Origin of the sequence: Salinisphaera sp. G21_0 (genome assembly GCF_017744115.1) — a bacterium.
Classification (GTDB): domain Bacteria; phylum Pseudomonadota; class Gammaproteobacteria; order Pseudomonadales; family Endozoicomonadaceae; genus Endozoicomonas.
This window is the reverse complement of record NZ_JAGHQW010000005.1, coordinates 115343-171592: the sequence shown is the minus strand read 5'-3', so window position 1 is coordinate 171592 and position 56250 is coordinate 115343. Positions and strand designations below refer to the sequence as shown.

Here is a 56250-nt window from a genome sequence, read left to right as displayed (position 1 = left end):
GGAGCGCAGGTAGCGACCAATCAGTTTCAGGAGGCGTTTGTCGCGGATCTTACGGGAGACCCTCGACATCAAAACGTCGTGATTAACCGTATCAAAGAATTTACTCAGATCGACGTCAACGGCGTAATGCAGCCCCCGGTTGATCAACTGCTTAACCTGACGGACTCCGTCGTGTGCTGACCGTCCCGGTCGGTAGCCGAAGCTGTTTGGTGAGAATCCCGGATCAAAGACAGGGGTCAGCACCTGCACAATGGCCTGCTGTATGACTCTGTCCGTCACGGTAGGGATTCCCAGCAAACGCTCACCGCCGTCCGGCTTTTCTATCACATGCCGGCGCACGGGTGACGGCTGGTAGGTTCCGTCCAATAAGGCTTGGCGCACTGAAGGCCAATGCTGTTTGGCAAAGTCTGGATAAGCTTCAATGGTGACTCCATCAATACCCGGAGCACCCTTGTTGCTTTTGACTTGTTTCCATGCACTTGCCAGATTAGCCGGTTCAAGTACGCAATTTAGTAGATCATGGTTCAAAGCTGGTTAAAGATTCTGTCGCCAAGTACGGTGAGTCGCCGGACGGCTGCATCGCCTTGAGGGAATCAGTCTCCTCTTTGTCATCGATGTTCGGCCCTTCGCTAACGACTTCCCATCCGTTAATGGCTTCTGTCGTACAGCTACTATGGCCTCTGCTGACTTCTGTCCAATCACCACGCGGAGTTACCTCTGCTGGCGCTATTGGTTGCCATCGGGTTTGCTCGAACAGGATGATGAGACCTGTTCGCCGAGCCTGTTGTAACCAGTGGCTGAGAACTGGGAATTACCAATCGCATGTTGGACAGATCTCCCCGGATAAGGACATGAACTTTCAGTGCACAACCGCCGCATTTACCGTGTCTCACGAACCTGGGGGCTTCGTAATCTTTGGCTCACTCGCCCAGAGACTCAGCCTTGTATGCGGTTTCTGTACGTCGGCTCGCACCTTTGCACTCAGACTGCCTCCGCACAGCCTCTCGCGAGACTGCACTTGCCTTAAGCTAGTGGTTGTCATCAGCAGGCGTCTTTACCGCCAGTCAAATGTAGGTTCTCCCACAGGGGACTTTCACCCCATCAGTTCATGCCCATGCCGGGCGTACCAAAGTGGCAAGGACGACACTTTTTATGAATAACCATAAAAAAATGCCAAAAAATAAAACAACAAGGGTTGCAGTTTCCCAGCAGTTCCTTCAATGTAATATTTAAGGATTCAAGCTGTATGGAAGCGACCAAGAAGGAAATGGAAGCTATGCTGGTAGGTACAGTCAAGTGGTTTAATAACCCCAAAGGGTATGGATTTATCCAGGCGCAAGAAGCGACAGAGAATCAGGATGTTCTCATTCATTACTCTGTCATTGATATGGACGGCTTTAAAACACTGAAAGCAGGCCAGGTTGTCAGCTTTGAGATTGGCCATGGCCCCAAAGGCCTCATCGCCACGAAAGTCGTACCTGATAACGGCAATGGCACTGAAAGCACTCAGAGTGCTACTCAGGAAGAGTCATTCCCGGTTTAAACAGGCGCTAGCCACCCGAATACTCTTTTGCCAGATAGTCCTGTGTCACTCTCCACAGTGCTACACATTGTGGAGAAACACCTATTATGACAAAAGAATATTTGTTGCTATTATTTCCAGTCACTCTTTTATAAAAAGAATGTCTGGCTGATCAGGACTGCTCTTTTCCGGCTACCCATGCCGGTCAAAATCCACGAGTGCACTTTCTGCATCGCCGATGATTAGTCATACATGTCTTCACGTTCTCCATTACGTTTTCATGGGGAGGCCATTGTTGACGCTTTTGAAAGAGCCACGTTTTTTTCAATCATTGACCCATAAATCCAAGACAAGGTAGTGCAGTGCTGCTGGACAGTTTTCCCCTCGTTGTTTCAGGCTCTCTGATAATTATTGCAGCGATTGCCTGGTTTCTATGGCTGACTTTCAGCCCTTTCAAAGCCAAAACCAACACCCATCTTTTCGACCAGGATAAGCGTGCTTTTTTCGGTCAGCTGGATATTGCCGTTCGCAGTCACTTAATGGTTTTGCCTTCTTTGCCCGTTGGTGACATTCTTGAAGCCGGCAGGTTCAGCCGAACCGCCATGGCACTGAATATCAAAAAAAACCGCCGGTTTGATTTTGTGCTCTATCATCGCAAAAAGATGGAAGTCTGTTGTGTGATCAACCTCATCCCCTACAACACAAAGTCCAACTCAAAAGAATTCAAGCTACTACGCCAGCTCTGTGAAGCGGCAGAACTGCCATTGCTGGAATATGATATGAAGCCCTGGCGGGATGTTACCGAATTGCGACGTACCGTTCTCGCCACCTGCGGATTTACCGAGGAAGGCACTCCTGATTACGAGCTCCCGACCCCAAGAGAAGCTATTGCCGAAGTCGAGACTATCGTTGATCCACAATGCCCCAAATGCCAAAGCCCCATGCGACTGCGAACGCTTAAAAAAGGCCCCCAGGCAGGCCTGGAGTGCTGGGTATGCAGCACCTACCCAAGCTGCAAAGGTGCCAGAATGGTTCACTCGTGATCAACAGAACTGGCTACCAGACGTAGCCAGTTCCCTGAATCCAGATCAGGAGCGCTTCTCAGGTTGGACATTAAGCTTATTATCCCTCCATTTTCATTGGGGTTTCGGATGGAACCACGAAGGACACGAAGAGCACAAAGAAGAGCTATTCTTTTCCTTCGTGCTCTTCGTGTCCTTCGTGGTTCCATCTTTAACTTGCCGAAGAGAGGAATAGTCGCTTAATGTCTACCCTAAGAGGCGCGCTTAAGGATCACGGTAGCCAAAGGCGGCAATGTCAGGGCAAGACTGCAGGGCAAATGATGCATCGGGATTTCCTCAGCTTCAAGCAGCTCACCGGCTGAAACACCACTGCCGCCAAAGCAGGCATTATCGGTGTTCAAAATTTCACAATAGCGACCAGCCTCAGGAACACCCACGCGATAACCGTCACGAACAACCGGCGTCAGGTTACAGATAACCTGTACGGACTTCCCTTCATTATCATAACGACGGAACACCAGCACACTCTGGCTACTGTCATCCCCCGTAGTCCAGGCAAAACCTTCTGCCTTGAGATCCCGCTCAAACATCGCAGGCTCTGAGCCATGCAGCTGGTTAAGGGTTTTAACCAGCTTCTGAACCCCCACACTGAAACCCTCTGGATTGTCCAGCAGGCCCCAGTCCAGCTCAGCATTCTGATTCCACTCGTTATGGGTACCCAACTCAGCGCCCATAAAGAGCAACTTTTTACCGGGGTGCGCATACATAAATGCCAGATAGGCCCGCAGGTTGGCAAAACGCTGCCAATCATCACCGGGCATACGGGTCAGAATAGTGCCCTTACCATGAACGACTTCATCGTGGGACAGGGGCAGAACAAAATTTTCACTCCAGGCATAAACCGTACTGAACGTCATCTGCCCATGATGGTGCTGGCGATAGACAGGATCGAGTTTCATATACTCAAGCGTGTCGTTCATCCATCCCATGTTCCATTTGAAGTCAAACCCAAGCCCACCGTCGGCAACCGCCGTGGACACACCAGGCCAGCTGGTTGATTCCTCCGCAATGGTCATCACATCCGGGAATGCAGCGTGCACCTTCTCATTGAACTTCTTCAGGAAAGCGACGGCTTCAAGATTCTCATTACCACCATGAATATTGGCTTCCCACTCACCATGACCTCGTGAGTAATCCAGGTAGAGCATGGAGGCAACCGCGTCGACACGAAGGCCATCAATATGGAATTCATCCAGCCAGTAAAGGGCATTACTGATCAGAAAGTCCTGAACCCAGGGCTTGCCAAAATCATAAATACAGGTTTGCCAGTCAGGGTGCCAGCCACGGCGAGGATCCGGATGCTCATAAAGTGAAGAGCCATCAAACCTGGCCAGCCCATGCTCATCATTGGGAAAGTGCGCAGGCACCCAATCCAGAATGACGCCAACCCCCTTCTGGTGACACTGATCGACAAAATAGCGGAAATCATCCGGCGAACCATAACGGCTACTGGGCGCATAAAGACCAACCGGCTGATAACCCCAGGAATCAAACAGCGGATGCTCCGACACAGGCAGCAACTCAACATGCGTAAAGCCCATGTCGATAACATAGGGAATCAGCTCATCGGCCAGTTCACGGAAGTTCAGGAAGTCTCCATTCTCTTTTCTTTTCCATGAGCCCGCATGAACCTCGTAGATAGCGAAGGGCTGCTCCTTATCTGCCTTGTCTTTTCTTTTACTCATCCACAGCTGGTCTTGCCAGGCATAGCTGTCGACGCCCTGAACGACAGAAGCCAGTCCGGGCCACTGCTCAATATGGCGCGCGAACGGATCGGTTTTCTGTGGCAGCGAATTGCCGTGGTAATCACGGATAGCGTATTTATACTGGTCGCCAGCCTGAACGCCGGGCACAAACAGCCGCCAGATACCATCATCCGCACTGGCCATTGGATGGAGCCGGTCATCCCAGCCATTAAAGCTTCCCACAATACTCACTGACCGGGCATAAGGCGCGTAAACCTTAAACAACACACCCTGTATATTCAGTTTGCTGTTGATCTTATGAGAGACCACCTGTGCCCCAAGGTGTCGATAAAGGCCTTCCGACTCAATATCTGACTGGGCAAGAATATATTCCCCAAAACAGTACGGGTCATAAACCACAAAGCGGTGACCATTCGCCCAATGGATCGTCAACTGATAAAGAAACGGCTTTTTTCTTCTGGGCAGATGCAGCTCAAAGACACCCGCCTCATTGCGAAGCATTTCGCCAAGCAGCTTGCCGGTGTGGTGGTCAAAAACCTCAACCATGGTTGCATCCGGGCGCCATACACGAATGACCAGACCTTTGCCTTCCGGATGAGGATGCAACCCCAGCTGATCAAAAGGCGTTGCACACTGACTGTTAGCCAGATCCGACACCACAGGCTCTATGGCAGCCTTTGGCATTGATGATGTTTTGGAAGATACAGCGATATTCATAGTGTTGCTTTATTTCAGTGCAAAAATTGCCTGTCGACAAAATCAGATGGACTCCTTTTAATCTGAAAGTGCTCTTTATCCAGGAGCCTGTCGGACTTAAGACTGTCCTACTGTGAATGCTTAAGTCCGACAGGCTCGCAAGAAGACAGGGAAACCTTGTGTCTGGAAGACTGAGCACCTCAGCCTTCCGCTTTTCCTTCAAGATAAGCCACCCCGGGGCTTATCGCTGACCCACTGCAGCTCGATAAACCTCAAGGTAATCCAGGGCTGACTGCTCCCAGGTAAATGACTCATTCATGGCATTAACTACCAAATGAGTCATTAACTGTCCATCCTGATAAACGGCACGGGTCTGATTGAGACAGTGCAACAAAGCATCACTGTCAGCCGAATCAAACATAAACCCGGTTGCGTCCCCGCCAGCTGAATCATAGCCTTTAACGGTGTCCACCAGCCCACCAACCGCCCGAACAATGGGCAGGGTACCGTACTTCATACTGTACATCTGGTTAAGGCCGCAGGGCTCAAACAATGAAGGCATCAGGAAGAAATCGGCACCGGCTTCTATCAGATGCGCCAGACGGTTGTCATAAGCCTCAACAAAGCGACACTTGTCGGGGAAAGCACTGACCAGCCGGCTCAGTTCAGCGGCAATCATCCGGTCACCGGAGCCCTGGAGTACAACCTGAACATCATCCTGCAAAAGCTGCCACAGGGCTGGTATCAGATAAGCAAAACCTTTCTGCCCGGCAAGGCGACTGACCAGCCCGTACAGAGGTTTATCGGCACTCACCGGTAACTGTAGTCGCTCCTGCAAAGCCTGCTTGCACACCGCCTTGCCAGACAGATCATGCAGGGAGTAATTGGCTGGCAGCAAAGCGTCCGTTTCAGGGTTCCACGCCTGATAATCACAGCCATTAAGAATACCGGAGAAATCCTGTTTTCTTCGCCCGATGATATGGGCAAGGCCATGAGACCCAAGATCCGTCTGCAGCTCTTCAGCATATCTTGGACTCACCGTAGTGATTTTATCAGCAAAGGCAATGCCGCCCTTGAGCAGATTAATATGCCCATGGTCTTCAAAGAAATCCGGAGTATACCAGTGCTGATCAATCCCCAACACACCTAATAAGGCACGGTCAGTATGTTGTTGATAGGCACCATTGTGAATGGTCAGGACCGTCCGTGTGTCGGCAAAGAAAGCATTATCAGACTCATGGGCTTTGAGGTAGAAAGGCAGCAGTGCTGACTGCCAGTCATGGCCATGAATAATATCCGGCTTAAAGCTTAACAGCTGACAGGCCTGAAGTGCCGCTTTGCAAAAAAAAGCAAACCGCTCAGTGTTATCGCCAAAACCTTCACCCTCGTGGGTGTAGAGACCACTGCGGTCAAAGTAATGGTTATGCTCTATCAGGTAAACAGGGACACCGTCAAACGTTCCCTGTCTTATGGCAAAACCCATTTTGCCATGGGAGCCGAGACAAATCTCTCCAACTCCGACAACATCCGTTGTCAACGCCTCCAGAGCCTGACGGTAGGCAGGCATAATCACCCGGACATCATTTCCGAGCTTGCGCATCCACGGCCCGAGAGCGCCGGCCACATCGGCCAGCCCTCCGGTTTTGACAATACCTGCCAGCTCTGATACCGCAAAAAGAATGTTTAAATCAGAACCCAACTTTTGCTCCTCTGGGAATAACCACCAGTCCAGAATCAGTGACCTTGAAGCGTTTAAGATCCTCTTCACGATCTACACCAATGCGGGTTCCCGGTGCAATTTCTACCCGCTTATCCACAATAACCCGGTTCAATACGACGTCTTCACCGATGGTGACATTGGGCAGAATAACCGATTCAGTAATTCGGGTACGGTCGCCTATTTTGACGTTGTAACCTACCACACTGCGATGCATATGGATGTCATAGAATACGCAACCCACACCCACCATGGAGTTGTTGATCTGACCTTTACGCTCCTCACGATCAAAAGCGATCAGGGCCGGTGGGTAGGGGGGAATATAGGTACGAATCGGCCAGTCCTGATTATGCAGGTCGATAGGCGGTTCACTGGTCAGCAGATCCATATTCGCTTCCCAGAATGAATCAATGGTACCTACATCGCGCCAGTAGCCGTTGTTTTTACCCCCGGGAACCCTATTTTTGGAAAAGTCATACACCATGACTTTTGCCCGTGGGTAAAGGGATGGAATGATGTTTTTGCCAAAGTCGTGGTCAGACCCTTCATTGGCGTGATCATCCAGCAGCTCTTGCACCAGACACTCTTTAGTGAACACATAATTACCCATTGAAGCCAGCACATAGTCCGGGTTTCCGGGAATGGTCTTGACATTATCCACAGGCTTTTCGGCAAACCCGATCATACGACCATCTTCGTCGACCTCGATAATACCAAAGTGATGGGCCTGATCCACCGGTACGGGAATCGCCGCTACGGTCAAGTCAGCACTGTGCTGCTGGTGATACTGAACCATATCCCGCACATCCATGGTGTAGATATGGTCACCACCAAAAACACACACCAGATCAGGGTTGTGCGACTCGATGTGATTCAGGTTTTGATACACCGCATCCGCTGTGCCCTGATACCAGTCACTGCCGGTATTCATCTGGGCTGGCAGCGTATCAATAAACTTGTCCGCCAGACCGGCAATACGCCAGCAACGTTGCAGGTGTTTGCTCAGCGAGTGCGATTTGAACTGAGTAATCAGATAAATCTTGTGAAGATCAGAATTCACAAAATTACTCAGAACAAAGTCGATGATTCGATACTGTCCGCCAAAAGGAACCGCTGGCTTTGCTCTTACACTCGTGAGTGGAGCAAGCCTCGATCCTACCCCCCCGGCCAGGATCATGGAAAGGACTGACGCCATGGTCGATTTTCCTGTTTTCTGCATTATGATCTGAAAGTAATTAGGTCAATCCCTGACCCATTCCGGCTAATGAATACACCCCGGAAGAATCCCCCACCTGCCTGCAGCCGACACCCCTATTGCCAGCTTCAGGCAAAGTATTCAGGTGTTTTGCTGATTCAGCTGAACACCTGTAGCGAGTACAAAGTCACACGCCATTTGCCTTAAAGACTTCGGCGACTATCTCCTGAGCTTCACTCTGCAGATGGGAAAGGTGCTCTTTCCCTTCAAAGCTCTCAGCATAAATCTTATAAACGGCTTCAGTTCCGGAAGGTCTGGCGGCAAACCAGCCCCGCTCGGTAACAACTTTCAGACCACCAATCGCGGCACCATTGCCCGGCGCGTGGGTTAAACGGGCAATGATGGGATCACCTGCCAGTTTTTCCGCTTTCACCTGCTCCGGACTCAATGCAGCAAGCACTTTCTTCTGGGCATCATTGGCAACAGCATCGAGCCGCTGATAAACCGGAGCACCGTATTTTCGGGTCAGCTCTTCATAGTGCTCTCCCGGGTCACGCCCGGTAACGGCGGTAATTTCTGCCGCCAGCAGTGCCATGGTGAAACCATCCTTATCGGTACACCAGGTATTACCATCCCGGCGCAGGAAGCAGGCTCCGGCACTCTCTTCGCCGCCAAATGCCATAGAGCCTGTGGAGAGACCGTCAACAAACCACTTAAACCCGACCGGAACTTCAGTCACTGTACGACCCAGACCATTGGCGACACGATCAATCATGGCACTGGAAACCAGCGTCTTGCCGATAGTCGCCTCTGGTGACCATTGCGGACGGTGGGTATAAAGATACTGGATGGCAACGGACAAATAGTGGTTTGGATTCAGCAACCCATGACCCCGGGTCACAATACCGTGGCGATCAAAGTCCGGGTCATTCCCGAAAGCAATGGCAAAGTCATCTTTGAGGTTGATCAGTCCGGCCATGGCGGAGGAGGATGAACAATCCATCCGAATCCGGCCATCCTTATCAAGGTGCATAAACGAAAAGGTCGGATCAATTTTTTTACTGACCAGCGTCAGGTCAAGACCATAACGATCCGCGACAGGTGCCCAATAGTGCAAACCGGAACCACCCAGGGGATCAACACCAATGCTCAGTTTAGCGTTGGCAATGGCCTCCATATCCAGCACGTTTTCCAGGTCATTCACATAAGGCGTAACGAAGTCATACTTGTGAACCTTGCCGGATCTGAGCGCCTGTTCAAAAGAGATTCTTTTAACGCCAGACAGGTTTTCAGCGATCAGCTCATTGGCCCGTTTTTCCACCCAGCCGGTAATATCACTACCTGCAGGACCACCATGGGGCGGGTTATATTTAAAACCGCCATCTTCCGGTGGATTGTGGGAAGGGGTGATGACCACCCCGTCAGCCAGCTTGCTGTGATAGCGATTATAGGAAACGATGGCATGGGAAATAACCGGCGTTGGCGTATAGCCACGCTCCTGATCGATCATGACATCCAGGCCATTGGCAACAAACACTTCCACAGCACTGATTAACGCCGGCTCAGACAGCGCATGGGTATCCATGCCAACAAAAACAGGGCCTTCTATCCCCTGCGCACGACGATATTCACAGATTGCCTGACTGATCGCCAGAATATGGTCTTCATTGAACGAACCATTGGCAGACGTGCCACGATGACCCGATGTGCCAAAAGCGACACGCTGACTGCTTTCTGCCTGATCGGGCCGTATCGTGTAATAGTCACTGACCAGCCGGGGAATATTAACCAGAAGATCATCGGTTGCGGGTTGGCCTGCGAGGGGATGCATGGCGGTTCCTCAATAGTAAAAATGGCAGAAAATGCCCTGGCTGGCCGACAGCAAATACAACCAATATTTGCTAACCATGAAAGGCAACTGCCTGATTTGCTTTCAGAAGCTAACAGAGAAAACCGCCCGCCAACACAAAAATAAAGTAGAGCATCAGTCTGTGAGTAAGTGATTATGCTCACGATACCGACTATTTTACAGAGATGCATTGCCGTTAATTACTAACTTACCCCAACCCCATTATTATGAAACAATGAAAAGTTTTCAGACCAATTCTTTCACCACCACAACACTGTGCCCCGGCACCTCGTACCACCCCTGATTAAAAATCACCTCTTCCCGGAAAGCTTCTTCATTACCCAGATCCGTGGATAAAACTCTTTGCCACCGAACGGCATTGCCAGTATCAGGCAAGTTAAAGCGCCGGGTTTCAGCCTCATTATTGATCAATAGCACCAGGCTGGGCTGGCTATCCACAGGGCAGCGATAGCGCATCTCCAATGCACGACCACGCTCATCAGGCAGCATTGCTGCACTCAGAGGTACACCTTCAGTATTAAACCATTCAAGCTCAGCGCTGTGCCACTGCCTGTCATCTGTCTGATAACGAATGCCCAGCAATGGCTCTGACTTGCGTAAATGAATAAGCATTGAGGTGAACTGTTGCAGCTCGGCACCATCAGGATTCTCATCACTATTGCCGTTTCCAGCCAACCACGACCAGTCAACCCAGCCAATGGGATTATCCTGACAGTAAACATTATTATTGCCATGCTGACTGTTACCAAACTCATCACCCGCCATCAGCATGGGGATACTGCGGGAAAACATCAGCGTCGCCAGCAGGTTTTTTCGTACACGCAGCCGCAGCTGTTGAATAGCAGGGTCACTGGACGCCCCTTCAACGCCATAATTCCAGGAGAGATTATGTTGGTCACCGTCCCGGTTACCCTCACCATTAGCGAGGTTGTGCCGGTGCTCAAACGACACCAGGTCGCGCAAGGTAAAACCATCATGGCTGCAGATATAGTTAACACTTCCAGCCGGTCTGCCTGGCCCGAAAATATCTCTGGAGCCGGTCAGACGCCAGGCGATATCCACCACCTGGTCTTTGTCACCACGCCAGAATGATCGTATACCACCGCGATAACGGTCATTCCACTCATGCCAGTCCCTTGGGAAACCTTTCAGGCGATAACCTTCAGGCCCAAGATCCCACGGCTCTGCAATCATCTGCCGGGTCGAAAGAATCGGGTCCTGAAATACGGCCTGAAAGAATGCGCTGTGAGCATCAAACTTCCGATGTCGTCTGGCCATGGTCGGTGCCAGATCAAAACGGAAACCATCGATCTGATAGTGCTCAGCCCAATACCTGAGGCTATCCATCACCAGTTTGATGGTTTGTGGGCTGTCAAAATTCAGCGTATTCCCACAACCACTGTAGTTGGTAGACACCAGGTGACCACCATGGTGATCCAGCAAATAGTAATCTTTCTCAGCCAACCCTCGCAGGCTCAGGCTTGGACCATCCGTTCCCGCTTCACAGGTATGGTTGTACACAACATCCATCACCACCCGGATACCGGCACGATGCAATTCACGAACCATTGTCTTCAGTTCATCCACCGGATCATCCATAGCATAGGATGGCTCAGGTGCCATAAAACAGAGCGGGTTATAGCCCCAATAGTTTTTCAACCCCAGCTTCCGTAATCTTGGCTCACTGAGAAAACTGGTAACCGGCAACAGCTCAACCGTATTGATGCCCAGCCCCTTCAGATAATCAATAACGACAGGATGACACATCCCCAGATAAGTCCCCCGCAGGGCTTCCGGAATATTCGGGCGCTGACGGGTAAAGCCCCTGACATGGCTCTCGTAAATAATACTGTCATCATGAGGGAGTTCAGGTCTGGTAACAGACTGCCAGTCAAACTGATCGGTCCGGACCACCGATTTGGGCAGCAAATGGCCATTGTCCTGATCATTGAACAACCACTGACTTCTTTCCTTTCCGGAGTAATCATAGACAGCAGGCTGCCAGTTAATCACCCCTTTGACCTCACGGGCATAAGGATCCAGCAGCAGTTGATGAATATTGAAGCGCAACCCCTCATCAGGTGCCCAGCGGCCATCGGCCCGATAGCCATAGGCCTGACCTTCCTGCACCCCTTTAACCAATACATGCCAGATGCCCTTTTCAGGGCCATACATGGGCATGCGCTGCTCCACCCCGGTGCTGTCAAACAGACACAGCATCATGGCTGACGCTTCCGGTGCATATACCGCAAAGTTCACCCCCACCGCTGAGTCAGGAAACTCCGGGTGCAGCTGCTGATTCAAAAAATTGGCCCCCAGATGGTGGCAACTTCCCGGGCCAAGTGATTCTAAGGTTATTTGTGGCTGATTCATGTATCCGAGACATCAACATTATTGGAATGGTTTGAATTTTAATTTGATTCACCAGCAATGACTACTGCTGTTGAAAATCCCCCCATTAACCAGGACAGCTGTTAAATAGCTTCCAGCGCTTCCGATAATTTTTTCACGGCAATCACTGTCAAACCGGGAATCGGTTTTCTGGGCTGATTGGCGGCAGGAACAATGGCCCGGCTGAAGCCATGCTTGGCAGCTTCTACCAGACGCTCCTGACCATTGGCCACCGGACGGATTTCCCCGGCCAGACCCACCTCACCAAAGGCCACCAGGTCCTGTGGCAGTGGTGTATCCCGCAGGCTGGAAACCACGGTCAGCAGGCTGGCCAGGTCAGCGCTGGTTTCTGTGATCTTTACGCCACCCACTACGTTAAGAAACACATCCTGATCACTGGTGAAAATGCCACCGTGCCGGGTAAGAATGGCCAGCAGCATGGCCAGACGGTTCTGTTCCACACCGACAGTTACACGACGAGGGTTTCCCAGTTGGGATTCCACCACCAGCCCCTGTATCTCAACCAGCAGAGGCCGGGTACCTTCCCACAATACAGAAATAATGCTGCCCGAAGTTGCCTCCTGGGTTCGGGACAGAAAAATGGCCGATGGGTTTTTCACTTCCTTCATGCCGGTTTCGGTCATGGCAAAAATACCCAGCTCATTCACCTGACCAAACCGGTTTTTGGTGGCCCGCATCATACGGAAACGGGAATCATCGGTATTGCCCAGCATGATCTGGGTATCAATGATATGGGACAGAGTCATGGGCCCGGCCAGAGAGTTGTCTTTGGTGACATGGCCGACAATCAGTAAAACCGTACCACTCTGTTTGGCATAACGGGTCAGGAAAGCGGCAGACTCTTTGACCTGGCCAACACCACCGGGGACGGAGTCCACTCCGTTCATATACATCACCTGAATGGAGTCGATGACGATAATGCCGGGCTTTTCCTGCTCGGCCACCGCGACAATATTTTCTGCGGAGGTTTCCGCCAGCATTTTCAGGTTATTGGTGGGCAGCCCTAATCGCTGGGCCCGGGCGGCAATCTGCTGCATTGACTCTTCGCCAGAGACATAAAGGGCATTCATGGACTGGGCAACGTGACAGAGCACCTGCAGCAGGATGGTACTTTTACCGGCACCCGGGTGACCACCAATCAGTACCGCACTGCCTTTAACAAAACCGCCACCGAGGACCCGGTCAAACTCCGTCATGCCGCTGGAGAAGCGGGGTGCCTCTTCCACATCCACCTCGCTGAGGGTTTTCAGCTCGGAGAGAGCACCGGCAAAACCGGCTTTGTTACTGGCGGCAATGGAGGGAGAGGCCGCCGGTCCGAGGTTGACTTCTTTATAGGTGTTCCAGGCTTTACAGTCCGGACACTGCCCCTGCCATTTGGCGGCTTCGCTGCCACATTCGGTACAGACGTATGCTTTTCGGGATTTTGCTTTTGCCATGAAGAGTCTTTGCGTAAATAGAGTCAGTCTAACTGCTCAGTATGATCCGTAACAAACATTCCGTATAGAACCACAAAGACACGAAGGCACAAAGGAAGCCTTTTTTGTTAGTTACCGCAGCTCAGGCAAGTTCGGATAAACCTTTGTGTCTTTGTGGTTCCCTTCTTTTTTCAGTGACTACCAAAGACAACAAAGTCAGACTAAATTAACGCTGATAGAACTTTGTACTGAAGGTGATTCATACTGCAGAATCATGCAGGGTTTATGATGTATAAGCCACAACCTTCACTCCTCACTTTCTTGAGGTATGCACTTATTTCAGCTTATTGTTGCCAGGGCATACTTCAAAGACACAGGCACTCACCATGAATACGAATAAAATTGGCATTATCGGCACTGGCTTTGTTGGTATGGCGGCCGCCTACTCCCTGTTCCAACAAAAGCTGGCCAATCAAATTGTTCTTGTGGATAAGAATCAGGACAGAGCCCATGGCGAAGCACTGGACCTGATGCATGGCCAGCCACTGGTGGGGCGCTGCGAGGTTACCGCCGGTGACTTTGCCAGCCTGGAGGGGGCTGGCATCATCGTTATCTGCGCCGGTGTCAGTCAATCCAGCCCCGATGAAAGTCGGCTGCATCTGCTGCAGCGGAACATCAAAGTGTTTGAAACCATCGCCAGAGAGCTTGACCAGCATGCACCCCAAGCCATGTTACTGATTGCCAGCAACCCGGTGGATATTCTTACCCATGCCATGCAAAGCCTGAGTCATCGTCCCAATAACCTGGTGATTGGCACCGGAACCCTGCTGGATACCTCCCGCTTTCGAACCCTGCTGGCCAACTACTATGATGTCTCACCCCAGTCCATTCACGCTTATATTCTCGGGGAACATGGTGACTCTGAAGTACCGGTCTGGAGTTCCGCCACCATTGCCGGGCTTGGCATCAAAGGCAATACGATTAATGGTCGTGAATACGATCCCGAAGCCCTGGCAGGTATTGTCACCAGGGTCAGAAAAGCCGCTTACGAGATCATTGCCAACAAAGGCTACACCAACTGGGCGATTGGTCTGGTTATTGCCTTCATCATTCGCATGGTACTCAATAATCAGCGCAGTGTTCTTCCGGTCACGGTCCGGCTGAATGGAGAATACGGCATTAGCGATATCTGCCTGAGCCTGCCAACCGTTATTGGCAGTGACGGCGTGGAGAGCATTATTGCCCCTAAACTGGATGAGGAGGAACTGGCAGGCATTCGACACTCGGCAAACACCCTTAAAGATTCTATGGATCAGCTGGTATAAGACCCTTTTTTACGATCGGTAAAACGCAAAGATCACGCAGGGCACAACAGAAGATTTCCTCTTTGCCCGGCGTGATCCTTGTGATTCCCAAAAGCCCTGTAAAGCGTTTCAGGCTATTCGTTCATATCGAGAACGAAGACCCACAGCCACAAGTCGACTTGGCATTCGGGTTTTTAACCAGAAAGCGAGAGCCTTCCAGCCCCTCTTCATAGTCAATCTCCGCGCCCACCAGGTACTGGTAACTGAGGAAATCAACCACAATGGCCGCGCCATCTCTGGTAATCAGGGTGTCATCATCAGCAAGATTACTGTCAAACGTGAAGCCGTACTGAAAACCGGAACAGCCGCCACCGGTGACATATACCCGGAGCCTTTGATTTTCTTCGGTCTCATCTGCCAGCAATTCACTTACCCTGCGGGCAGCAGCTTCCGTAACACTGATTGGCTCCGGTATCACTGTTTCTACTACGCTCATTGACCCTCCCGTGCCACCGCCCTGGCTCATGGCCATCACTTACTGATAACCCGTTAAGGCAGCGACCCGTCATTTACTCATTAGCGGGCTATTATCGGAGTAACCAACTGTTACAGTCAACTATCCACCGCTTCAATCACTTCCGCTGCGGGCATCTCCTGGTCAGCACGCTCCAGCAGAGGCTGAGGTCCGGCTGGCACACCATTCGCGTGATGCTCAAGACTGCCATTAACCTGAGACCCTTTGGTCATCTCTATCACGTTGTAAAACACATTACCGGTAATCACGGCCCTGGAAGCAAGCTCCAGATGTTCTTCGGCAAAAACATTGCCACGAACATGGCCATCGACCACCACACGCTGGACATGAACATCACCTTCCACACTGCCATTATGGGCAATGGTCAGCATGCCCTGATCTGCTGACACATTACCTTTAACACGCCCTTCGATATGCACGGAACCGGAAAAGTGAATATCGCCGGTAATGATTGTTTCTGACGATATGAGCGTCGTACTGCCATGTTTTGCGACGTTACCCGCTGTTTTGCTCTTGCCGAACATCCGCTAACAGCTCCTTATCCCATTGATAAATTTGTTCAAAACTCTGTTTGATTCCGCTGGTGATCCGTACCATAACCTTGACCTCTGCCGGCTGAAAACCTTCCGGTATAGTGAAGTCAAAGTACTCTCTGTCACTGGGCAGAGCCTGAAAATAGCGAAACCCCAAACCTGTGATAGCCTGATCCGACACGATCAGCTCCTGCAGCGGTATGGTCTGTGCTTTGCCATCTTTCTCGCCAATCAGGGATACCGATAGCGTTCCTTTCAGAAACGGGTTGCTTCTCGCCACCTGGGAGATCACCAGCCGAAGACGGTACTGACCGGATTCATTTCCCCGAAGTAAACTGAAGCCCGCCACCCGCACACCGGTAGACATGTCTTCCGGAGCCAGGATGCTTTTGAAAAAAGTCAGCTCTTTATGCAGCAGCTCTTTCTCTTCCTCAAGCTTCTTTACTAACAGGCGGACATTATTGACCGCTTCACGATCCATTTTGCTGGCACTCTCCAGAATGCCCACTCGCTGCCGGAGCTCTCTGTTCTCTTCCTGCAATACTCTGGCCCTGTTCTCCAGAGTGGTATTCTGTTGCCGAAGCTGGTTCAGATTCTGACCTGCATGGATTCCACCATACCAATAGGCAAAACCGCCCAGCAAAGCAATAAATACCAATAGAAAAATTCGAATTAACTGATCTCGTTTCGGGTCATGGCGTATAACCCTGAGTTTGCTACTGTCGGGATGCAAAGCTATCCACCTTTTCCTGACCATGACTCAGGCCCATCAAGTAGTTAAGAGCCAATGAGCCTGCAACCTTCTTTCAACAGCACCTGATATCAAGCAACTATTAAAAGGATGCGCCTTATTCTGAAGAACTTAACAGCGGGACTATACACAAGCCGAAAACACATAACAAACAAACCGGTAAACTTTCGCCACACCCATAATTCAGTCATGGCCAAACATCTGAAGAAGCGGTTTGGCACAGAAAAAAGCCAGCGGTATGATGCCCTTTTACCGTTCATCAACACTGCCTTCTGATATTACATGATCGATAAATGGACAACCTCACTTATTCAGCCACCGTTGAGATTGGCTGCGGTGCAGTTAAAGCATCGTGGCATCACACCGGACCAGGTCACCGTTGCCGGTTTTCTCATAGGCATGCTGGCAGTCCCATTACTGGCCTTTGAGTTCTACTCACTGGCTTTAGTGATGATTGTGGGTAACCGCATACTGGATGGTCTTGATGGAGCACTGGCCAGGCTGGGCACCCCCTCAGACGCCGGCGGGTTTCTGGATATTACCCTGGATTTTATTTTTTATTCGGCCATTGTCATGGGCTTTGCCCTGGCGTCACCGGCACACAATGCGGTGGCAGCGTGCGTCCTGATTTTCTCCTTTATGGGCACCGGAGCCAGCTTTCTTGCTTATGCCATCATGGCTGAGAAACATCAGCTGTCAGACCCGCGCTTCAAACACAAATCCCTGTATTACCTGGGTGGTCTGGCCGAGGGTACAGAAACCATTGCGCTGTTTGTGCTTTTTTGTCTACTGCCCGGTTACTTTCCACAACTTGCTCTGGGTTTTGCCGCCATATGCATTTTAACTGCGGCTCTCAGGGTCTGGTCTGGTTACCAAAGTATTGAGCAGGCAGAGAAAGAAAAGCACCAAAAGCCAGCCTCCTAGCCCGGATATTTCATAAACTGCCCCGAATCTCGCGCCAGACTTTGTCGCTCTAAGGGATTTTGTGAGGGAGCGCCGTACCGGGGAGTACGGTCGACTGAACAAAACTCCCTTAGTGCGGCAAAGAACAAGCGAGAACGGGAGCATGTTTATGAAATATCCGGGCTAGGGATTGAGCCATTTTTTATAGTGTTTTTAACAAATTCAGGGAACTGCATTTGCAGCAACCCCTGATTTGGCCTTGGATACTCAAGCTAAATTTTCTTCACCAAGCGTTGCTATAAGGTTTCTTACATAATCTTCAGTGAGCTCAGCATAGCAGGTAAGCAACCTTCTTTCTACCGGACGTTTGGTAAGCTCATCTACATCTGATACGTGCATATCTTCAACTTTATGGAGTCCATTAAAGATGATGCTATCGCCAGGTTTTTTGTATTCAAATGTTTTTATGGTTTCTTCTACAGGAACGCACTTAGTATCTGATTCTTCTGCATTACTTAATGCCCCACCAGAAAAACCATTGTTTTGTTGAACATAGGGGGATAAAAGAGTTGTCATGCTTAAAGAAGAGGCATCTTTATGCCAGGGCATATTACATATCTGTTGTTGTGCCGGGGTAAATATATACCTGAGCACTCCACAATGAACCTTCACAGTAAAATTCTTCCAATTGAGTTGGTGCCCCATGGATTGTAAGGCCTCTTTACACATTTCATTTATTGACTCTGTATGTGGCGCAAAATCTTGGTCAAAGCCCTCTGTACCTGAAAGTTTACCATTTTCATCAAATGTTACTGTTGAAAATACACGGTTCACATTTTCAGCTCTAATGTTGACTCGCTGCATTTGATTTCCATTGTTAAGGAACTTCCAGGTAGGCAAACTATCAATTTCCTGATGTGCTTTTTCCATGGCTAATTTTGAAACAGAATTAGGCACTTTAACAATTATTTTTCCAGCATAATTCTTTCTTTCAGATTCTGTTACCTTTTGAGATATTAATATCTCTTCAATATAATCAGCATTAGCTATTTTAGCTGCAATTAAATCTTCTTGAAATGGTCCAGCTGAATACATATAAAAATTCCTTACTGTCTTAAAGTATCATATTTAGATTTTAAGGTAGAATGATCTGACAGTGTGTTTAATAATTTTCACTGCGAGGGGTTAAGATAACTGACACCATTGAACAAAGAAAAATTATCCAAATGGCTGTAATCTTTCAGGTCAGGAGATTAAATAAGCTGGCTAATCGTCCCACTATAAAATCAAGCAATTTTAATATAGTCTAAATTTTAAAAACTCCCAGCACGCCCTAAAAATTAATTTGCAAGCAATTAAGTTTAACTGGTTGGCACCTGACACAACTATGATTCGGACGGTAGCCAGCAGTTTAAATTAAACTGTATTCTCCGCCTGCCCATACCAGCCTTACAAAAATCCAGAAGGCTGAACCTGCAACCCCCCTTGGACTTGGCATTAAACTAAAGCTAAATTTTCTTCACCCAGCGCTACTGAAAGATATCTTACATCATCTTCAGATGGATTAGTAAAGCAAACAAGCAACAATCTTTGCACGGATCTTTCTTTAAGCTTCTTTTCATTCAATACATACATTTTTTCAACTTTATGAAGTGTGTTTATACTATCAAAGATGAAGCCGTCTCCTTGCTCTTTGTATTCAAATGTTTTTATGGTAGATTTTTCAGGAATACCAGAAGAACTTCTAGGAAGAGTACCAGAAACATTTGAATCTTTTGCAAAACTCAATGCTCCACCACAAAAACCATTATCGTTTTGATTATATGGAGATAACAGTGTTGTCATGGATAAAGTACATAGATCTCTATGCCATGGCATATTACATATCAATGCTTGTTCACTGGTGAATGGATACCTGAGCAAAGAGCACCAAGCCTCCACAGTACAATTCCTCCAGTGGAGTTTGCGCCCCATTGTTTGCAAAGCCTCTTTACACATTTTGTTTATTGAATCTGTATTCGGCTTAAAATTTTTATCAAAGGCCTCTGTATCTGAAAGCTTACCAGATGCGTCAAATGTTACTGTTGATGGAAATAGATATTTATTATGTTTTTCTGGATCAATGATTCTGATATCCTGCAATTTATTCCCGTTGTTTTGAAAATCGATTGTAGTCAATCTATCAATTTCCTGAAACGCTTTTACCATGGTTGTTTTTGAAACAGTATTTGTTACCTTAACAATCACTCTTCCAGAATTTTTCCCCGCCTTTATTGATTCCTTCTTACCAGATAAGGATGAACCTTCAAAAGAATCAGTGAAAGCCACTGTAGACTCAGCACTTAATGATGCGGTTGAATACATATTAAAAATGCCTACCTGTTTTATAACTCATATCTGAATTTTGGACTAGGTGCTCAGACTAAATTTTCTTCACCAAGTGCTTCTGAAAGAGTGATTACATCACCTATAGATGGCCAGGCAAAACAAAGAAGCAGCAGTCTTTCTACGATTTCTTCTCCATCCTTAATTTCATGCAATAGATGCATGTTTTCAACTTTATGCAATGATTTCAAACCATCAAAGATGAAGCCATCTCCCGGCTTTTTGTACTCAAGTGTTTTTATGGTACCCGCTACAGGAACTCCTGGAGAAAATAATGAATCTTGTGCAAAACTCAATTCTCCACCAGTAAAACCATTACCGTGTTGATAATATGGAGATAAAAGTGCTGTCATGGATAAATTACATCCATCTTTATGCCATGCCATATTGCATATCTGTGTTTGTTCAGGGGTAAATGGATACCTGAGCACATTACAACGAACCTCAATAGATATATTCTTCCAGTTAAGTTTTTGCCCCATTGTTTGCAAGGCCTCTTTACACATTGCCTTTATTGAGTCTGTATGTGGCGCAAATTTTTTTTCAAACTCTTCTGTATCTGAAAGTTTACCATCCGCATCAAATGTAACTTTTGTTGGACGCTGTGCATCCTTGGAATATTCTGAAGCAACAAGGTCAACCTCTCGTATTCTATTGCCTTTACTTTTAAAATCATAAGCAGGTAATTTATCAATTTCCCGATTAGCTTTTTCCAGGGTTAATTGTGAAATAGCATTTGGTGCTTTAACAATTATTCTTCCAAACTTGCTTACTTTTTCGAACGATACGTTTTCTTCATCAGATAAGGATAGATCTTCGATAGAACCAGATGAAGCCACAGTAGAATGAGTACTTAATGTTGTAGTCGAATACATTTTAAAAATTCCTTACTTTTTTATAAATCATATTTAGAAAACTCATGATAGTCTAAATTTTAAAAAACCCCTTATCACCCTGTAAATAGTCAACCAAATGATCCACTATGAAAGGCAATGAATATGCCCGGAAAAACAAATACTGCGCGATAGCTGCGGAGCTTCAGCATTTTAAGCTTCAGCATTTAAAACCTGCATCTTGAAACTGTCCGATTATATAGCCTAAAGTCATTGCTATTGAATTATAGGGAATAAAACATGGATACCGTTATCCGGCACGCCGAGCCTGCTGACTTATACGCTATTGGTGAGTTTTTTCGCGACCCGGGAGTAACCCGTCAGACCAGCCAGATCCCTTACCGACCCCAGGCGTATTGGCACAATCTGTTCAATATGGACGACAAGAACCATATACAGCTGGTAGCCGAGTCCTCAGGACAAATCCTTGGCCTTCTCGGGCTAAAAATACAGGACAACCCACGGCGCAAACACTGCGCAAGTTTTGCTATTACCGTGCATCCGGATGCCCGGGGACAAGGCATCGGCAAACAGCTCATGTCGGCCATGGTAGAACTCGCCGACAACTGGTTGAACCTGGTGCGGATCGAATTAGACGTTTATACCGACAACTCCCGGGCTATTAGCCTCTACCAGGGTTTTGGTTTTGAGATAGAAGGTGAAAGCAAATATGATGCCTTCCGCGATGGACAGCTGGTCAACAGCTACCGGATGTCCAGAATCCGATTACCCGTAACAACCCCGAAACCAGAGAACGCCCGGCGGCATAAAGCTCAGCCCGGAATGACAGTTCGCGCCTTCAAACCTGAAGATGCAGAAGCTGTTATCAGGCTATGGCAACAATGTGGTCTGACCACTTCACAGAATAATCCACAAAGTGATATCGATAGAAAAGTAGCTATCAATGACGGCCTTTTCCTGGTAGGGCTGATCGAAAATGAAATCGTCGCATCGGTTATGGGGGGTTACGAGGGCCATAGAGGTTGGGTGAACTATCTGGCCGTCGCTCCCCAATGGCAGCAATACGGACTGGGCAGAACCCTGATGGAAAAGTTGGAAACTCGTCTGGCAAAGCTGGGATGCCCAAAGATCAACCTGCAGGTACGCAGCACCAACCAACAGGTTTTGGCCTTCTATCAATCCCTGGGTTACCAGACAGACCAGGTCATCAGCCTGGGAAAACGTCTAATCCAGTGATTGAAAGTCCATCATCCTCAATACGGCCTGCAATGGCAGGCCTGCCATTTACAGGAAGTTATACCAAAAAATCTTTGCAACTCTCAGAGCAGAAAACAGTCTGATGTATGACTCCACATAATTATGAAGTACATCATGACTATTATCAGACGGCTTATCTCAATACTGGTTCTGCTCTCCTTTGCCACGGTGGGCAACACCGCCTCACAACGCCCTGTATCCAACGATTTATCGTCGGCTGCTGCCGGACCCAAGTCGAAAGAAGTGGCATTCTCCCCCCGGAAACTAAGGCTGGTTGACTATAATCCCGTGTCCGGAAACTACCTTTTCCGGGGCAACATGCCCGTTATCAAAGGCCGGTTTGCCTATCAAGCGCTTATTGACACCATGAACCGGAGAAGTATGGAAAAGCTCCAGACCCCCCTTCCCGAAGATATCTATATTTATAATATTTCGTTGATCAGCAAGCTCGGTGAACGTCATTTACTGAAACAAGAACAGATGTTTGCTCAAATCAACCCGGATCTGTTGCAGCTGATCCACCATCCGGTTTATGGTGCCGCTTCCAATCCTGATTATTACCCGAAGTCAGCCCTCCACATCATGCTCAAACTCCCCTTTATTGGTGATGTATACAAACTTGTAGATAAGCTCAGCAAATTACTTAATCAGGAGTACAGCAGGCCTGCCGCCATTTTTGTTCACTGTCAGGCTGGCAGTGACCGGACAGGCATGGTCATTGGCACTTATCAGATGCAGTTTCTGGGCAAAAGCTACCTTGAGGTGATTGAGGAAGCAGAGGAAATTGCAGAAAGACCGCTCAGGTCACTGCAAAAAAGAGCGCTGAAATGGATCGCCTATTATTTGCGGGACAGTAAAGGGATTCAGAGTGTTGGTGCCATTTACTAACTCATAACAGTTACCAGGCTCGGCTGACACAACGTTCTATTTCACGCCCCTTCTGCCCTGCAAGCGCTCTTGCCATCACTTGGCGCATAGCCACCATAACAGGTCAGCCGCTACCATTTAATCTTTTCAAATTGGTGGTTTGTGGCGTACCCGATACATAGTAAAATAATCCGTTTTCATTCAGGCAAGATAGATCCAACAATGGCAATAAACTGGTATCCCGGCCATATGCACAAGGCCAAAAAAGAGATCCGAGAAGTGATACCAAAGATGGATCTTATTATCGAGGTGCTGGACGCGCGGCTTCCCTTCAGCAGCGAGAACCCGATGGTTGCCTCCCTGCGTAAAGACACCCCCTGCATCAAGATTCTCAACAAGAGTGATCTGGCTGATCCGGCGGTCACCCAACAATGGGTAGACCATATCAACCGCACTTCCGGCATGAAGGCCATTGCCGTCAATCTGAAGCAGCCGGACAAAATTCGCAGCATTCTGGCTATGGCACCCGCCATGGTTCCTGAGCGGAATCTGGAGGTCAGCCAGCTGAAGGCCATCATCCTTGGTATCCCCAATGTGGGCAAATCCACCACCATCAATATTCTGGCCAGTCGCACAGTTGCCAAAACCGGCAATGAGCCGGCGGTCACCAGGCAGCAGCAGAGAATCAAACTGCCCAATAATATTGTCTTGCTGGACACCCCCGGCTTCCTCTGGCCCAAGCTTGAGCCGGAGGATTGCGGCTACCGTCTGGCCATCAGCGGTGCCATCAAAAACACGGTTATTGAGTTTGAAGACGTTGCCATGTACCTGGCCGAGTTTATGATGCAGCATTATCCGGACGCGCTCTTGCAGCGTTACCAGCTTAAGGACATCCCGCAAACCGGCATTGAGCTGTTTGACAGGATCGGTCAGCGGCGTGGCTGTATGCGCAGGGGCGGCATTGCCGATACCCATAAGGTTGCCGAAATTCTGATCAATGAGTTTCGGGATGGCCAGCTTGGTCGCATTACCCTGGAAACACCGGAAATGATTACAACCCAGCTGCAGGCCATGGAAGCAGCAAAAGTGGCAAGGGAAGCAGACAAGGCTGAAAAATAACCAGCATATTTATCAGACACTGAGGTTTGGACAATGATAACCTCTCGATATTCACACCATTAAACAGGACTACAGGAAAATAATACCGATGAGAAAGTTGTTATTGGTACTTATGTTTGCATTTCCGATGATGGCTTTTGCCAAAGCGACGGACAGCGCTGAAAATGCCAGCCGGTTTCAGGAAGGGACCCATTATAAAGTTGTTAAAGGGCTTGCCCCTTCTACCAGACCAACCGTGACCGAGCTGTTTTCTATTTACTGCGGAGGCTGCTATCAGTGGGAGAAAGGACCACTGATTACCCTGAAGAGCTGGCTGAGTCAGCAGGGCATTGAGTTCAAACAGGCGCATATGAACTTTATGGGTGCCTATGCCAAACAGGCCACCCTGGCAATAGCCATGACCCAGGGTACACCGCACCATAGCGCCATCAAACAGGCTCTTTTCAGTCGCCTTCATGTAGAGCGCAAGGGCGACTGGCGAAACGATGCGGACTTCTTCCAGACGCTGGAAAAGGCTGGACTGAAACAGTCTGACTTTGAGGCGAACCAGAATAACCTGATGGTGATGAAGACGGTACTGGACTGGAACCAGTATGGCGAACACGTTCATGCCGTTCCCGGCTTTATGGTGAATAACCGTTACCTGATCAATATGGGCAGCCTGAAGTCTCACGACGAGCTGAACGCGCTGATCACCTACCTGACCAAACTTCCAGCGAAAGAGACACAATAACACAGTGCTGATGGCTTTTCGGTGACCCAACCGGAAAGCCAGAAGTAACTTCAAGAGGGATCCAACCATTGGCTGCTGAACAAAACCCCAATAGCCTCTTTCAACGTTTGAAAGACAGCCCACTGCAAACCATCCACGGCTGGCAGAGTTTACGAGTCACCTGGCTTATTATGTTTGCCACCGCGCTCTTTCTGGAACTGTGCGCCCTGGGCTTTCAGTATATTCTGCATATGGATCCCTGTGAGCGCTGCGTCTATCAGCGGCTCGCTGTTCTGGTGTTGATGTTTGCGCCATTGGTTATCATCATTTCACCCTCTCATCTGGTTTTCAGGATCACAGGCTACACTCTCTGGATTGCTGGTGCACTGTATGGGTTGAAAGAAGCCATTGCCCAAATGGCAGACTACGCCGAGTTTAATCCGTTTACTTCCAGCTGCAGCTTCCGCCCGACCTTCCCTTTCGACCTGCCTCTCTATGAATGGTGGCCCGCCATGTTTATGCCCACCGGACTCTGCGGTGCCGATGACTGGACCCTGCTTACCCTGAACATGGCAGAATGGATGGTCGTGATTTTCTCAATTTATCTGCTGGCAGCAGCAACCTGCATTATTAGCTCCCTATACGCTGCGCTCTTCAAAAAGCCGTGAATAACCGCGCATCAATTTCAGAAATCAACGCATTTACACTATGCCAGGTAGAATTCACGATCTTTTACCTGGCTGTAAACTTCTGTGATACATCGCTAGGAGGCTGACCGAGAATAGACTGCCCTACTGCGGTGGCAGAAAATTGGTCTAAAAATCCGCTTTTGTTCGGCAAATAGCCCCGCTATTCACCTCACAAAACCGAATTTTTATCCTCAATTTTCTGCCATCCTCGCTACGGGGTCGCCTAGACGGGCGCTATTCTCGGTCAGCCTCCTAGCCAAAGCAATCACGGCACGTTAACGGAGACCGCCTAACCGGCCGGGGTCTTTTCTCATCGAAAATACCGCGTGCATAAACTGCACACAGTTGGTATGCCCTTCATTGGTTGAAAGACCCAGCGGGCTCAGACCATTTTTCGTCAGGAGCCTGATGTTTGCTCCGCGCTCCAGCAAGTGTTTCAGAATCTCAATATTGCCTTCTGAGGCGGCAACGTGTACTGGTGCCCAACCGTTATGATCGGTGATATTGACACTGGCTCCTTTTTCGCTCAGCAGTTGCACTGCTTCAATGTTGTTATTCCACACAGCCATGTGCAGGGACGTATCACCGTGGTCATTGGCTGCATCAATCTTCGCCCCATGCTTGATAAGGATATGCATGCAGTTGATATGTCCTTCTTCGGTCGCGAGGTGGAGCGGCGTATGACCAAATATCCCGGCTTTGTTGATATCTGCCTTAAAGTGGATCAGTTGTTCCAGAAACTCCGGGTAGCCAGAAAAGGCTGCATTACATGCGGCCGTATAGCTCATGGCGTCGCCGTTATCAACATCGGCTCCACGGGAGAGCAGGTACTGCAGGCACGCCATCTGTTTCATTAACACGGCTTTGTGCAAGGGTGCATAACCGCGATTGTTGACGGCATTGATATTGGCTCCACCAATAATTAATGGCGGCAAAGAATCAATGTGTCCGGCATCGACCGCTTTATGCAGGGGAGTATCGCCGTGTTGGTCAGTTACCATTGGATTTGCCCCTGCTGCCAGCAGAAGATCCATGCACCTGGTGTGGCCACCGTCGGCAGCCAAATGCAGCGGAGTGGCAAATTGATACCCCTCAACTCCATTGATATCGGCCTGGTAACGGATCAGCAGATTCAGTATACGGTCATCACCTTGCTCGGCGGCGATGTGCAAGAGCCCGGTGTTGCAATCAGTACGAGCAGAATAATAGTGTTGCCGGGCCATTTCCGGTTCTTGCTCCACCATGGCCTGTACGGCCTCCCAATCTCCGCTGCAACAGGCGACCAGAGCCGGGGACTCACAATAACGGGTGGTTGGAGCTAACCTTTCCCCGGCCACCTGCACCAGCGGTAGAGCCTCCTCCGGACAGACAGCACAGTTTCGAAATTTAGGAAACACCGCCTGCCCGTCCAGGTGCCGGCGTATACATTCCAGGTGGAAAGTATGGTGGCAAGCTGTTTTGACTATTGAGCGTCCGGCAGATGTTCCAACCACGCCACTACTGCTGGCAGAATCGGTTTGTTTGGCACAGAGTAAACAGGTGGTTTCAGATGTAGCGACACCATTCATCATAGACAACACACTCCTGAGTTATTCAACGGCAAGATTCAATAAACTATGGCAGCTATGAACCGGAGATCGTTTGATCGTTTTTACAGTAGCTATGATCGTTAAAAAACTTAATTCAGAAATAGCTCATCTGACCAGTATCTGCATGCCCTCACCACTTTATTAACCCAATCTAAATCTTTAACGACAAAGGCAAATAGATAAAATATGACAAATTCAAAGCCCCGAATTCATTAGTGTTGGGATAAGCAACATGTTCAAACAAATCAATAACGCAACAGCTCAGCCTGTTGTGTGGTCAACTTACACGGCAGAAGTATTGTGGGCAGATCCCCATATTGCCAGGCAAATGATGGCCTACCATCTAAACCCGGATATCAACGCCGCCTCCAGATCGTTTGATTTTATTGACGAATCGGTCAGCTGGCTTATTTCAAGCTTTGGCCTTAATCAATCTTCAACTGTCATAGACTTTGGCTGTGGCCCGGGGCTGTATACCCAGCGCCTGAAAAAACAGGGAACAGGCACTGTGGTGGGTCTTGATTTCTCTCAAAACTCCCTTGAGTACGCAAGCCAGCAGGCAGAGCGGTCGAACCTGGACATCGAATACCACCTGGGCAATTACCTGGACTACCAAGATTCACGACAGTTTGATTTGATCACATTAGTGATGTGTGACTTCTGCGCCCTGAATCCGTCACAACGTTCCGGGTTGCTGGATAAGTTTAAGTCGATACTTAAGCCGAATGGGGTTATTGCCCTGGATGTCTATACCTCTACACGGTTTGAGAAACAAACCGAGGACGTGGTACTTGCCAAAAACGCCATGAACGGTTTCTGGAGTGCACAGGACTACTGGTGTATCCAGTCTTCCTTCTTGTACAGACCTGAACTGGTCACCCTGGACAAGTATGTTATCTTTGAAGCACAACGGGAGTGGACGGTCTATAACTGGCTACAGCACTTTACCCTTGACATGCTGCGCAGTGAGCTTGAACAACACGGTTTGGAAATTCAGGCCACTTACAGTGATTTATGCGGCAGGCCCTGGATTGATGGTGATGAAATGGCGGTAGTTATCGGTCTTAAATAACCACCGTGTTTATAACAGGGGCGATGACATCGCCTCTGTTAAAAGCTCCATTGATGGATCAATTGCTCAGTTCAGCAATGGTTCTCAAGGTTTCCAATACGCCTCGGGCAGCCTCCCGGGCATGGTCATTCACCGGCTGATACCTGGGCTGATAGAGGCAATTCAATGGCCGGTCATAAACTGGCCTCATCTCATCATGAATAATGTTATGGTCCTGATAGGTCAGATAACGGGTTTCCAAAATGATGCCACTGGCCGGACCACCCAGTTTACACATCGCCCAGCCTGGCTCAAGCTGCTGAATACCCTGGGAAAAGGTATCATAGCTGAATGAACGCCTCAGTTTATTCAATCGCCAGTAAGTCGAGTCATTCACGGCATCTATTTCAACCCCGTCAACCGTCAGCTTGAACTGGCCTTCCTCATTCGACATCACATTGGGATCAATCCCGGTGCCGTAGAAATTAACCTCTTTAACCACCTCATCGTCAAGATAGTACTTCATACTTAACAACAACTTATGGTGATCATCCACGGCATTGGCCAGTGCCGACAGCAAAAGCAGAGATAGACAAATAGTTCTTGAAAACATGCTGGTTACCCCATAGGCAAAATATAACAACTGGCAGATTAGACACCTATAAAGCACTTAAGTTCTGTATTTGGGAAAATGAATATCAGGTGCAACACAAAAATTGCCAGAAAATGATACCGGCTACGATAACACCGGCTGACTGCAACAGAGGCGACCGGGATCAAAGAATCCAAAAAAAAGCCGCGTTCCAACGGAAAGCGGCTCTGGATTACTTATCGGTTCAGTGACTTCATACCCGAACTGTCTCACCCTCCTCTACGGGCTCTGATGCTGTCCCGCCACGGCGGGGAATACGAATATCATCCACCATATCCTGCACCGCTTTGGGTGGTGCTTCCGTAGCATGACAAACCACCAGGGAGACCGCAAAGTTGATCAACATACCCAGGGTACCAATGCCTTCTGGTGACACGCCGAACCACCACTGTTCCGCGGTCCCCCCCAGGAATTTGAAGTAGATAATATAAGAAGCCGTAAACAGCAGGCCTGTCACCATACCGGCAATCGCCCCTTCACGGTTCATCCGCTTGTAGAAAATACCCAGAAGAATCGCGGGGAAGAATGAAGAAGCCGCCAGGCCAAAGGCAAAAGCCACCACCGAGGCCACAAACCCTGGTGGGTAGATGCCTGCCAGACCGGCCACACCAATAGCGGCAGCGGCAGCGATACGGGCAGCCAGCAATTCCTGCTTATCGGTAATGCCCGGCATGAGATTCCGCTTCAGCAGGTCATGGGAAATGGAGGTGGAAATAACCAGCAGCAGGCCAGCTGCGGTAGAAAGAGCCGCCGCCAGACCTCCGGCCGCTACCAGTGCAATGACCCAACCGGGAAGGTTGGCGATTTCAGGGTTGGCCAGCACCATAATGTCACGATCAACATACAGTTCATTGGCGTTGCCAGTCTGGTTATTGCTGACCAGTCGCTCACCACTGTCACCCCGTGCGTCAATAAACGACGGTTTACCTTCAATGGGAGCACCCGGATGATACTGAATTTTACCATCGTCGTTTTTGTCGACCCAGGCCATCAAACCAGAGTTTTCCCAGTTGGCAAACCACTCCGGCAGCTGCTCATATTCAGCTTCAGAAACCGTCTGCAGCAGATTGATACGGGCAAAGCTGGCCACCGCTGGCGCTGTGGTGTAGAGCACAGCAATAAACAACAGCGCATAACCGGCCGATTTACGGGCGTCACGCACCGTTGGAGTGGTGAAGAAACGCACGATAACGTGGGGCAAACCCGCAGTACCGACCATCAGAGCCATGGTAATAAAGAACACGTCAATGGTGGACTTGGATCCATCGGTATACTGGGCAAAGCCTAGCTCCTGAGACAGACCGTTCAGTTTCTCCAGCACCGAGAGCCCAGTGCCTTCAACGTGACTGCCAAAGCCCAACTGGGGAATCGGGTTGCCAGTGATCATCATGGAAATAAAGATCGCGGGTACCAGATAGGCAAAAATCATCACACAGTATTGCGCAACCTGAGTGTAGGTAATGCCTTTCATGCCCCCCAGCACAGCGTAAACAAAGACGATACCCATCCCGATCATGACCCCGATATTGATATCCACCTCCAGGTAACGGGAGAAGACAATACCGACGCCGCGCATCTGTCCGGCAACATAGGTAAAGGAGATAAAGATAACGCATATAACAGCAACCACCCGGGCGGTCTGGCTGTAGTAACGTTCAGCGACAAAGTCCGGCACAGTGAACTGGCCAAATTTGCGCAGATAAGGCGCAAGGCACATGGCCAGCAATACATAACCCCCGGTCCAGCCCATCAGATACATGGCCCCGTCACGCCCCATAAAGGAGATAATACCGGCCATGGAAATAAAGGAGGCCGCTGACATCCAGTCCGCTGCGGTTGCCATACCATTGGCGACGGGATGAACGCCGCCACCGGCCACATAATAGTCTTTGGTTGAGCCAGCCCTGGACCAGATAGCAATACCGATATAGAGCGCAAACGATAACCCGACAAAAAGGAAGATCAGTGTTTGAGTCGCCATCTCACTCTTCCTCCTGAACGTTGTATTTTCGGTCCAGGCGGTTCATCAACCCGATATAGACAAAAATCAGAACCAGAAAGGTATAGATGGAACCCTGCTGGGCAAACCAGAAGCCCAATGGAAAGCCGAAAAAACTGATTTGATCCAGCTGCTCCACAAACAGTATGCCGCAACCAAATGAAACGGCGAACCAGATCACCAGTAAGGAAAGTAGTATGCGTATGTTCTCCCGCCAATAGGCGGCAGCTGCACTTTGATGATTACCACGGGAAGGATCAGCAGACATGAAAAGACGCTCCTGAAAGTATTATTGTTTTTCTTATCTTCAGTCACTGAGGACTGCCTGAGTCTCTGACAGTAACAAATGTGCGGACATGGGCATCTTAGACTTTAGGCTAATACCGGTGTCAGCACTTTGTCTCAACCCCGGCAGGCTTAAAATCTCTTAAATTGAGGCAGGTTATTGAAAGTACTATTTTTAGCCTGCTCCTTAAGATAGCTCTCAGCCTTTAGCAGAACAGAAGTATAGGATTTATCAGGGCTGTGCCCCGGCAATAGAGATGATAAATATTCATGGAGTGCCGCAAGATTAAGCCACTGCCTTTGAGCTGGGCTTATACTTTTCTCTGAACTCAGTGGGCACTGAAAATCATAGCTCCCACCTTCTCTACCCAAAAAAGAGTGGACTTTTTCAATCACCGACTTAAGCAAGTATACTCTCCCATGTGCTTCCCCTTTGAAAAAAACAGTATTTATTCTTGCACTAATCATTAAATATCCAATTGCTTTAATCTCCTTTCTGATTCTAAGCACCTTTTCCATGACACTTTCATTTTCAGAGGGTTCATAAACACTTGCTGTTGCAAACAAGGTAGGAAACTCACCTGCTATTAAATCGTAACTACTTTCTCTCACAACCCCACAACCATTTTTTCCGGTATTCCTTGCAATGAAAAGCCTTGCCCTGGTAACAATAGCCACAGGTTCAACATCAACTTCCTCGCCAGCTGCGGATAATATTTGCAAAAGATAATCAAGCGCAAAAGAAATGATCAGGGCTCTTTTATGTGTATCATGCAAGCTGGGGAGACCAAAAATATTATTGCACTGCAGGTAGCTATCAAGCTCATTTGGATGGTTGGAAATCTCACAGATATTCTCTATGGCTTCTTTGAGAACCTTTAACCTTTTACTGGCTTTCGTTTTGCTTGATACATCCATTGTCCATATACCCTGCAGCACCATGGAAAGCATCTCGATTGCAACCTTGAATTCATCCCTTTCAATTTTATTTCTGATTGAGTTAGCCCGCTCTGCCAAATTCGGTGCAGCAGTATCCAAAACAGGCTTAGAAACAGTCATCAATCGTTGTTTCTTTATGGGAGAGCCAGAAAAGCCCGTTTCCAATGCTGCTTGTTCTCTTTTCAGAAAAGGCAAAGTTTGAACTTCACTACTTTGAGCAGCCGCTTTTGCCACTATTGAAAAATAATTTTGATCGAGTGTTGATGCATAAGATGAGCTATAGTCTTGAGAAAACAGGAGTTCATCAGTGAGTTTTTCATCACATTGTAATTCAAGGTCCATTGATTTGCAGGAATCCGATATAGCCAAAGGTGAATCACAGGATATTTTCTCACCTGAATCCAGCACTGAGACAGCTTTTGTTAAAGCAGCGATAGCAGCAGTGGTTTCTGCACAGGACTCCCCTGAAGCCGATGATAATAATGATTCATCCTTGCGATCCGATGTATTTGAGCCAGCATCATCGCATGCTCTTTCATTGTCAGCAGAAGCCAAAAGTAATGGCTTCGGAAAGGTCATGACAATCCTGTTAAAACGTCCTGGCTCCCTCAAAGACTCCCTGACTTCAGTCTTGACATAGAAACATTGAGCACCTCTATCAATGGGCTCTCCCTCAAACACAGGCTCTGGCAGAGACTCTGGTTCTCTGTAGATCCTCTCACCAAAGTGAAAGGGAAAATCAGATCTCACGGTCTTTTGCAATAATTTCAACCGGGCATCAAGCCGTTCAATAAAATAGCCAACATCCCTGCGAAGCCACAACCTTCCAACATCGGAACTGGAATCAAGATAATTATTTAAAAACTGACACCAGCGCCACAGTAGTTGATTCTTATTCATAGTCGTTGTGTTTGGCCTTATCTCCTTTAGCCAAACTGTCAACTCCCTGCTTTGACTCCTCCACTTTAAAACAGCATCTTCAGGCCATGTATTTAACTCTGCCTCCATGGTGATGAATTTTTTGTATCGCTTTAACATTTTCAAATCATTAGCTTCAATTTCAATATCTGAATACATTGAATTCTTTAACCATCGATTTACCGAATCTTTTCTCAACTGATCAAAGTCAACCTTCAAAATCCTGACAAACAAAGGTGTAAAATTTCTGATCATATCTTTCCATAAGGCAAAAGACTTATTGGTTTTACAAAAGGCGGCCACATTAAAAGCCTTATCAGTTTTCGCATCATGAAATCTGTACCTTAGATAATAGTCTTCCAATGTTAATTTTCTGGCATGACTGACAATGGTTTTTTTTTGCCGATTAGAAAGAAGAGCCTGACTACCCTGATAAAACTTCAGAAGAACTGCGGGTAATAATGTTAACGGCACACTACCCACTTTGATATTTCCCGGAAGCTCCTCTACTTCCCTGCTGAATTCACCTGCACCTTCTTTATTGAATGCCTGATAATCAATCAGAGAAATTCCCGAATCAGAATCTCTCACCAGCTGGATAAAAAACGGGTCAAGCTCATTGCGTTCTTTTTCAAAGGACAGCAACACCTTAAATGCTGTTATTGAGCAGCTGTTATAGTCTTTCTGGAGACATTCAGACGCTGGCGTGGTCAAAAAATACAGGTTATTGTCTCGAATATTTTGTACAGAATCAGATATAGCGGCAATGATAAAATTTCTTATCTCCTTAGCTACATAGCTTTCCGGCTGTATTGTTTCATGCAAATAAACCACAATTTTATTACCTGCCTGGATAAATCTGACGGCAATCATATGTGCAGCAGAATCATTCATAACAAGCATACTGAAAACAGCCTTACCTCTATCATTTGCAAGATTTTCAGAAACGTATTTTTTTAACGAATTTAAAGCGCTTTTATCACTGATACGACCACAATTAAAGACCGCAGGGCAGATTCCATGTTTTCTTTTAAGCACAGAGAGTTCTTCAATCGCTCTGACCGGAAGATGGTATTGTCCATTACTCATCGCTATATCTTTATCTTTAAAGTCAAGTCTCTCCTGAAGCAGAGGGTTCATCTGAACCGTTAGATCTTTATTATGATAGGTAGCCACTATTTCCCAGTATGGTAAACCCGCATCAGAGGATTTATACTCCAATATCACACCTTCACCGGGTGATAATGTGATGAATTGCCCCTCCCTGTAATGAAGATTCGTCTTGTTATGATTTGCTAAACAGGGATGATAAACCCCAAGATAGCTGCCCTTCTTCAGTTTCTGGCTGGTTAAGCATCGTACCTCGTTTACATTGGAATGAGCAGACACTCCATCAAGCACAGTGACAACAGAAGAAGCATCCAGACACTCTGACTCTCCATTAACTTCCGTTGTTGGTAAATCAACATTATCAGCCATCATTGGTTCAAGATAACATTTAAATTCAGCATTATCATTTTGATCCAGAAGCAAGGTCATTACTCGATCAATAGATAACGAATGGTGTTTAGGATTATCGGTATACGTTATTCGCCCTACACTGTGCCGTTGTTCTAACTTTAATAAAGGCAAAGGGGGCAACAGTGGATCCCGAATTCTATTGGGGAGTCGCAAAACAACATGCGACAAACCATCAATCACATAGCGTGATTTGGATCTTTTAATATCACGAATTAATAAGGTGTCATTCGCCAGAACCGACTTTTCCAACACCGTCATTGGCTTAATAGTTGAATCAACAGGCAAAACACTAAGGCTCCTGAAATTTTATCAGTAAGAACATATTTTAGATAAACTATTTTTCTATTAGTTCACTTTGAAATTATTGATACTGCATTCCTGATAGCTATTTTGGACGTTTGATCAAGATAGAATGAGGAGCCATACCATTTGGGAATTAAAAATTTCGCTTGTTATAATAGCAGGACTATTCTGAGTCATCGGGTATTGCGGAGCATTCCAATGAAAATCCTGCTGCTCAAAATGGCTGCGCAGTTTACCTGCAGAAGGTAAAATGTTGATGACTGGCAGCTCCCGCACTGCTGGCTACCAGTGGCGATACCATGGCAACCAGAATCCCTATCAAGAACCATAACCATACTGTCTCAGTATACCTGACTAAGACTTACCGGAAAAAAAGGCCGCCATTACCTGTCGGGCTTCTTCGGACACCATTCGCTCAGCAAAGATGATCGCTTCATCATCAATGCGTTGTTGAACATCGCTGCGACGGTTCCGGGTAATCAGCTGTTTGGTCAGCAACAGTGCTTCACGGGGCTTTGCTGCCAGTTCTTTAGCTTTTGCCAGGGCAAATTCAAAGACTTCTTCATTGGCTATTACCGCATTGGCAATGCCATATTCATGGGCACGCCGGGCATCAAAGAAATCACCCAGCATCAGCAATTCTGAAGCCCGCTGTCGTCCCATAATATCCGGCAACAGCAAACTGGAGGCAGCTTCCGGCACCACAGCGAGATTCACAAAAGGCAAACGCAGCCGGGTGTTTTCCCCCACATAAACCAAATCACAATGGAGCAATAACGTCACGCCGATACCCACCGCAATACCGCTGACTGCTGCCACTATCGGCTTTTTCTGTACCGCGAGCTGGCGCAGCATTTTTATGGCTGCCGGTTGTTCAGAGGTGTCCCGGGTCAGAAAGTCCTTAAGGTCATTGCCAGCAGTAAACATATCAGGCTGGGCAGCAAAGAGAATCACTTTAACACTGTCATCCTGATCAGCACCGATCAGTGCGTCAAGAATGGCTGCGTACATCGCAGAGGTCAGCGCATTCTTTTTCTCAGTGCGGTTGAAGCGTATCGTCAGGATACCCTCCTGCTGTTCGATCAGTATATGTTTCTGCTGATCTGACATGGCTCATACTCCCTAACACTTTATTGTCATTATTCTGTCGTTCATATTCTATTACAGCTGTTTGCCAATTGGCAGTAGAGAAAATAGCCATCTGTTGTGTGGTTAGCGGGGAATGGATTATAAGTGTTTATATAGGCTCCTTGCCTCTGCATCAGGGAGCATTCTGGTAGCGTTCTCTCTTATGCTCCCTTTCGCGCTTTACACAGGCAGGATCCTGATGGAGTATCCTTTTGCGCTCCCTCCGGCGCTCTAAACAATCGGAATCTTTACGAGGCTTCTTTTTTTGTGGAACTTATCGGTATCTGGCCGGTCGTAAATAAGGCATTGCCATGAATGCGAATATACCTACACACCAATTTACACAATAAATTCAAGGAGCACCTGCGATGATTCCACAATCCACCCAAATCCCCGCAAGCCCAATTCCACCCGAGCTCAGCACCGCAAGCGACGTTCAAACTTCACACCCCCCCGTCCCCCCGGAACTAAAACAGCTTCAGGACTCTTTTGCCGATCGGTTAAGCCTGGCAAAAAGTGAGTTATCCAAGAACCCTGAGGCGCAACAGGCACTCACCGAAAGGCTGGTGGACCGTTTTGGCATTTTTCGCGACAGTGAAAGCGACAGGGAGAATAATATGAAAAAATCTGTTTATACCCGGAATCATGAGAGTTAATGGAGAACAACAGACGCCGGGTATGTATTCCCACGGGGACCATGGGAACGAGGTGCCTGTGTATGCATAACAACGCCTGGCTGCACTTTATATAATGGCGATGTAAAAAGCTATGAAAGCCAGCGCCTTAAGGATGAGGAAGATGGTGGTGTCCGTGTTTCCGGCTGCCCCTTGTTTTTCACTCGCTATTTCCAGATGCAACTATGATTTCTGGAATTTTTTGCTAACTTTGTGGTCATAATTTATTTCAATAACCTATTAACAGAAAGCGTATTATTACAGAGTTGTCAGCAAATGAATATTTCAGGGAGCCCATCTCCCACTATTGATCAAAACCCGAAAGAAACTCGGGAACATCAACCCCAGCTGATGGATCGATTCGGGGATTCATCAGGTCAACTCTGGCGCAAACACATTGTTAGAGAGGCTTCAGGGGCTTGTGTACAGAGCGACTTATCCGTCGAAAATACGCCTTATCCTTCTGCCAATACAGCCCCCCCTATGGCATGGTCCCGTGTGCAAGCCTGCCGCGGTGCCACCCATGACCTGCCACAAGGCAATCTTGGTGATGAATTAAAAGCGTTGCTGCAAACAGTCGCCGAATGCACGGACAAACAGCAGCCATTGCCCGTCAGTGACTATAAAACATTTATCAAATACTTCGGGGAGTTACCGCCCGGGGCCAGGCCGGATCAGCTTGATAGTGAAGATTACTTTTTAAAAATCAAAAAGGATCCTGGTTATTTTAGTGAAGTACCCCTGGAAAAGTTAACACCAGAAATGTGTATACAGGCATTTGTAAAAGCGCCTTATTCGAATATACAGCACATACCCGACAGTATGAAAACCAACGAGTTGTGTCGAGCTTTGGTCATTAATGTGTTTGATGCCATTAGTAATGTACCTGGTGAGATAATCAAACAATGGCTGAACGATGGTTTTTTTGACTTCCTCCTTGAAAAATATAAAGGAGCCATTAAATACATTCCCGAAACAGCAAGAACTGATGCACACTTTGAAATTGCCTGCAGAAAATCCCACGTTGCGCTGAATTATTACCCGGAGAACAAGCCCGTTAGTGACCGATTATTAACCATTGCCATCGAACACACCGGGGCCCTGAAATTTTACCCGGACCATAAAAAAACAGCAGAACTTTGTGAGGTAGCCTGTCGACGTAATGGATTAGCATTAGAGTATGTTCCTGAACAACTGAAGACCGCCGAATTATGCCAACTGGCTGTTGATAATAATGCCAGAGCCCTCGAATTCATTCCGGAAGCCGTCAAAACATTCGATATGTATCTGGCAGCTGCTAAAGGTGGAAAATTATCCAAGACGCTTCCCAAATTTCTAACGGAAACACAACGAACGGAAATATACCGTACTGCCTGTACCAGTGGATACTCAGTATTGGATGCTATTCCAGAACAATATATTACTGATCATTTCCTCAAATCAGTCATTACCAGCAAAGAGCACAGGGCCAACCCTCTTAAGTTCGCTGCAGCTGACAATCTTTCAAAGTGGGTAGGTGATGATAAGGCGTCTGAGCTGTATGCCCTGGCCGTTAGCCTGTCTCCCGAAGCGCTGCGATATGTACCCATCGACATTAGAAAGGGAGCAATCCTTGATGCGGCGTTAAAAAATAACCTGTCGGCATTCCAACATGTTTCCCAGGAACACCTGAGTTTCAATGAGCGTTGTCTCATGGCAGCCGTTACCAAAGAGATCGTTAAACAACCTTCATATTCGAAGGAGAAAACCCTGTTATTCAGATTGATCAAGCTTAATAAATTACCCTATGTACCAACGGATGTTCAGTTGCAGTTTTTAACCTGTCCCGAGATTTCACTGGAAGACAAAATAAGCTTCATTGAATCATTAGATGCCCCGACTTATACCTTTCCAGACAGGGTCCTGGCGGCACCACTGATCAGCCAGCAGTCTCCTTTACCGATCTCATGTACCAATCTATTTTTGATACCCCTGATTTCAACCGCTCACCAGGTTACCGGATTTGCGCTGCCCAATGCCGTTGATGGGGAGCACGTCAACCGGTATATCGCCGAAAATATGCCGTCATCGTTCGGGCTGAAGGATGTCCCCGAAGAACTTGGCCAGGCAAACAAATCAGCAATCCGGATGGTCGGTGGGCGGACGATGCAATGTCTGCAAGCCGGTGGCCAGGCCACCTATTTTAAATTCCAGAGAGCCGGGGAACCCCTTGAGACGCTGGCCAGGGAAGGCCTGCTTTATCAAGTCATCGCCAATACTTCCGAGCTGGCAGGTAAATTTAACAGTGTGCTACCAAAATACCGCGACTTTATGCAGCTCCCCCTGGGCAAAGACCTGGAGTACCTGATTAACCAGTTTGATGACCCGGTGGAGATCACCGAAAGCCATGGCCAGCGATACATCAATGTCTTTTGCTACACAGCACCCGTCGCCTATGCCCGGTATGCCCATTCGCCAGACACAGCAGAAGACTGCCCCTGGAAGCGCCCGGAGCAGGGCATCCTCAGGGCCTGTCACGATGCGGGTTACATGACCAGCATGGGATTGGTGCCGACCAGTATGCTGCAGTGCCTGCACAACACTGAGGCCGGCCGTGGCTGGGTCGCCTTGCATTCGGCCATGAATCTGATCACTGACAACGTACACGCTGGCAAATTAACAGCATGGAACACTCAGGCCACCGAAAAGATTGATTTTGGTCACTGTGGCATGCGTGACCTGGGTGATTATGAAACCTTTGGCCATATCCACAGCTGTTTACGACAGAAAGACACGCTTGAAACCTGTTATATGCCCAAGGTCTCACAACGCATTGCCCTGGCCAACAGTATCTGCGAAATCATTGTGTCGGCGGTACTGGTAAGGTCACGCTTACGTCAGGGCTTTGCCGGCTATCACTACAAAAACCCTCAGGCACTTAACGAAACAGCCGCATTTGTTGAATTGGCCTGCAACCAGTTTTTGTTGGGGCTTATGCCCGCAGCAGATACGCCGATCAACCTACGGTTTCTCCTTGGACGGGACGATGACGAGTATCAGGCCTGGCTTGTCCGGGTCGCGCAGGAAATACTCTACTGGACCGCATTGCAGCCGGATGCTCCCGGCTTTGCCCGGCCCCCTCTGGGGGAGTATGACCCGACTGACTGCTATATGAACCACATAAATGATCAGCACCTCAGCGAAGCGCTCTACCCTGATGACGCTTATACCTGCACACTTAACGCGAATTTTTATGATATTTATGGCCGGTTAATCCTTGGAGCCGATTTCTCAACATTTCCACTGATATCGTTAATGAATGGGCTGACCAAAATGTGCACTGATATACTGAAACAGCTGAATCATTCAGGCAGGCGATAAAATGTTAAACATTCATGACTTCCTCACTTTTGCAGGTATTACCACCTGCAGCACTGCATTTTTTGTACGGAAGTTTTTAGAGCGATCATGCTGAATGCCGTTAAGCCACATGACCTCCCCATTAACGATATCTGCCAGGTGAGTGTTCAGGACAATTTTCTCCAGCCCCCTGTAACCGGTGTTGAGTTCCAGAAAATCCTCCTCTGTCGATTCGATCAGGTTGACCAGCTGCCTGAGGTTTCTGACTTTTTCCGAGCCAACACTGTCAACCCTTCTCAGAAAGATATTGTGATAACCCCGGTTGGCCTCATGGGGCAAGACTTTCAGAATGACAACCACTTCATCTTCATTGGCAAACCGGAAATTATTGAGCAATACCGGCGTCAGGCCTGCATAGGAAATCAGGTCATGTCCAGCCCCCATCAGCAGCTCCCGGGTCACTTTGGTAAACACCAGTCCCTGATAGATAAAGTATGAAGGAGCAGACTGACCATCAAAGCCGAGCAACAAATCATTATTGACCGGCTGAGAAAGCGTAACCGTCAGATCCAGCACCTGTTTGTCACGAATAACCCGAACGCCAAGCTCCTCTCCAACCTGCCGTGAGTGCACCACATAATCCATGGAAACCCGCTCACTGCCCCGGAACACAATGGTTTTATCATGGCCAACGGCATACCCGTCCAGCTCCAGGATAACATCATCCGGCTGCAGCACACCGTCAGCCGCAGAACCCGGTATGACATGGCGAACCAGAACGCCGTTGTTTTCTTTTACCCCATAGACTGTTTTAAAAAAGCCATTTTCAAGCTCTTCCGTTTCAATCCCAAGGCTGGGAATCCCACTGTAATGCCCGTCAGCAATGTCCTGTAAAAAGTGTCTTATGATATTTACCGGCACAATATGGGCGATATTACTGGCTTCGAAAGGACTGTACCCCTGCATTAACACTCCAATGATCTCGCCATTAACCACGGCAGGGCCGCCACTGTTGCCCGGGTTACTGGCGGCATCAATTTGCCCGGCCAGAAATGAGAAGCCGGAATTACTGTAAGGTTGATATTCCAGACGGGACAGAACCCCCTTGGTTGCACTGATCGTATCGCCACCAATGGGATAGCCAAGCAGCATCAAATCCGTTTGCAGAGGGGGCAGCTTACCCAGGGGAATAGGGGTGGTACCGCTGAAAAACAGCGCATTCTCATGGTCATGGAAGGGGACCAGCAAGGCCAGGTCCAACTCGTGGGAAACCCACAGGGGCCTGAGTTTATAACGGTCCGTCTGACCATTTTTCCTGCCTTCAATATAGGTATGGGCACTGACTACATGGCTGTTGGTCAGAACAACCCTCTGGTCACTGTCTGGCAGCTGGATAATGGCACCGGAACCATACTTCTGCCTTGGGCCAACGTTGCTCCATGGATTCTGGTGGTCATATTGGTTGAATGAGGTATAGATTTTGATGATCGAATCCCTGACGCCCTGATCTTCTGAATATACCGGCAAAGACTGCGTCATTAGCGGACCGGCCGTATTGCCATATATCGAGACGGCAAGCAACAGAAAACAAAGGGCTTTAACAATGCAATTCAGCCTCACAACCAAACACCTCAAGGGCTAAAGAAAGAACATTTCAAATTAGCACAAAAAAAATATCCTGCTTGTATGGAAGGCTTTATAGATATTTGCCTGTCGGACATCTGATATAATCAGGTGCATTGAATGACGTTCATTTTCAGCATCAGGCAACGCTCTATGATTGTTCTTTCTCCCGACTCTTTGAACGAGATATACGCCCGTCATCCTGACTGGTATCCAGCCATTGCCAACCCGCAGTCTGCCCCGGTGTTTATTGATGGACTGGCAGATATCATGGCGCAATTTGACCTGATCCTGCTGGACTCCTACGGTGTCCTCTGCCGGGGTAGCACGCCCATTGAAGGTGCCGCTGAGGCAATTCAGCAGCTAAGGGCAAACAATATCCCATTCTGCGTTGTTTCCAACGACACCCTGACCAACCGATCCGTTGCCGCAGAAAAGTATCAATCCCGGGGGTTTGATTTCACCGCAGATGAAGTACTGACCAGTCTGGATATCACTGAACAGTACCTGCAAGGGCTCACGAACCGTAACCGTATTGGCGTTATTGCACCATTGGAGCACCCTTCCAACCATCTGCTGGAAGGCATGGTCCGGCTGAATGGCTGTAATGGCGAGATTCCGGAAAATATTGATACCCTGCTGTTTCTGACCGGTGCAGGCTGGACGGCAAAAATGCAGGAAAACATGGTCACTACGGCCAATGGGCGTCAGTTTGAACTGCTGGTCGGCAACCCGGATATCGGCGCACCCCATGGTGACCATGTCACCGCAACACCGGGTTACTTTATCGCTGACCTGGTAGAGCAAACCATTCAAAAGGCAAAACCTGTGCTGTTCGGCAAGCCCGATCCTGTCATTTTTTCAATGGCTATCAAGCAACATCAGATTACCAACCCATCCAGAGTCCTGATGGTCGGGGATACCCTTTATACCGATATTCTGGGAGGCAATGCCATGGGATTCAAAACATTGTTACTGCAGTGCGGGGTTTACCAGAATGAGGATATTATGGAAGTCATTGCCAGCACGGGAATAAGTCCTCACTTTGTAGCGCCGGGCCTGTAACGTACTGAACATCAGGGAATGGTTTGACCAGCGAACCATCCCTGATAACGATCAGCAGACGACACAACATCACGATGATGGCTTCTTTCACCCCATAAGGTAGTGATAAATTATTCATCGCCATCGTTGCCGGATTGTTTTTCATTATTAAAACCCAATTGAATGGTATCCAATCTTTTTAACGCCTGACCAAGTGCAGCATGCTTGCTTTTCAAATCAGCAGACTGGGATTCAAGTTCAGCCGACTGAATTTCAAAATTATCCATTTCATTCTGAATACCCTCCAGATCACCGCCTTTGCTTGTGGCTTTATCAAGCTTTTCCTGACACTTTTTAATGGATTTTTGAACAGAAGCATGCTGCTTATCCATAGCGGTATATTGCACCTTCATGTCGGCACACTGCCTTTTGGGATCTGAATATTGGTTAACCAGCTTAATATCCATATCGAATTGAATTTTATAATACATGTTTAACGCTTTATTAAAATCCATATACTCCTGTTTTAGTGCATCAGATTGCCTGGCAATGTCAGCAGACTCTCTTTTCAGGTCATTCATTTTATTCTGAACATCCTCAAGAGGTTTGCTTTTATTTTTACTTTTGCCTTTATTTTTACTTTCAGCTTTATCAAGCTTTTTCTGACATTCCTGAATCGATTTCTGAACAGAGGCATGTTGCTTATCCAGGTCGTTACACTGCTTCTGCAGATAGGCACATTGCATCTCCGGATCTTCATAACTGGTGACCAGCTTGATCTGATCATGTACCGGCTTCATCGATTCTTTGAGCGCTTCGGCCCTGGCTAACACTTTTCTGTGTTTGAGTATATCAACACCATCGCTACCATTTTCCTCGTAAGCTTCCATCACTTTATTTAAATGTTTTCTGTTATCCCTTAAATCTTTACACTGCTGTTCATAATGCTTTGCCAAATTTTTAAGCTTGTTACCAACATTCTGTTCCCGGGCATTGAGCGTATCCAGCAAGCCCTTCATATTTGTTTTGAAGTTCGGATGCCCTATCGTTGCATTTGAATAACGTCGAAATGTTTGTGAGAGATGTTTTGCCAGCCATTCAAGCCTTAATTCTTTACGGAAACCACGCACAAACTGCGGATCTTTCAGGTATTTCAGCGTTTGCAGATACTCCCTGTCATTGAGATGCTCCATATCATCCAGCTTGTCCAGATATTCTGAAGAATCCCGATCTTCCTGATAACCCACTTTTTCCAGATGTTTTTGCAGTGCCGGGTGTTTTTCCAGGTGTTCCTGTGCTGCAGAAGACCCCATACCTATTGTTTCAACGGCTGCTTCAAGCGCAGAAACATACGCACTGTCGTTAATGTATGGATCAACCATTGGCTCACTGCCGTTATGTCCCAGAATACTCAGTTCCTCAAATAAAGTGGCCTTTAATGTCTGGATCTGCTTCTGTAAAGCATGGGTTTCCTCCATTGCCTCCTTTGCCCACTGGGCCCTTTCCAGTTCTTCCACAAACAATTTTTTTGCGGCAGCATATTGGCTGGCGGTGGATAACGACACTTCAGACTTAAGGCTTTTCACCAGCTCATCAGTACCGTTGAAATCTCCTTCAACCTTTACCATGACAGAATCCATTACAACATCTTTTACAGGTTCCGTTTCCGGTGATTTTTGCTTTCGTCGTACCGGGTGAAGCGGTCTTTTCTGGTGAATAGCCCGGTCTACCATTTCCTGAATAATCTTACCCGCTCCCAGCTTTACCGACTCCACGCCTTCTTTCCAGGGTTTCTCTTTCAGTTCCTGTTGCAGTCTCTTTTTTCCCTTTGAAATCCCCATGGCGGCCTTGCCACTCACCAGATAATGTGCAATTTTACGGTCATCATCATAGTTATTTTCGGCATACACCGCCTCAAGCCTGTCAAGCTCTTCTAAATGCTCACTTTCCCTTCTGCCTTTATCTTCATCCAGTTTTTTTACTGATTTAGCCAGGCGCTGACAGCCAGCAAGCAACTCATCATGATTTGGCAGCCTGGAGGTTTGCACACCAGGGTCAGAGTTCGACCGTTGATTGGCACCGCCTTTATCAATGCCCGTTTTTTGCCTTTGTCGTTTCCTTTTTTTAGATACCTTTTTCAGGGGGCTGGTACTTTCAGGTCGTGCCGGTAGTGGGCGCTCTTGTTGCAGATCTGGAGCATGCGCCCCGGTTTCGGCTTTGGGACCAGGCTCTATCGCTTGAATGGCCCGGCCAGTCAACGAGCTTGCGTCATCCTCAATACCGCTATCGTACTCTCGCTCCCGATTGCTGGCTTTGGGAGAGTGAGGCGGGCTATCAATACTTTCATCCTCACTGATACCCGAATCCTCAGCAACATCGGGGAGTTCTTGGCTTATCTTCCTGTCTTGATGTTTGCTATCCGAAGCAGAGAGAGATTTTTTCATACCCTCTTCTGCCTCACGTTGCTTTGCCCGTCTGCGCATTCTGGCAGAACTATAAGGACCTGACGTGCCAGTGCTGCTATTTTGTTTTTTGATATCTCTATTTTCAATCAGTGTGTCATTTTTTTCACTCAAATCATCTTGAGATACCTGACTCTTTTTAGCGACTTTACTAACCTTGGAAACCCGTGTCCCCCGGTATGTGGCGTTACTGCTTTCTTCCGTTGGCTTTACTGCACCACCTTCACTGCTTGAGGTATTACCCCCAACCGGTCTTTGGCCTTCAATCCCTGGTGGCATGTTTATATCCTGTGATTTTTGATTCCTGTATTTCATCATCGGCTGAAATCAACTGGAGTTCATATCCAGGAGCCTGCCCACATTGGTATGGCACGGTTTTCCCGCCGGTCAAACCAAAGTCTCGTCAATGGCCTCTCTATAGGTTGGGAGCCCCCGGGTTGCCTGCTGGTAGGTAGGTGGCTCAGATGCCTGCTGGAAGGTAGATAACTCAATTGCCTGCTGGTAGGTAGGTAGCTCAGCTGCCTGCATGAAGGCAGATAACTCAGTTGCCTGCTGGTAGGTAGGCAGTTCAGTTGCCTGTTGGTAGGTAGGCAGTTCAGTTGCCTGCTGGTTGAAGGTGGGCAAATGCATTGCCTGCGGGTGGACGGCCCGCTGAGCCTCCGGCCGTTGTTCAGGGCGCTCTGGGGCTGATGGCGTAATATCATCCTGGCGTGTATCAATCGGAACAGGCTGGTGGGGATATCTGAAATAATGCGGCTGTCTTATAGCCATTTGTATAAGCTGACGGGTTGAGGCTTCAGGGTTGGTAGACCGCATAGCCTTAACGCTTCGATAAACGGAAATACAGTAATAAGTAGCTGCGGATGCGCAGCATAAACCAAGCACCACGAATAAGGGAGAAGCGTGCAAGTATCTATCGTACGCTGGTAACGATGTGTCCCCAGTACTGCTTTCAGGTGTCAGCACAGTGGGTGGTGAGGTTTCAGTTGCCTGCGGGGTGTGCTTATCCCCACACCTCCAGTAGTATTCATCCGACCAATCGCCGCAATCGTTAACTGAGTCACACATCTTATTAGAGGGGACACATTTCATACGGCTTGGGCAAAGAAAGTCATCCCTCACTTCACATTGGCTTAACTTGGTACAATCAGCTTCATCATATGAGGGATTACAATCTTCGATGCCGTCACACCTCTTACCACGATGACAAGCCTCAGTAGAAGCGCACCACACTTTTCCATCTTCACATTCCTTCAGAGGATAACCCGAGACCAGCGTCGGCAATGCCAACAGCACCACCAGGCTCTCTTTTAATCCCGGACAGACGAGACCAATCTCCGGTGAATCCATTATTTGCTGAAAGGCAAAACCTGCCAGATTGCGTATCAGGCTATTGCCGAGCTGAATGGCTCCTTGAGTGAACTGGCAGATCCGGTAATCAGACAGGGTGCATCCCCGGGTCTTGTTACCCGGGTATACCACTGGACTGGCCGGTACCGTCGAGACGGTTCTGCCATCAGCGGTTCTGTTCATGTAACTGCCACAACTGCAACAAACAGTATCCCGGGCAACAGTCTGTGGGTTGGTCGGGGATGATGGAAGCTGGGATATCGGCTGCATAAGTGTGAGGACCTGGATAGGGTGGATTTTTGAGTGATCTTTTGACCATCCGATAACAGCCAGGTTCACATGGTTTTTATGGCTCCACGGGCATGGCACAGGCTGTCCGGGTGGCAAGGCACAGCTCCTGTCAGCCGTTCAGACCCACAGCGATTTTTGCCTTTCCAGGGTGGTGGCTGTTGACTCCTGAGGTTGGCCAGCCCGCGGTTCGGTCGACGCTTGCTCCTGAAACTGTCGGGTTCTCTGTACGGTCATAGCTGGCAGTTCAATTTGAGGCACCCTGTGGTCAACGGCCTGCTGGTATTGTCGAAAATACCCTGGCTTTTTCAGTGCCATAGTCAGTAGCTGACAGGTTGTTGCCTCACTGTTGCCATCTCTGAGCGCCTTGAAACTTTTATAGACACAGGTACCGTAAACAACGGTGAACCCAACGGCCACTGTTGCAGTAGTGATTGCTGCAATTATTTCCGGCGACAGACCACAGGCGTCCTCATCGGATTGATCATGGCAGAAGATGGTGCCATCGCATACCCAGTGGGCTGGAATGCATGTACTGTTGTCACAAAGAAAGGGACGCCCTAATTGTTCGCACCTGGTCGTATTGCAGGATTTTTCATCCGTCCCGTCACGGCAAACGCGTTCACCGGTACATTCCATATCTTTAGGAAAACAGGTAGGCAAGGAGGAGTTCAGGTCACAGGGCGAAGAGTCCATTGAGCAATTGAGGTTCCTGGCAGCCATAGTGGGTAACGCTGACAAAAGTACCAGACTCTCTTTTAAGCCAGGCCATAGCCTGACAACGTCGGGGGCACCGAGTATCTGGCGCAAGGCAAAGCCTGCGGCATTACGCATCAGGCCAGCACCGGCCTGCAGCGCTTCCCCGGCTAATGAGCACACCCGGTAGTCAACCAGTGATTTGATCACGGAACGGTGATCCGCACCTATATGCAGGCCAGGCTGTGTCGCGGAAACTTCTCGATCATTAAAGCTTGTTGTGCGGCAACAGTCGGTGCTATTAGCAACGATCTGTGTACAGGATGAAAGTAATGGTGACGCAGAGCCAGAGGTCAGCATAGATAGTAATTTCGGTTGTTCATTACCCACTATCAGACAACCAGTCTGTGGTTAAGTTCCCGGTTTTTACCATCGATATGCCCCGGAGCCTCAAGGTGTTCGATAGAGGCGCTTTAGTGAGAACCAGCCCCGGTTGAGGGAGGCAATATTTTCACTTCCGGGATACAACAGCCTGAACGTGCTGAAAACATGCCCGAGGCTTCTGGCCTGACAGACAATACCGAACAACCATTCAGTGATCTCAATGGGGGACAGGCTCGTGGTGACCTGTTCCGCAATGTTCAATACATCCACCTCAAAGTTTTCCGGATCCGGTAGCTGCTGGTATTGAATACCTGTTTTTCGGATGATGCTCTGCAGCAGCAAATCCCTTGCCTGGTTCAGGTGCGCAGCGCACGTCTTGACCGTACTTTCCTGCCCATGCCCAACATCCTGAAACAGAGGCTGCTCTGCTGCATTAATATGTTCCCATGCCAGGTGTTCCATCAAGACTTCGCTGCCCTGCTTTCTGCGGATTTTGTCCAGCTTTGGGCTGAGCCAGGCGATCTGCTCTTCATGGGTGTGAATCAATTGTTTTTTCCGGTTGAAAAACTGCTGTAACAGGCTGTGTACCGAACGATCCCATTGACTTGTCAGTCGCTTCCTGACAAAACCGGGCAGGTCTGCCCTGCGCTCTTCATTGGCAACAGGGTTAACAGTTTTCCGGAGCGGTTGTTGGATCGTGTCCTGCTGAACCGCCGGTTGTCTCAAGGCACCAGGGCTGCCCGGGGTTTGATTGGCTGCTGGTGCAGCAGTGTTGCTGTCAGCATCGCTGGTATCATTATCCATGCCCTTATCCTGAAACAGCGCACTTCCATCCGGTGGCTGAAGGTGTCCAGGCTGGCACTGCGGTTGACTGCTGACAGGTTCACGGCGCTGGTGGTCGGCCGGGGCATTTGTCCGTTGACGTGTTCCTTGACGGGTATCTTTATCTCCGTTGATGTATTGCTGAATCTCCTCTGGTGTCAGGCGGCGCAGGTAGCGCGTATCTTTTGCCTTGATTCGGACATATTCAATTTTTGACCGCAAATAATCCTGAAATGACGGGCTGAGATAACCGCTGTCCTCTGTTGCCGCATCCTCGTCGGAGGAATCCACCAGCGTTTGCAGTTGCTGATGCATCTGCTCATAACATCGACAGGCATTGCTGTAATCGCCGATTTCTGCAAACAGGTCACCGGCCCGGAGGTTTAATGGAATAAATTTTCCCCGGCTGGCGGCTTGTTCATACAATGCTGCCGCCTTCTCCGGTGATGGATGGTTAATTAATTGCTGCTCATGGAGCCAGCCCATGAGAAAACAGGCGTAACCATGGAGATTATCCGGTAAGGGCGGTTCGCTGCCCACGGCCTGTTTCAGCAATTGAAAAGCCTCCATCATTTTCTCGTGATGCCGGGGCATATTGTAAATGCGGGTTTTGTCATCAGGTTTGGGGTAGGTCATGACGTTGAAAATATAAGCGAATGCCGTCACCAGGTCCTCAGGTTCCGGAAATGGTATCTGGCCCTTCAGCCAGGTAGCAGACGAAGCGGCCTGCCCCGCTTTTTTGGTTCTGACAAATACTGCATGGCTTTGGCTGGTTGACATATTCTCAGCCGCACCCTGATAGCTCCAGACGTCGAGCCTTTGGGTAACAGCCCTGGTTAATTCCCTGGCCGGTATGGAGCTTAGCTGGTTGGTAAATGAGTTCTCTGAATAGCATTCGTTTATTGTTGCCAACTGATGAACTCTGCGAGCCTGGTCAGCAAAAATGGCAATATGTAATGCCCTGTACAGCACTTCGTGTTCATCGTCTGGCTCGGGAAGATAGCAGGGCTTTTCGCGCAGGGTCTTTAGCAGGAGTTCATATCTGGAAAACAGTAAAACCTGGGAATCAAAGGCTGAATATGGATAATAATTATTTACCGTTGTAAATTGACTGGCTATATCGGCCAGCTGTTGCGTTATGGCAATGGGGGACGCCAGAGGTTCGGTGTTGGGATACAGACCACTGTCAATGAGTAGTTTGAACCAATGATCCGACAGCCGTTTCTGCTGGCCAGAGCGAAATTGTTTTATTTTCTCTACATCACTGGCCTGGCTGATTGTACCGTTGTTCAATGCGTACTGAATAAACCAGGATCTTAGCTGGCTCCGGGCTTTCTCAGCATTCAACAGGTTGGCTGCTGCCCACTGCTTATAAGCTTCCTTACGTTTGCTGCTGGCCTTTTCCAGAAATATGGATGATGCCTCAGCAGGTGCCTTTTTCAGTTGCTGCTCGTGCATCTTCAGAAACCTTTCCGACTCAATCAGGTGACATGCACCCAGTGCCATCATTGCGCCGGGATCCAGGCTAACGAACGAATTCGGTGGGCCAACGATTACAACCCTGCGCTCATTTTCAGTCAGGATGCCTCCGACCTTCTGTTTCGGAAATACTTGATGTACTACCTTGCAGGTGCAGCCGTATGGCAGTTTTATATTCTCTGCCGGACATATGTCACCCCAGAACCACCGGTTAAACTTCTTTATGCCGGACTTATCATCAAGCGCTGGCGAGAAGTTGCTGTTAATGGCAACGTCCAACAGTGTTTTGACCTGCTCAGTGAAAGACCACTGTTGGTTTGCTATGCACATTGACCGAACGACATTATGATCAATACTGACTTTCCTGCCCGCAAAAAAATGCTCTTCGGCAATGGCGTTTGCTTTATCGTCGTGGGCACTGAGGACACTGTCCACAAGTTGGTTATAACTCAGTCTCTCCACAATCTGGTTCCGTACGTAACAGCCATGAGCAAATAAAACTGCTCTTCTGAAAATTGAAAAGCTAATTGAACACACTCTTGGACAGGATAAATAACCGATCGTTCTGTGGATGAAGAAAAATTCCCCACAAAGTTTTTACCATTGATATGACGCGGAGCCTCAGGGTGTTCGGTAGAGACGTTTTAATGAGAACCAGCCCCGGTTGAGGGAGGCAATATTTTCACTTCCGGGATACAACAGCCTGAACGTGCTGAAAACATGCCCGAGGCTTCTGGCCTGACAGACAATACCGAACAGCCATTCGGTGATCTCAATGGGGGTCAGGCTCGGGGTGACCCGTTCCGCAATGTTCAATACATCCACCTCAAAGTTTTCCGGATCCGGTAGCTGCTGGTATTGAATACCTGTTTTTCGGATGATGCTCTGCAACAGCAGATCACGAGCCTGGTTCAGATGCGCAGTGCACGAGTTAAAAGCATTTTTTTGCCCATGCCCAACATCCTCAAACAATGGCTGCTCTGCTGCATTAATATGTTCCCATGCCAGGTGTTCCATCAAGACTTCGCTGCCCTGCTTTGTGCGGATTTTATTCAGCTTTGGGCTGAGCCAGGCGATCTGTTCTTCATGGGTGTGAATCAATTGTTTTTTCCGGTTGAAAAACTGCTGTAACAGGCTGTGTACCGAACGATCCCATTGACTTGTCAGTCGCTTCCTGACAAAACCAGGCAGGTCTGCCCTGCGCTCTTTATTGGCAACAGGATCAGCGTCTTTCAGGAGCGGTTGTTGGGTCCAGTCCTGTTGAACCGCTGGTTGCCTCGCTGGGGCACCGGGGCTGTCCGGAGTTTGACCGGCTGCTGGTGCAGCAATGTTGCAGTCGGCATTGCTGGTATCGTTATCCACGCCCTTATCCTGAAACAGCGCACTTTCATTTGGTGGCTGAAGGTGTCCAGGCTGGCTCTGCGGTTGACTGCAGACAGGTTCACGGCGCTGGTGGTCGGCCGGGGCATTTGTCCGTTGACGTGTTCCTTGACGGGTATCTTTATCTCCGTTGATGTATTGCTGAATCTCCTCTGGTGTCAGGCGGCGCAGGTAGCGCGTATCTTTTGCCTTGATTCGGACATATTCAATTTTTGACCGCAAATAATCCTGAAATGACGGGCTGAGATAACCGCTGTCCTCTGTTGCCGCATCCTCGTCGGAGGAATCCACCAGCGTTTGCAGTTGCTGATGCATCTGCTCATAACATCGACAGGCATTGCTGTAATCGCCGATTTCTGCAAACAGGTCACCGGCCCGGAGGTTTAATGGAATAAATTTTCCCCGGCTGGCGGCTTGTTCATACAATGCTGCCGCCTTCTCCGGTGATGGATGGTTAATTAATTGCTGCTCATGGAGCCAGCCCATGAGAAAACAGGCGTAACCATGGAGATTATCCGGTAAGGGCGGTTCGCTGCCCACGGCCTGTTTCAGCAATTGAAAAGCCTCCATCATTTTCTCGCGATGCCGGGGCATATTGTAAATGCGGGTTTTGTCATCAGGTTTGGGGTAGGTCATAACGTTGAAAATATGAGCGAATGCCGTCACCAGGTCCTCAGGTTCCGGAAACGGTTTTGGAAGCGGTGTCTGGCCCTTAACCCAGGTAGCAGACGAAGCAGCCTGGCCCTCTTTTTCGTTTCTGACAAAAACTGCCTGAGTGGTTTGAGTGGTCATTGACACGTCCTTAAACCATGCGACATCCGCTCTCTGGGTAACGATACTGGCTGCTTTACTGGCCGGGGTGGAGGTTGGCTGGTTGGCAAATGAATCGTCTGACGCACCCAGATTTATTGCTGTTAACTGATGAGTCATGCGAGCGTAGTCATAAGAAATAGCAATATGTAATGCCCTGTACAGCACTGCGTGTTCATCGCCTGGTTCAGGAAGATAACCGGGTTTGTCACTTAGGTGCCAAAGCAGAAATTCATATCTGGAAAACAGCAAAACCGGGGAATCACAGGCTGAGTAAGGGTAAAAATTATTGATTATTGTGAATTGTCGGGCTATGTCAGCCAGCCGTTGCGCCATGGCAAAGGGAGATGCCAAAGGTTCAGTGTTGGGATACAGGCCACTGTCGATGAGTAGTTTGAACCATTGATCCGACAGCCGTTCCTGCTGGCCAGAACGAAATTGTTTTATTTTCTCTACATCACTGGCCCGGCTGATTGCGCTGTTGTTTAAAGCGTACTGTATCAACCAGGATCTTAACTGGTTCCGGGTTTGCCCGGCATCCAGTATGCTGGCAGCCAGCCACTGCTCATAAGCCTTCTTGCGTTTGCTGCTGGCCTTTTCCAGCAGTAATAATGAGGTATCAGCCGGTGCCTTTTTCAGGTGCTGCTCATGCATCTTCAGCAACCTTTCCGACTCAATCAGGTGGCATGCGCCCAGTGCCAGCAGTACCCTGGGATTAAGGCTGGCGGGCGCATCCGTCGGACCGGCTTTAACAATCCTGCGCTCGTTTTCAATCAGGGTACCTCCCACCTTTTGCTTCGGATATTGTTGGTGCACTTTCCAGCAGGTACAGGCGTATGGTGGTGTTATATCCTCTATCGGACAGCATTCACCCCAGAACCACCGGTTAAACCTTCTTATTCCGGGTTTATCATCAAGCGCTGGCGAGAAGTTGCTGTTAACAGCAACGTCCAGCAGTGTTTTGGCCTGTTCATTAAACGACCAGTGTTGGTTTGCTATGCACATTGACCGGACGACATCATGATCAACACTGACTTTCCTGCCCGCAAAAAAATGCGCTTCGGCAGCCGCGCTTACCGTATCGCTCCGGGCGATAAGTATCCTGTCCATGAGTTGGTTATAACTCAGTCTCTGCACAGTTCGGTCCCGTACAAAACAGCCTGGAGTATAAAAAGCTGCTCATCTGAAAATAAGAAAGCTATCTGGATTAACAATCATGTAGACAGGATAAAGAAAGGATCGTTCGATGAATAAAGAAAAACGCCTCCGCAAGGGAGGCGTGTTGCTATGTTATGGGGTCATTGGCAAGCTTATGGCAACGGTAGTACTGGAATCCCCTGGATCAATGTATAGACTTCAGCGAACCGGGCTGTATCGGTGATACGCTCAACCTTGAGCTTATAGCCCGGCATGACCAGACCGTCCTCTACAGGTTCGCCGTTGGTACCAATAACCGAGAGTTCAAACCGGCCACTTGGTGTGTCCAATGACTCTTTTAAATCACTAACATCAGTACTAATACTGCGAAGGGTGATTTTTTTCCTGGCATAGTTAATGTCCACCTGATTACTGTTACTGGCAATCATTCCACCATGGACTGTTATTTCGTCGAAAAATGCCAGCTCGACGGTGTGCCCCATACTGGGATGGGTAATCTTCTTACTGGATTCGGAAATAGTAATCCGGACATATTTTGCCTCCACGGGCTTTTTGTCCTTGTGTACCTTGAATGATTGGCTTAGTTTGTTCCAATCCTTTTCCTTTACATGATCTTGATGATCAACGGCCAGAATGTTGGTACCAATCTCAAAATTTATTTTTCCAGGATACCCAATACCCATTAAGCCTTGGCTCAACTCTACCTCATCAACATAAAAGCTATGTTGCAAATCAATTTCGGCAAAGGTGTTGCCATCCATGGTAAAACCAACCCAGGGAGTCCGCTTCTTGCCATCCACCAGATTAAGGGTGTCTTCCCATGCCGACATATTGTCAGGATAAAACCCTTTCACGGCATTGTCGCTCACAGGTCGGCCATAAGAGAGACTTTCTGCCTGTTCCTGCTTATAGACACGGGAATCGCCAGATTCTGCGGTAACTTTGATTTCATCGGATGGCTCAATAACCAGGTTGTCATCGTCGCCCTTGCCGACAATCTCCATGGTCGCACCGGGCGGTAACAGAACCAGCTCTTTCAAAGCACCAAGCGTCAGATCCACAGGCATCTGGGTCAGTACACCGGCGTCCTCACCGCTGGACATGACACTGATAAACGAGGATGTCAGCTCATTTGATTCATTCTCTACCCGATTAATTTCAAATGTGTCAAAAACCAAAGTACCATTATCGTTCCCTTCCACCCTGATTGTGTGTGTACCAACAGTCAGCTCAGGCAGATTTTTCCATTCAAAAACCACACGCCTGGTATTATCTTCCTTATTCAGGGTACTGATCTCCTGACCGTTGATGGACAGGGTCAGGGCATCCAGATTGGAGTAAGCCTTAATGTTGGACAGGCTGGTTTCCTTCTGTTTTTTAGAGGCAATGTATACCGCTGCCTGAGTGGTTTTCCGGTAGGCATCGCCATCAAGGCTCTTGGTATGTTGACATCCTCCCACAGCTAAAGCAGTGGGATTCCTCCAGCGAGACGCTCATGCCCGAGCGCAAGAATGTTTCTGGCAGCGTTAACGTCACGCTGATGTTCAGCTCCGCACTCTGAACAGACCCATTCTCTTATTCCAAGACTAGCCCTACCTTTCGGACTGCTGTCGGGAATTACCCCACAACACGAACAAGTCTGGGTGGAGTAGGCTTCGTTGACGATTTCAAAAACCACGCCTGCGTGATCGCACTTATAAGACAGCATGGTTTTCAGTAATCCCCATCCGGCATCCAAAACCGATTTGGCTTTTTTGGTTTTCACCATAGCCTGACTGGATACATTGCCAACGAAGATGGCTGCATTCTCATTTACCAGTTTGCGGCTGTATTTGTGTAAGGCGTCTTGCCGCCTGTTTTTGATTTTGGCGTGAATCGCTTTGGCTCTTTGCTTGTTATTGGCTCTTTGGGCGATACCTAATTTTTGCTCCAGCATTCGGTATTCACGGCCTGTAACACCATTACCGTTGGAATCGGTGGCCGACTCTTTGCAGCCAAGGTCTATACCGACGGACTGTGCTCCTCCCGATGTTACAGGCTCTACATCAACAACAACATTGAAATACCAACGGCCTCTTGAGTCTTCGCTAAAACTGGCAGAACGGAATTTGTAGTCACCAAGACCAAAAGAGTCCCGCACTGAAAAATAGTGGCCGTTGTGGAAGACCTGACCGTTTTTCCATTGGGCAGCACTCGTATTCACCGGAATCCAGCCAAGAGATCGTCGCACACCACGGGATTTTCGCCAGTTAAGCCTTGCTTTTTTGAACTGTTTCCTGCGAGTCACATATTCGGCAGCAATGCACTGCAAAGTATGGCTATGCAATCCGAGTTCTTTCCCTGCGCCTTTGGTGTAAGGGTGTATGTCATAGGCAGACAAAAACATACCCCGTTCTTTGATCGAACGGAAGCTCAGTTCGTTGATATAGTTCCAGACGAAGTTGACCGAACGTGCCATTTTACTGAGTAATTTGGCGTGTTTGTCTTTTACCCGAACTTTTAGTGTTTTCGTTTTTGCCATATTTTTTTGTCCTGAAAAACTGCAAAAAGTTCCTGTTTTTACTGTAATTTGGCATTCCGGTGATTTTGCCAGTTCTAGCGAACTGGTCGCTATCCTTCCCAGCACTGAAAGTACTGGGTTTGACGCGATTTATGATCAACCTGTACGGTTAATTGGTTATTACCGGCCTGCAAATAGTCAGTGACGTCAAAACGGAAGATGGAGAAGCCACCGTTATGTTCACCCACTTCCTGACCGTTGACATAGACTGTGGAGATCAGTGCAGCCCCTTCAAATTCGAGGTAGTAACGCTGGTCCGGGACCAGTTGGTC

General features: G+C 48.4%; 42 protein-coding genes (2 of these 42 only partly in view). 13 read left to right on the top strand and 29 right to left on the bottom strand.

Translation table 11 applies throughout. The features are described 5' to 3' along the window. Positions 1-528 (bottom strand): reverse transcriptase domain-containing protein (locus J7439_RS04315; protein ID WP_286198179.1); only part of this gene is annotated, 528 nt, incomplete at its 3' end. Positions 529-1276: 748 nt separating this feature from the next. Here J7439_RS04315 and J7439_RS04310 point away from each other — a divergent pair. After that, the gene (locus J7439_RS04310; RefSeq protein ID WP_101747187.1) at positions 1277-1543 is read left to right on the top strand and encodes a cold shock domain-containing protein; all 267 of its coding nucleotides are present in this window, start codon (positions 1277-1279) and stop codon (positions 1541-1543) included. Between the two features lie 341 nt (positions 1544-1884). After that, on the top strand, positions 1885-2565 hold the full coding sequence (locus tag J7439_RS04305) for a DUF2726 domain-containing protein (RefSeq protein WP_209200594.1): 681 nt from the start codon (positions 1885-1887) through the stop codon (positions 2563-2565). A 230-nt stretch (positions 2566-2795) separates the two neighbouring features. Here the strand turns inward: J7439_RS04305 and glgB are convergent, their stop codons facing one another. From glgB to radA, 6 genes are all read right to left on the bottom strand, one after another. Continuing rightward, positions 2796-4994 carry a 1,4-alpha-glucan branching protein GlgB gene (gene glgB / locus J7439_RS04300; RefSeq protein ID WP_353622995.1) on the bottom strand — a complete coding sequence of 733 codons (2199 nt, stop codon included), beginning with the start codon at positions 4992-4994 and terminating at the stop codon, positions 2796-2798. Positions 4995-5247: 253 nt separating this feature from the next. After that, positions 5248-6705, bottom strand: coding sequence for a glycogen synthase (locus J7439_RS04295; RefSeq protein ID WP_209200592.1), 1458 nt, complete (start codon positions 6703-6705; stop codon positions 5248-5250). Beyond that, positions 6695-7942: a glucose-1-phosphate adenylyltransferase gene (glgC, locus tag J7439_RS04290; RefSeq protein WP_286196803.1), complete on the bottom strand. Its 1248-nt coding sequence runs from the start codon at positions 7940-7942 to the stop codon at positions 6695-6697. The genes J7439_RS04295 and glgC overlap by 11 nt, the downstream gene beginning before the upstream one ends. 163 nt (positions 7943-8105) lie before the next feature. Then, positions 8106-9749: a phosphoglucomutase (alpha-D-glucose-1,6-bisphosphate-dependent) gene (gene pgm, locus J7439_RS04285; RefSeq protein ID WP_209200590.1), complete on the bottom strand. Its 1644-nt coding sequence runs from the start codon at positions 9747-9749 to the stop codon at positions 8106-8108. Positions 9750-10013: 264 nt separating this feature from the next. Continuing rightward, positions 10014-12092 (bottom strand): glycogen debranching protein GlgX, encoded by a 2079-nt coding sequence (glgX, locus tag J7439_RS04280; protein ID WP_209200589.1) that lies wholly within the window; start codon positions 12090-12092, stop codon positions 10014-10016. A 170-nt stretch (positions 12093-12262) separates the two neighbouring features. Beyond that, positions 12263-13636, bottom strand: coding sequence for a DNA repair protein RadA (gene radA / locus J7439_RS04275; RefSeq protein WP_209200588.1), 1374 nt, complete (start codon positions 13634-13636; stop codon positions 12263-12265). Positions 13637-14001: 365 nt separating this feature from the next. Here radA and J7439_RS04270 point away from each other — a divergent pair, with 365 nt between their 5' ends. Next, positions 14002-14940, top strand: coding sequence for an L-lactate dehydrogenase (locus J7439_RS04270; RefSeq protein ID WP_209200587.1), 939 nt, complete (start codon positions 14002-14004; stop codon positions 14938-14940). 121 nt (positions 14941-15061) lie between these two features. Here the strand turns inward: J7439_RS04270 and erpA are convergent, their stop codons facing one another. The 3 genes from erpA to J7439_RS04255 form a co-directional block, all read right to left on the bottom strand. Next, on the bottom strand, positions 15062-15415 hold the full coding sequence (erpA, locus tag J7439_RS04265) for an iron-sulfur cluster insertion protein ErpA (protein WP_101747158.1): 354 nt from the start codon (positions 15413-15415) through the stop codon (positions 15062-15064). 116 nt (positions 15416-15531) lie between these two features. Next, on the bottom strand, positions 15532-15978 hold the full coding sequence (locus tag J7439_RS04260; protein ID WP_209200586.1) for a bactofilin family protein: 447 nt from the start codon (positions 15976-15978) through the stop codon (positions 15532-15534). Continuing rightward, positions 15950-16720 carry a DUF6776 family protein gene (locus J7439_RS04255; protein ID WP_209200585.1) on the bottom strand — a complete coding sequence of 257 codons (771 nt, stop codon included), beginning with the start codon at positions 16718-16720 and terminating at the stop codon, positions 15950-15952. The genes J7439_RS04260 and J7439_RS04255 overlap by 29 nt, the downstream gene beginning before the upstream one ends. A 300-nt stretch (positions 16721-17020) precedes the next feature. Here J7439_RS04255 and J7439_RS04250 point away from each other — a divergent pair, with 300 nt between their 5' ends. Next, positions 17021-17662: a CDP-alcohol phosphatidyltransferase family protein gene (locus tag J7439_RS04250; RefSeq protein WP_209200584.1), complete on the top strand. Its 642-nt coding sequence runs from the start codon at positions 17021-17023 to the stop codon at positions 17660-17662. 246 nt (positions 17663-17908) lie between these two features. Here the strand turns inward: J7439_RS04250 and J7439_RS04245 are convergent, their stop codons facing one another. The 3 genes from J7439_RS04245 to J7439_RS04235 all read right to left on the bottom strand — a co-directional run bounded on the left by J7439_RS04245 (position 17909) and on the right by J7439_RS04235 (position 20901). Beyond that, a complete protein-coding gene (locus J7439_RS04245; RefSeq protein ID WP_209200583.1) occupies positions 17909-18736 on the bottom strand; it encodes a hypothetical protein in 828 nt (275 codons plus the stop codon). Between the two features lie 402 nt (positions 18737-19138). After that, positions 19139-20005 (bottom strand): hypothetical protein, encoded by an 867-nt coding sequence (locus J7439_RS04240; protein ID WP_209200582.1) that lies wholly within the window; start codon positions 20003-20005, stop codon positions 19139-19141. A 53-nt stretch (positions 20006-20058) separates the two neighbouring features. After that, positions 20059-20901 (bottom strand): hypothetical protein, encoded by an 843-nt coding sequence (locus J7439_RS04235; protein WP_209200581.1) that lies wholly within the window; start codon positions 20899-20901, stop codon positions 20059-20061. A 258-nt stretch (positions 20902-21159) separates the two neighbouring features. Between J7439_RS04235 and J7439_RS04230 the strand changes: the two genes are divergently transcribed. The 5 genes from J7439_RS04230 (at position 21160) to J7439_RS04210 (ending at position 25503) form a co-directional block, all read left to right on the top strand. Next, a complete protein-coding gene (locus J7439_RS04230) occupies positions 21160-22116 on the top strand; it encodes a GNAT family acetyltransferase (protein ID WP_209200580.1) in 957 nt (318 codons plus the stop codon). 135 nt (positions 22117-22251) lie between these two features. Next, entirely contained in the window at positions 22252-23025 is a 774-nt protein-coding gene (locus J7439_RS04225; RefSeq protein WP_209200579.1) for a protein-tyrosine phosphatase family protein, read from the top strand. Positions 23026-23226: 201 nt separating this feature from the next. Continuing rightward, positions 23227-24123 carry a ribosome biogenesis GTPase YlqF gene (ylqF, locus tag J7439_RS04220; protein ID WP_209200578.1) on the top strand — a complete coding sequence of 299 codons (897 nt, stop codon included), beginning with the start codon at positions 23227-23229 and terminating at the stop codon, positions 24121-24123. 88 nt (positions 24124-24211) lie between these two features. Beyond that, positions 24212-24856: a thioredoxin domain-containing protein gene (locus J7439_RS04215; RefSeq protein ID WP_209200577.1), complete on the top strand. Its 645-nt coding sequence runs from the start codon at positions 24212-24214 to the stop codon at positions 24854-24856. A 68-nt stretch (positions 24857-24924) separates the two neighbouring features. Then, positions 24925-25503, top strand: a complete 579-nt coding sequence (locus J7439_RS04210; protein WP_209200576.1) for a disulfide bond formation protein B — start codon at positions 24925-24927, stop codon at positions 25501-25503. Positions 25504-25799: 296 nt separating this feature from the next. On the opposite strand, the gene J7439_RS04205 is transcribed toward J7439_RS04210, so the two are convergent. Beyond that, complete coding sequence (locus J7439_RS04205; protein ID WP_209200575.1) at positions 25800-27095, bottom strand: ankyrin repeat domain-containing protein; 1296 nt, start codon at positions 27093-27095, stop codon at positions 25800-25802. Between the two features lie 250 nt (positions 27096-27345). Here J7439_RS04205 and J7439_RS04200 point away from each other — a divergent pair, with 250 nt between their 5' ends. Beyond that, a complete protein-coding gene (locus J7439_RS04200) occupies positions 27346-28185 on the top strand; it encodes a class I SAM-dependent methyltransferase (RefSeq protein ID WP_209200574.1) in 840 nt (279 codons plus the stop codon). Between the two features lie 58 nt (positions 28186-28243). Here the strand turns inward: J7439_RS04200 and J7439_RS04195 are convergent, their stop codons facing one another. From J7439_RS04195 to J7439_RS04175, 5 genes are all read right to left on the bottom strand, one after another. Continuing rightward, positions 28244-28777, bottom strand: coding sequence for a hypothetical protein (locus J7439_RS04195; RefSeq protein ID WP_209200573.1), 534 nt, complete (start codon positions 28775-28777; stop codon positions 28244-28246). A gap of 232 nt (positions 28778-29009) precedes the next feature. Next, complete coding sequence (locus J7439_RS04190) at positions 29010-30797, bottom strand: sodium:solute symporter family protein (RefSeq protein WP_209200572.1); 1788 nt, start codon at positions 30795-30797, stop codon at positions 29010-29012. Between the two features lies 1 nt (position 30798). Further along, on the bottom strand, positions 30799-31083 hold the full coding sequence (locus J7439_RS04185) for a DUF4212 domain-containing protein (RefSeq protein WP_209200571.1): 285 nt from the start codon (positions 31081-31083) through the stop codon (positions 30799-30801). 149 nt (positions 31084-31232) lie between these two features. Beyond that, positions 31233-34763: a hypothetical protein gene (locus tag J7439_RS04180; RefSeq protein WP_209200570.1), complete on the bottom strand. Its 3531-nt coding sequence runs from the start codon at positions 34761-34763 to the stop codon at positions 31233-31235. 372 nt (positions 34764-35135) lie between these two features. Beyond that, positions 35136-35891: an enoyl-CoA hydratase-related protein gene (locus J7439_RS04175; RefSeq protein WP_209200569.1), complete on the bottom strand. Its 756-nt coding sequence runs from the start codon at positions 35889-35891 to the stop codon at positions 35136-35138. Positions 35892-36277: 386 nt separating this feature from the next. On the opposite strand from J7439_RS04175, the gene J7439_RS04170 reads away from it, so the two are divergent. Both J7439_RS04170 and J7439_RS04165 read left to right on the top strand, forming a co-directional pair. After that, complete coding sequence (locus J7439_RS04170; protein WP_209200568.1) at positions 36278-36565, top strand: hypothetical protein; 288 nt, start codon at positions 36278-36280, stop codon at positions 36563-36565. A 294-nt stretch (positions 36566-36859) separates the two neighbouring features. Beyond that, positions 36860-39943, top strand: coding sequence for a DUF4116 domain-containing protein (locus J7439_RS04165; protein WP_209200567.1), 3084 nt, complete (start codon positions 36860-36862; stop codon positions 39941-39943). 12 nt (positions 39944-39955) lie between these two features. Here J7439_RS04165 and J7439_RS04160 read toward each other — a convergent pair whose 3' ends face one another. Continuing rightward, positions 39956-41461 carry a S1C family serine protease gene (locus J7439_RS04160; protein WP_209200566.1) on the bottom strand — a complete coding sequence of 502 codons (1506 nt, stop codon included), beginning with the start codon at positions 41459-41461 and terminating at the stop codon, positions 39956-39958. Between the two features lie 204 nt (positions 41462-41665). On the opposite strand from J7439_RS04160, the gene J7439_RS04155 reads away from it, so the two are divergent. Continuing rightward, a complete protein-coding gene (locus tag J7439_RS04155) occupies positions 41666-42610 on the top strand; it encodes an HAD-IIA family hydrolase (protein ID WP_209200565.1) in 945 nt (314 codons plus the stop codon). A gap of 110 nt (positions 42611-42720) precedes the next feature. On the opposite strand, the gene J7439_RS04150 is transcribed toward J7439_RS04155, so the two are convergent. Then, on the bottom strand, positions 42721-45330 hold the full coding sequence (locus tag J7439_RS04150; RefSeq protein WP_209200564.1) for a hypothetical protein: 2610 nt from the start codon (positions 45328-45330) through the stop codon (positions 42721-42723). Positions 45331-45438: 108 nt separating this feature from the next. Continuing rightward, a complete protein-coding gene (locus tag J7439_RS04145) occupies positions 45439-46671 on the bottom strand; it encodes a hypothetical protein (protein ID WP_209200563.1) in 1233 nt (410 codons plus the stop codon). Positions 46672-46809: 138 nt separating this feature from the next. Then, on the bottom strand, positions 46810-47775 hold the full coding sequence (locus tag J7439_RS04140; RefSeq protein WP_209200562.1) for an LDL receptor domain-containing protein: 966 nt from the start codon (positions 47773-47775) through the stop codon (positions 46810-46812). A 60-nt stretch (positions 47776-47835) separates the two neighbouring features. Then, positions 47836-50532, bottom strand: a complete 2697-nt coding sequence (locus tag J7439_RS04135; RefSeq protein WP_209200561.1) for an SEL1-like repeat protein — start codon at positions 50530-50532, stop codon at positions 47836-47838. A 159-nt stretch (positions 50533-50691) separates the two neighbouring features. Continuing rightward, positions 50692-53370: an SEL1-like repeat protein gene (locus tag J7439_RS04130; protein WP_209200560.1), complete on the bottom strand. Its 2679-nt coding sequence runs from the start codon at positions 53368-53370 to the stop codon at positions 50692-50694. A gap of 200 nt (positions 53371-53570) precedes the next feature. Continuing rightward, positions 53571-54878 carry a hypothetical protein gene (locus J7439_RS04125; protein ID WP_209200559.1) on the bottom strand — a complete coding sequence of 436 codons (1308 nt, stop codon included), beginning with the start codon at positions 54876-54878 and terminating at the stop codon, positions 53571-53573. 2 nt (positions 54879-54880) lie between these two features. Next, complete coding sequence (locus J7439_RS04120) at positions 54881-55939, bottom strand: RNA-guided endonuclease InsQ/TnpB family protein (RefSeq protein ID WP_286198188.1); 1059 nt, start codon at positions 55937-55939, stop codon at positions 54881-54883. A gap of 89 nt (positions 55940-56028) precedes the next feature. Next, positions 56029-56250: the 3' portion of a sugar-binding domain-containing protein gene (locus tag J7439_RS26890; RefSeq protein WP_209200557.1), read on the bottom strand. It continues 36 nt past the right edge of the window; the window shows 222 of its 258 coding nt (coding positions 37-258); its start codon lies beyond the right edge, outside the window — the gene reads right to left on this strand; its stop codon occupies positions 56029-56031. Next, positions 56210-56250 carry the final stretch of a hypothetical protein gene (locus J7439_RS04110; RefSeq protein ID WP_209200601.1) on the bottom strand. 319 nt of this gene lie beyond the right edge of the window, so only the last 41 of its 360 coding nucleotides appear in the window; its start codon lies beyond the right edge, outside the window — the gene reads right to left on this strand; the stop codon is at positions 56210-56212. The genes J7439_RS26890 and J7439_RS04110 overlap by 77 nt, the downstream gene beginning before the upstream one ends.

Bases quoted from the DNA above. Each gene is read 5' to 3' on its own strand.
- J7439_RS04185 (WP_209200571.1), bottom strand. From the start codon at position 31,083: ATGTCTGCTGATCCTTCCCGTGGTAATCATCAAAGTGCAGCTGCCGCC.
- J7439_RS04155 (WP_209200565.1), top strand. From the start codon at position 41,666: ATGACGTTCATTTTCAGCATCAGGCAACGCTCTATGATTGTTCTTTCT.
- J7439_RS04120 (WP_286198188.1), bottom strand. From the start codon at position 55,939: ATGGCAAAAACGAAAACACTAAAAGTTCGGGTAAAAGACAAACACGCC.
- J7439_RS04240 (WP_209200582.1), bottom strand. From the start codon at position 20,005: ATGTATTCAACCGCATCATTAAGTGCTGAGTCTACAGTGGCTTTCACT.
- J7439_RS04245 (WP_209200583.1), bottom strand. From the start codon at position 18,736: ATGTATTCAGCTGGACCATTTCAAGAAGATTTAATTGCAGCTAAAATA.
- J7439_RS04230 (WP_209200580.1), top strand. From the start codon at position 21,160: ATGGATACCGTTATCCGGCACGCCGAGCCTGCTGACTTATACGCTATT.
- J7439_RS04165 (WP_209200567.1), top strand. From the start codon at position 36,860: ATGAATATTTCAGGGAGCCCATCTCCCACTATTGATCAAAACCCGAAA.
- J7439_RS04190 (WP_209200572.1), bottom strand. From the start codon at position 30,797: ATGGCGACTCAAACACTGATCTTCCTTTTTGTCGGGTTATCGTTTGCG.
- J7439_RS04175 (WP_209200569.1), bottom strand. From the start codon at position 35,891: ATGTCAGATCAGCAGAAACATATACTGATCGAACAGCAGGAGGGTATC.
- J7439_RS04205 (WP_209200575.1), bottom strand. From the start codon at position 27,095: ATGATGAATGGTGTCGCTACATCTGAAACCACCTGTTTACTCTGTGCC.
- pgm (WP_209200590.1), bottom strand. From the start codon at position 9,749: ATGCATCCCCTCGCAGGCCAACCCGCAACCGATGATCTTCTGGTTAAT.
- J7439_RS04170 (WP_209200568.1), top strand. From the start codon at position 36,278: ATGATTCCACAATCCACCCAAATCCCCGCAAGCCCAATTCCACCCGAG.
- J7439_RS04200 (WP_209200574.1), top strand. From the start codon at position 27,346: ATGTTCAAACAAATCAATAACGCAACAGCTCAGCCTGTTGTGTGGTCA.
- J7439_RS04160 (WP_209200566.1), bottom strand. From the start codon at position 41,461: ATGACGCAGTCTTTGCCGGTATATTCAGAAGATCAGGGCGTCAGGGAT.
- J7439_RS04270 (WP_209200587.1), top strand. From the start codon at position 14,002: ATGAATACGAATAAAATTGGCATTATCGGCACTGGCTTTGTTGGTATG.
- erpA (WP_101747158.1), bottom strand. From the start codon at position 15,415: ATGAGCGTAGTAGAAACAGTGATACCGGAGCCAATCAGTGTTACGGAA.
- glgC (WP_286196803.1), bottom strand. From the start codon at position 7,942: ATGCAGAAAACAGGAAAATCGACCATGGCGTCAGTCCTTTCCATGATC.
- radA (WP_209200588.1), bottom strand. From the start codon at position 13,636: ATGGCAAAAGCAAAATCCCGAAAAGCATACGTCTGTACCGAATGTGGC.
- J7439_RS04215 (WP_209200577.1), top strand. From the start codon at position 24,212: ATGAGAAAGTTGTTATTGGTACTTATGTTTGCATTTCCGATGATGGCT.
- J7439_RS04130 (WP_209200560.1), bottom strand. From the start codon at position 53,370: ATGGACAGGATACTTATCGCCCGGAGCGATACGGTAAGCGCGGCTGCC.
- J7439_RS04145 (WP_209200563.1), bottom strand. From the start codon at position 46,671: ATGCAGCCGATATCCCAGCTTCCATCATCCCCGACCAACCCACAGACT.
- J7439_RS04150 (WP_209200564.1), bottom strand. From the start codon at position 45,330: ATGCCACCAGGGATTGAAGGCCAAAGACCGGTTGGGGGTAATACCTCA.
- ylqF (WP_209200578.1), top strand. From the start codon at position 23,227: ATGGCAATAAACTGGTATCCCGGCCATATGCACAAGGCCAAAAAAGAG.
- J7439_RS04310 (WP_101747187.1), top strand. From the start codon at position 1,277: ATGCTGGTAGGTACAGTCAAGTGGTTTAATAACCCCAAAGGGTATGGA.
- J7439_RS04250 (WP_209200584.1), top strand. From the start codon at position 17,021: ATGATCGATAAATGGACAACCTCACTTATTCAGCCACCGTTGAGATTG.
- J7439_RS04195 (WP_209200573.1), bottom strand. From the start codon at position 28,777: ATGTTTTCAAGAACTATTTGTCTATCTCTGCTTTTGCTGTCGGCACTG.
- glgB (WP_353622995.1), bottom strand. From the start codon at position 4,994: ATGCCAAAGGCTGCCATAGAGCCTGTGGTGTCGGATCTGGCTAACAGT.
- J7439_RS04260 (WP_209200586.1), bottom strand. From the start codon at position 15,978: ATGTTCGGCAAGAGCAAAACAGCGGGTAACGTCGCAAAACATGGCAGT.
- J7439_RS04235 (WP_209200581.1), bottom strand. From the start codon at position 20,901: ATGTATTCGACTACAACATTAAGTACTCATTCTACTGTGGCTTCATCT.
- J7439_RS04225 (WP_209200579.1), top strand. From the start codon at position 22,252: ATGACTATTATCAGACGGCTTATCTCAATACTGGTTCTGCTCTCCTTT.